47 protein-coding genes (2 of these 47 only partly in view) are annotated in these 57,671 nt (G+C 71.4%); 14 read left to right on the forward strand and 33 right to left on the reverse strand.

Annotated features, from left to right (window positions below):
* From AC2AXK_RS07605 to AC2AXK_RS07625, 5 genes are all read right to left on the reverse strand, one after another.
* Positions 1–227, reverse strand: partial view of a deoxyguanosinetriphosphate triphosphohydrolase gene (locus AC2AXK_RS07605; protein WP_484344747.1) — the 5' end (the start) only. It extends 1,075 nt beyond the left edge of the window; the window shows 227 of its 1,302 coding nt (coding positions 1–227); its start codon is at positions 225–227; its stop codon lies beyond the left edge, outside the window.
* Between the two features lie 65 nt (positions 228–292).
* Positions 293–2,116, reverse strand: coding sequence for a glycoside hydrolase family 13 protein (locus tag AC2AXK_RS07610; protein ID WP_484344748.1), 1,824 nt, complete (start codon positions 2,114–2,116; stop codon positions 293–295).
* A complete protein-coding gene (locus tag AC2AXK_RS07615; RefSeq protein ID WP_484344749.1) occupies positions 2,113–3,012 on the reverse strand; it encodes a sugar ABC transporter permease in 900 nt (299 codons plus the stop codon). Before AC2AXK_RS07615 ends, AC2AXK_RS07610 begins: the two co-directional genes overlap by 4 nt.
* A gap of 1 nt (position 3,013) precedes the next feature.
* Entirely contained in the window at positions 3,014–4,621 is a 1,608-nt protein-coding gene (locus tag AC2AXK_RS07620) for an ABC transporter permease subunit (protein WP_484344750.1), read from the reverse strand.
* 155 nt (positions 4,622–4,776) lie between these two features.
* The gene (locus AC2AXK_RS07625) at positions 4,777–6,018 is read right to left on the reverse strand and encodes a sugar ABC transporter substrate-binding protein (RefSeq protein ID WP_484344751.1); all 1,242 of its coding nucleotides are present in this window, start codon (positions 6,016–6,018) and stop codon (positions 4,777–4,779) included.
* A gap of 292 nt (positions 6,019–6,310) precedes the next feature.
* Between AC2AXK_RS07625 and AC2AXK_RS07630 the strand changes: the two genes are divergently transcribed.
* Together AC2AXK_RS07630 and AC2AXK_RS07635 are read left to right on the forward strand one after the other, a co-directional pair.
* Positions 6,311–7,381, forward strand: a complete 1,071-nt coding sequence (locus tag AC2AXK_RS07630) for a LacI family DNA-binding transcriptional regulator (protein WP_484344752.1) — start codon at positions 6,311–6,313, stop codon at positions 7,379–7,381.
* A 53-nt stretch (positions 7,382–7,434) separates the two neighbouring features.
* Positions 7,435–9,222 carry a glycoside hydrolase family 13 protein gene (locus AC2AXK_RS07635; RefSeq protein ID WP_484344753.1) on the forward strand — a complete coding sequence of 596 codons (1,788 nt, stop codon included), beginning with the start codon at positions 7,435–7,437 and terminating at the stop codon, positions 9,220–9,222.
* Positions 9,223–9,338: 116 nt separating this feature from the next.
* On the opposite strand, the gene dusB is transcribed toward AC2AXK_RS07635, so the two are convergent.
* Together dusB and AC2AXK_RS07645 are read right to left on the reverse strand one after the other, a co-directional pair.
* Positions 9,339–10,559, reverse strand: a complete 1,221-nt coding sequence (dusB, locus tag AC2AXK_RS07640) for a tRNA dihydrouridine synthase DusB (protein ID WP_484344754.1) — start codon at positions 10,557–10,559, stop codon at positions 9,339–9,341.
* Between the two features lie 58 nt (positions 10,560–10,617).
* A complete protein-coding gene (locus tag AC2AXK_RS07645; RefSeq protein ID WP_484344755.1) occupies positions 10,618–12,006 on the reverse strand; it encodes a glycine--tRNA ligase in 1,389 nt (462 codons plus the stop codon).
* A gap of 168 nt (positions 12,007–12,174) precedes the next feature.
* On the opposite strand from AC2AXK_RS07645, the gene AC2AXK_RS07650 reads away from it, so the two are divergent.
* From AC2AXK_RS07650 to AC2AXK_RS07665, 4 genes are read left to right on the forward strand one after another with little or no spacing between them, the layout of a single operon-like run.
* Positions 12,175–13,134 carry a metal ABC transporter substrate-binding protein gene (locus tag AC2AXK_RS07650; protein WP_484344756.1) on the forward strand — a complete coding sequence of 320 codons (960 nt, stop codon included), beginning with the start codon at positions 12,175–12,177 and terminating at the stop codon, positions 13,132–13,134.
* On the forward strand, positions 13,131–13,934 hold the full coding sequence (locus AC2AXK_RS07655) for a metal ABC transporter ATP-binding protein (RefSeq protein WP_484344757.1): 804 nt from the start codon (positions 13,131–13,133) through the stop codon (positions 13,932–13,934). The genes AC2AXK_RS07650 and AC2AXK_RS07655 overlap by 4 nt, the downstream gene beginning before the upstream one ends.
* Positions 13,931–14,860: a metal ABC transporter permease gene (locus AC2AXK_RS07660; protein WP_484344758.1), complete on the forward strand. Its 930-nt coding sequence runs from the start codon at positions 13,931–13,933 to the stop codon at positions 14,858–14,860. The genes AC2AXK_RS07655 and AC2AXK_RS07660 overlap by 4 nt, the downstream gene beginning before the upstream one ends.
* Positions 14,848–15,246: a Fur family transcriptional regulator gene (locus AC2AXK_RS07665; protein ID WP_484344759.1), complete on the forward strand. Its 399-nt coding sequence runs from the start codon at positions 14,848–14,850 to the stop codon at positions 15,244–15,246. The genes AC2AXK_RS07660 and AC2AXK_RS07665 overlap by 13 nt, the downstream gene beginning before the upstream one ends.
* Positions 15,247–15,259: 13 nt before the next feature.
* Here the strand turns inward: AC2AXK_RS07665 and AC2AXK_RS07670 are convergent, their stop codons facing one another.
* The 9 genes from AC2AXK_RS07670 to AC2AXK_RS07710 all read right to left on the reverse strand — a co-directional run bounded on the left by AC2AXK_RS07670 (position 15,260) and on the right by AC2AXK_RS07710 (position 25,620).
* Positions 15,260–16,114: an isoprenyl transferase gene (locus tag AC2AXK_RS07670; protein WP_484344760.1), complete on the reverse strand. Its 855-nt coding sequence runs from the start codon at positions 16,112–16,114 to the stop codon at positions 15,260–15,262.
* Positions 16,114–16,923: a DNA repair protein RecO gene (gene recO / locus AC2AXK_RS07675; protein ID WP_484344761.1), complete on the reverse strand. Its 810-nt coding sequence runs from the start codon at positions 16,921–16,923 to the stop codon at positions 16,114–16,116. Before recO ends, AC2AXK_RS07670 begins: the two co-directional genes overlap by 1 nt.
* Positions 16,924–16,992: 69 nt before the next feature.
* Positions 16,993–18,744 (reverse strand): 2-isopropylmalate synthase, encoded by a 1,752-nt coding sequence (gene leuA, locus AC2AXK_RS07680; RefSeq protein ID WP_484344762.1) that lies wholly within the window; start codon positions 18,742–18,744, stop codon positions 16,993–16,995.
* A gap of 178 nt (positions 18,745–18,922) precedes the next feature.
* A complete protein-coding gene (locus AC2AXK_RS07685) occupies positions 18,923–20,749 on the reverse strand; it encodes a variant leucine-rich repeat-containing protein (RefSeq protein WP_484344763.1) in 1,827 nt (608 codons plus the stop codon).
* A gap of 155 nt (positions 20,750–20,904) precedes the next feature.
* Positions 20,905–22,950, reverse strand: coding sequence for a DUF7937 domain-containing protein (locus AC2AXK_RS07690; RefSeq protein ID WP_484344764.1), 2,046 nt, complete (start codon positions 22,948–22,950; stop codon positions 20,905–20,907).
* 166 nt (positions 22,951–23,116) lie between these two features.
* Positions 23,117–24,478 (reverse strand): hypothetical protein, encoded by a 1,362-nt coding sequence (locus tag AC2AXK_RS07695; protein WP_484344765.1) that lies wholly within the window; start codon positions 24,476–24,478, stop codon positions 23,117–23,119.
* Between the two features lie 14 nt (positions 24,479–24,492).
* Positions 24,493–24,894: a hypothetical protein gene (locus AC2AXK_RS07700; RefSeq protein ID WP_484344766.1), complete on the reverse strand. Its 402-nt coding sequence runs from the start codon at positions 24,892–24,894 to the stop codon at positions 24,493–24,495.
* Positions 24,895–24,987: 93 nt separating this feature from the next.
* The gene (locus AC2AXK_RS07705; protein ID WP_484344767.1) at positions 24,988–25,272 is read right to left on the reverse strand and encodes a WXG100 family type VII secretion target; all 285 of its coding nucleotides are present in this window, start codon (positions 25,270–25,272) and stop codon (positions 24,988–24,990) included.
* Between the two features lie 36 nt (positions 25,273–25,308).
* Entirely contained in the window at positions 25,309–25,620 is a 312-nt protein-coding gene (locus tag AC2AXK_RS07710; RefSeq protein ID WP_484344768.1) for a WXG100 family type VII secretion target, read from the reverse strand.
* Positions 25,621–25,975: 355 nt separating this feature from the next.
* Here AC2AXK_RS07710 and eccD point away from each other — a divergent pair, with 355 nt between their 5' ends.
* Genes eccD through AC2AXK_RS07725 form a run of 3 tightly spaced genes read left to right on the forward strand, consistent with a single transcriptional unit; the run spans position 25,976 to position 29,955 of the window.
* On the forward strand, positions 25,976–27,334 hold the full coding sequence (gene eccD, locus AC2AXK_RS07715; protein WP_484344769.1) for a type VII secretion integral membrane protein EccD: 1,359 nt from the start codon (positions 25,976–25,978) through the stop codon (positions 27,332–27,334).
* 9 nt (positions 27,335–27,343) lie between these two features.
* On the forward strand, positions 27,344–28,699 hold the full coding sequence (gene eccB / locus AC2AXK_RS07720; protein WP_484344770.1) for a type VII secretion protein EccB: 1,356 nt from the start codon (positions 27,344–27,346) through the stop codon (positions 28,697–28,699).
* Positions 28,696–29,955 carry a S8 family serine peptidase gene (locus AC2AXK_RS07725; protein ID WP_484344771.1) on the forward strand — a complete coding sequence of 420 codons (1,260 nt, stop codon included), beginning with the start codon at positions 28,696–28,698 and terminating at the stop codon, positions 29,953–29,955. Before eccB ends, AC2AXK_RS07725 begins: the two co-directional genes overlap by 4 nt.
* A 25-nt stretch (positions 29,956–29,980) precedes the next feature.
* On the opposite strand, the gene eccCa is transcribed toward AC2AXK_RS07725, so the two are convergent.
* Positions 29,981–33,976 (reverse strand): type VII secretion protein EccCa, encoded by a 3,996-nt coding sequence (eccCa, locus tag AC2AXK_RS07730; protein ID WP_484344772.1) that lies wholly within the window; start codon positions 33,974–33,976, stop codon positions 29,981–29,983.
* 138 nt (positions 33,977–34,114) lie between these two features.
* On the opposite strand from eccCa, the gene AC2AXK_RS07735 reads away from it, so the two are divergent.
* Both AC2AXK_RS07735 and AC2AXK_RS07740 read left to right on the forward strand, forming a co-directional pair.
* Positions 34,115–35,497 (forward strand): hypothetical protein, encoded by a 1,383-nt coding sequence (locus tag AC2AXK_RS07735; protein WP_484344773.1) that lies wholly within the window; start codon positions 34,115–34,117, stop codon positions 35,495–35,497.
* Between the two features lie 83 nt (positions 35,498–35,580).
* Positions 35,581–36,720, forward strand: a complete 1,140-nt coding sequence (locus tag AC2AXK_RS07740; protein WP_484344774.1) for an RDD family protein — start codon at positions 35,581–35,583, stop codon at positions 36,718–36,720.
* A gap of 89 nt (positions 36,721–36,809) precedes the next feature.
* Here AC2AXK_RS07740 and era read toward each other — a convergent pair whose 3' ends face one another.
* From era to hrcA, 7 genes are all read right to left on the reverse strand, one after another.
* Positions 36,810–37,751: a GTPase Era gene (era, locus tag AC2AXK_RS07745; protein ID WP_484344775.1), complete on the reverse strand. Its 942-nt coding sequence runs from the start codon at positions 37,749–37,751 to the stop codon at positions 36,810–36,812.
* 47 nt (positions 37,752–37,798) lie between these two features.
* Entirely contained in the window at positions 37,799–38,260 is a 462-nt protein-coding gene (ybeY, locus tag AC2AXK_RS07750) for an rRNA maturation RNase YbeY (protein ID WP_484344776.1), read from the reverse strand.
* The gene (locus AC2AXK_RS07755; RefSeq protein WP_484344777.1) at positions 38,257–39,315 is read right to left on the reverse strand and encodes a PhoH family protein; all 1,059 of its coding nucleotides are present in this window, start codon (positions 39,313–39,315) and stop codon (positions 38,257–38,259) included. The genes ybeY and AC2AXK_RS07755 overlap by 4 nt, the downstream gene beginning before the upstream one ends.
* Before the next feature lie 102 nt (positions 39,316–39,417).
* Positions 39,418–39,795 carry an HIT domain-containing protein gene (locus AC2AXK_RS07760; protein ID WP_484344778.1) on the reverse strand — a complete coding sequence of 126 codons (378 nt, stop codon included), beginning with the start codon at positions 39,793–39,795 and terminating at the stop codon, positions 39,418–39,420.
* 9 nt (positions 39,796–39,804) lie between these two features.
* Positions 39,805–40,614: a 16S rRNA (uracil(1498)-N(3))-methyltransferase gene (locus AC2AXK_RS07765; protein ID WP_484344779.1), complete on the reverse strand. Its 810-nt coding sequence runs from the start codon at positions 40,612–40,614 to the stop codon at positions 39,805–39,807.
* Positions 40,611–41,726, reverse strand: coding sequence for a molecular chaperone DnaJ (gene dnaJ, locus AC2AXK_RS07770; protein WP_484344780.1), 1,116 nt, complete (start codon positions 41,724–41,726; stop codon positions 40,611–40,613). The genes AC2AXK_RS07765 and dnaJ overlap by 4 nt, the downstream gene beginning before the upstream one ends.
* Before the next feature lie 55 nt (positions 41,727–41,781).
* Positions 41,782–42,807 (reverse strand): heat-inducible transcriptional repressor HrcA, encoded by a 1,026-nt coding sequence (hrcA, locus tag AC2AXK_RS07775; protein WP_484344781.1) that lies wholly within the window; start codon positions 42,805–42,807, stop codon positions 41,782–41,784.
* 221 nt (positions 42,808–43,028) lie between these two features.
* Here hrcA and AC2AXK_RS07780 point away from each other — a divergent pair, with 221 nt between their 5' ends.
* On the forward strand, positions 43,029–43,892 hold the full coding sequence (locus AC2AXK_RS07780; RefSeq protein ID WP_484344782.1) for a DUF3097 family protein: 864 nt from the start codon (positions 43,029–43,031) through the stop codon (positions 43,890–43,892).
* A gap of 39 nt (positions 43,893–43,931) precedes the next feature.
* On the opposite strand, the gene hemW is transcribed toward AC2AXK_RS07780, so the two are convergent.
* From hemW to AC2AXK_RS07800, 4 genes are all read right to left on the reverse strand, one after another.
* Positions 43,932–45,188 (reverse strand): radical SAM family heme chaperone HemW, encoded by a 1,257-nt coding sequence (hemW, locus tag AC2AXK_RS07785; RefSeq protein ID WP_484344783.1) that lies wholly within the window; start codon positions 45,186–45,188, stop codon positions 43,932–43,934.
* Entirely contained in the window at positions 45,185–47,074 is a 1,890-nt protein-coding gene (gene lepA / locus AC2AXK_RS07790) for a translation elongation factor 4 (protein ID WP_484344784.1), read from the reverse strand. The genes hemW and lepA overlap by 4 nt, the downstream gene beginning before the upstream one ends.
* Before the next feature lie 96 nt (positions 47,075–47,170).
* Entirely contained in the window at positions 47,171–48,811 is a 1,641-nt protein-coding gene (locus AC2AXK_RS07795) for a solute symporter family protein (RefSeq protein ID WP_484344785.1), read from the reverse strand.
* Complete coding sequence (locus tag AC2AXK_RS07800) at positions 48,808–49,125, reverse strand: DUF485 domain-containing protein (protein WP_484344786.1); 318 nt, start codon at positions 49,123–49,125, stop codon at positions 48,808–48,810. The genes AC2AXK_RS07795 and AC2AXK_RS07800 overlap by 4 nt, the downstream gene beginning before the upstream one ends.
* Before the next feature lie 222 nt (positions 49,126–49,347).
* On the opposite strand from AC2AXK_RS07800, the gene AC2AXK_RS07805 reads away from it, so the two are divergent.
* Together AC2AXK_RS07805 and rpsT are read left to right on the forward strand one after the other, a co-directional pair.
* Entirely contained in the window at positions 49,348–49,896 is a 549-nt protein-coding gene (locus AC2AXK_RS07805; protein WP_484344787.1) for a type II toxin-antitoxin system PemK/MazF family toxin, read from the forward strand.
* Between the two features lie 174 nt (positions 49,897–50,070).
* The gene (gene rpsT, locus AC2AXK_RS07810; RefSeq protein WP_484344788.1) at positions 50,071–50,331 is read left to right on the forward strand and encodes a 30S ribosomal protein S20; all 261 of its coding nucleotides are present in this window, start codon (positions 50,071–50,073) and stop codon (positions 50,329–50,331) included.
* A 105-nt stretch (positions 50,332–50,436) separates the two neighbouring features.
* Here the strand turns inward: rpsT and holA are convergent, their stop codons facing one another.
* The 5 genes from holA to leuS form a co-directional block, all read right to left on the reverse strand.
* Positions 50,437–51,456: a DNA polymerase III subunit delta gene (gene holA / locus AC2AXK_RS07815; RefSeq protein WP_484344789.1), complete on the reverse strand. Its 1,020-nt coding sequence runs from the start codon at positions 51,454–51,456 to the stop codon at positions 50,437–50,439.
* Positions 51,457–51,468: 12 nt separating this feature from the next.
* Entirely contained in the window at positions 51,469–54,069 is a 2,601-nt protein-coding gene (locus AC2AXK_RS07820; protein WP_484344790.1) for a ComEC/Rec2 family competence protein, read from the reverse strand.
* A gap of 4 nt (positions 54,070–54,073) precedes the next feature.
* A complete protein-coding gene (locus tag AC2AXK_RS07825) occupies positions 54,074–54,982 on the reverse strand; it encodes a ComEA family DNA-binding protein (protein WP_484344791.1) in 909 nt (302 codons plus the stop codon).
* Between the two features lie 63 nt (positions 54,983–55,045).
* The gene (locus AC2AXK_RS07830; protein ID WP_484344792.1) at positions 55,046–55,891 is read right to left on the reverse strand and encodes a DegV family protein; all 846 of its coding nucleotides are present in this window, start codon (positions 55,889–55,891) and stop codon (positions 55,046–55,048) included.
* A gap of 73 nt (positions 55,892–55,964) precedes the next feature.
* Positions 55,965–57,671: the 3' portion of a leucine--tRNA ligase gene (gene leuS / locus AC2AXK_RS07835; protein ID WP_484344793.1), read on the reverse strand. It continues 1,266 nt past the right edge of the window; 1,707 of the gene's 2,973 nt are visible here — the last part of the coding sequence; its start codon lies off the right edge, out of view; it ends in the stop codon at positions 55,965–55,967.

Genomic DNA, 57,671 nt, shown 5'->3' on the forward strand with positions numbered 1-57,671 from the left:
TCGAGGGTATGGGTCAGCCGCGTCCGGATGAAGTCGTCGGACTCCGGACCGAGCACCTGGGTCTTCGCGCCGAGCCGGCGCAGCGCGGACGAGTGCACGATCCTCGCGCGGTCACGCTCGAAGGGCGTCCTGGCTTTGCTCTTCGGGGCCTCGCTGACCCAGCGTTGCCGGTCGGCGCTGGAGTAGCCGGTGCCGAGCGGGTCGACGGTCGTGTGTGGTGTGGGCACGGTCCAACCCTAGCCACACCCTGTGCGGCGCAGGAGCGTGCGCGCACAGGTCCGCGGCGTCGCCACTACCCCACGCGCCACACGCCGACGGCCGGGCCGTCGCCGGGCAGCTCCCAGCCCCGCTCGGACCGGTCGAGCCCGCGCGTGCCGTACAACGTCTCGGGTGTGCCGTCGCACACGCCCGCAGGCAGGGCTGCGCCCGACCACGGCCCGCGGGCGACGAGCACGAGGACGCTCTCGTCCGGCGTCTCCCGCAGGAAGGCGACGGCGTCGTCCTCCACGACGGCCCACCGCAGACCACCCTCGCGCAGCGCCGCCACGTCGCGGCGCAGCGCGATGAGACGGCGGTACACCGCGAGGGTGTCGTCGTCCCAGCGCGCCGGAGCGTCCCAGGGCATGGTGACGCGGCCGTGCTCACCGGTGGTGCCGGTGGCACCGATCTCGTCCCCCGCGAACATCACCGGTGTCCCGGGGTAGGTGAAGAGCAGACCAGCTGCCACCTCGACCATCGCCAGGCTCCCGGCAAGGGTCCGCAGGCGCGGGGTGTCGTGCGACCCGAGCATGTTCCACTGCGTCGCCAGGACCTTCCAGGGCACCGCGGAGTCGAAATCTCGCATCGTGTCGACCATGGCTCCGCCGGAGCGGCGCGGGAGCGGGACGGGCATCCCCGTCGCGGGCAGCTCGGCGCCCGGGTCCACGACCCACGACCACACCGGTCGGGTGAACGCGGAGTAGTTCATGGTGCCGTGCCAGCCGTCGCCCACGACGTCGGCACCCGCGTCGTGGAAGTGCTCCGCGACGAGCACCGACTCCGGGTTGACCTCGTCCATCGTCGCCCTGATCGCGCGCGCGACCTCGTGGGTGACGTCCTGGTCCGCATAGCGCCCGGTCATGTTCGCGACATCGACCCGCCATCCGTCGAGCGCGAACGGCTCCGCGAGCCACCTGCCGATGACGGAGCCCGGCCCCGACGTCATCCGGTCCGCGAGCGCGGGTGCGGAGTGGTCGAGCTTCGGCAGGGACGCGTGCTCGAGCCAGCTGACGTAGCCGGGCTCGTCCTGCGTCCAGTAGTAGAAGGACGCCTCCTCGCTGCTCGGGTCGTCGGTCGCGGTGGCGAACCATTCGTGGGACACGCCCGTGTGGTTCGTCGTGATGTCCCCGAGGATCCGCATGCCGCGCGCGTGCACCGCAGCGGACAGCGAGACGAGCGCCTCGTCACCGCCGAGCACGGGGTCCACGTGCGAGAAGGTGCTCGCGTCGTACCGGTGGTTGGAGCGCCCCGGGAAGATCGGGGTGAGGTAGACCGCGCCCACGCCCAGGTCGCTGAGGTGGTCGAGGTGCTCCTCGACGCCTCGCAGGTCACCCCCGTAGAACTGCTCGCCGACGCCCGGCCCCGCCGCGATCGGCTCGTCGTCCCAGTCGGCAGGCACCGCCCAGTCCGGCACCTCGCGCTCGGCACCGCTGCGTGCGAAGCGGTCCGGGAAGATCTGGTAGACGACCGTCTCGGCCATCCAGCGCGGTGCCGGGGCGTGCACGGTGAGCCGGAAGTCCGCCGCGTCCGGGACCTCCCGCGCGAACAGCCCGCGGCCGTTGAGCCACTGGTAGCCGCCGGGCTCGTCGAGGAGGAAGCGGTAGGACGTCACGGGGTTGTGGACGAGCACCTCGCCCTCGTACCACCGGTCCGTCGCCGTCCGCTCCGCGAGCCGCATCGGCGCGAAGCGGGGCTCACCGTCGCGGACCATCCGCAGGTGCACGGCGCGCTCCTGCCGTGCGACCGGGACGCGCAGGCGGACCGTGACGCGCTCCCCGAGCTCGGGCGTCGTCGTCGAGACGTACAGGGCCGATCCGTCGTGGTGCGGCTCGCCGAGCAGGTGACCGGCGTCGCTCATCCCTTGACCGCCCCCGCCGTCAGGCCCGAGACGATGTACTTCTGCAAGAAGATGAACAGCGCGACGACGGGGATCGCGCTGATGACGGCCCCGGCCGCGAAGATGCCCCAGTTCGCGGACAGCTGGTCGGAGACCCACTGGTAGAGCCCGACCGCGAGCGTCCAGTTCCCCTCGGACTGGAGGATCAGCTTGGCGAGCAGGAAGTCGGAGAAGGTGCCGACGAAGGACAGGAGCGCGACCACCGCGAGGATCGGCGCCACGAGCCGCAGGATGATGGTCCAGAAGATCTGTGCGTGGGACGCACCGTCGATCTTCGCGGCCTCGTCGAGCTCCATCGGGATCGTGTTGAAGAACCCGTACATGAGGAACGTGTTCACCCCGAGTGCGCCACCGAGGTAGACCATGATGAGCGCGAGCCGGGAGTTCAGCCCGAGGATCGGGATGACCTCGCCCAGGCTGAGCAGCAGGAGGAACACCGCGACGAAGGCGAGCACCTGCGGGAACATCTGCACGACGAGGAGGCTCGTGAGCCCCAGGCGACGTCCCTGGAAGCGGAACCGGGAGAAGGCGTACGCGGCCGCCGCACCCATGAGGACGGTACCGATCGAGGTGACCGTCCCGATGACGAGGGTGTTCACCACCCATGTCCAGAACTTCGTGTCGCCGAGTGCGACGAAGTTGTCCCAGGTGAAGGAGCTGAACAGCCTCGTCGATCCTGTCAGCGTCCCGCCGTCGGAGACCGACGCCGAGAGGATGTAGAGGATCGGGAAGCCCGCGTAGGCGATCGCGAGGACGCCGACGACGTAGCGCCAGCCCACCTCGCGCCACCAGCGGCGGCGTGCGGACGTGCGGCGGTCGCTCGGGAGGTCCTGCTGGGGGACGGTGGCGGTCGACATGTCAGTTGATCTCCTCGAGTGCGCGCGACTTCTTGAAGCTGATCACCGAGATCGTCGCGACGATCAGGAAGATGATGATCGACAGGGCGCTGGCGAGCCCGTAGTTCTTGGGCGCACCACCGTCGAGCCCGGAGATGGAGTACACCATCGTGATGAGGATGTCGGTCGAGCCGATCGGCACGGAGGCGTCCCGGAACATCGGCCCTCCCCCGGTGAGCATCTCGATGATGTTGAAGTTGTTGAAGTTGAAGGCGAACGACGAGATGAGCAGCGGAGTCACGGCGATGAGCAGCAGCGGCATCGTCACCGATCTCCAGATCCGCAGCGGGCCGGCGCCGTCGATCTTCGCTGCCTCGATGGTCTCGGCCGGGATCGACTGGAGCGCTCCGGTCGCGATGAGGAACATGTAGGGGAATCCCACCCACATCTGGACCCCGAGGACGGCGAGCCGCGCGAGGACCGGGTCGCCGAGCCAGTTGACGTCCATCCCACCGAGGAACGTCTCGTTGATGAAGCCGTACTTCGTGTTGAGCATCCCCCGCCAGAGCAGGAAGGACATGAAGGCCGGGAACGCGTACGGGAGGATGAGCAGCGCCCGCATGAGGCGCCGGAACCGCAGCCGGGGGTCGTTGAGCACGATGGCGAAGAACAGCCCGATGAAGAACGTCCCGGCGACCGAGACGATCGCGAAGACGAAGGTCCAGATGAGCACCTTGACGAACGGCACCGAGTAGCGCTCGTCGCCGAAGGCGGTCTTGAGGTTGTCGAGACCGGTGAACACCCGCCAGCCGACGTTGAGCTTCTGGCCGTCGGCCGCCTCGAACTGCCCCTCGTCGTTCGCCGTGTAGACCACACCCGTCTCGGTGTTGGTCATCGTGTCGGCGGCCTCGTCGTACTCGAGGACCGACTCGTAGACGTAGCCGTTGCGCCCGTCCTGCGTGCGGATCGAGCCGCTCTCCGGGTCGTCCGAGAACGCGACGCGCAGGTCGGCGACGGCCCGCTGCTCTGCGAGCACCTCCTGGCGGTCAAGGATGTCGAAGCCGGAGACCTCGGTGATGGTCCCGTCGGTCACCTCGGCGTCGACGACGGAGAGCGGCTCCTGCGCCGTGCCCGCGCGGACGTCGTCGCCGTCGACGATCGCGAATCCCAGCGAGTCGCCGTCGCTGAGCACGACGAGCGGGTAGCTCTCGGTGCCCTCGACCCGCTTCTCGTTCTGCGCGAGGAGCGCCGCGACGGCCTGCTCCTTCGTGCCGTTGTGACCGTCGCCGTAGTTGGTGAACGCGACGTAGCCCGTGTACCCGATCGTGAAGATCTGGTAGATGAAGAGGAAGGCGACACCCGGCAGCAGGTACTTCATCGGCAGCGCGCGCTTCGTGAAGTACACGAGGTTGAGCAGCACGAGCAGCGCGATCATGCTCCACGCGATGACCAGCGAGTCGACCGCGAAGGCGGAGATGACGACGTACACGCCGAGGGCATCGAGGATCGCGACGATCGCGAGCTTGACGAAGAACCCGCGACGGAAGTCTCGCGCGTGGGAGACCGAGGACGACCCCGGTGTCGAGGGACGCTGCACCTCGGCCTCGTCCAGCTGATGGGGGGCGCTCATGTGTTCCTCCGTGCGACGTGCCGGGCCGTCTCGCCCTGGCGGGGCTCCAGCAGAAAGATCGGGGTGCAGGCGGCCGGCCCGGAGCCGACGGCCTGCGGCGTGGCCCGCCCCAGGTCGGGGCGGGCCACGCCGGTCATACGTGGGTCATCCGAGGGTCAGGATGCCGCGTCGATCGCGCTCTGGATGTCGACGACCATCTTGTCCCAGGCCTCGGCCGGGGTGGCCTTGCCAGAGACGATCGCTGCCTCGGTGTTGCCCCAGAACGTCCACACCGATGCCATCTCGGGGATGGACGGTGCGGGGACGGCGTCGGCCGCGGCGTCGCGGAAGCCGGCGACGATCGGGTCGCTCGCGGCGACCTCCTCGGCCGCGGCGGTGAGCGCCGGGAGACGGTCACCGACCTCGTACAGCGCGACCTGTGCCTCGGTCGTGGACATGTAGTCGGTGAGGAACTCGTTCGCGAGGAGCTGGTTGTCGCTCTCACCGTTGACGAAGAACCCGGGGGCCCCCATGAACGGCTGCGACGGCTGTCCGCCTGCGGACGGGACGGGGTCGATCGCGAGGTCGAGGCCCTCGAACGACGCGACCATCCACGGGCCGCCGATGATGAACGGCGAGTTCCCGTTCTTGAACTCCTCGACGACGATGTCGTACGTCGTGTCGATGTCGAGGATGCCCGCGGCACCCTGCTCGGCGAGCCACGCGGCGTAGGCCTGGCCGGCCTCACCGCCGAGGGTCAGCTCGCTCGTGTACATGCCTTCCGCGTCCTGCGCGAAGACCGTCGAGCCGAACGACGTCTGCATCGGGTAGTGCGTGTACGGGTCGCCGGCCTCACCGTTGCTCTGGATGAGCACGGGGAACGGGGTACCGGCCGCCTGACCTGCTGCGACCATGTCGTCCCACGTCGCGGGGGCCTCGGGTGCGAGGGCCGTGTTGCGGATGAGCGCGACGTTCTCGACCGCGTACGGCAGGCCGTAGAGCTGTCCGTCGAGCGTGTAGACCTGGAGCGCGACCTCGTCGAACTCCGCGGCCTTCTCGCCGATCTCCAGCGGGGCGACGACGCCGTTGTTGACGAACTCGCCGAGCCAGTCGTGGGCACCGACGGTGATGTCGGGGCCCTCGCCGGTCGGGACCTGCGCGAGGAAGTCGGGCCGGATGTCGTCGAAGTTCTTCTGGACGAGCTCGACCTCGACGCCGGTCTCCTCGGTGAAGGCCTCGGCAGCCGCCGCGACGGGTGCCTCGCGGGTGTCGTCGACCCAGATCGTCAGGGCGTTGTCCGAGCTCTCCGCCGCAGGGGCGTCCGAGGCGGTGCTGTCGGTGGCCTCGTCGTTCGTGCCGCACGCGGCAAGGGTGAGGCTCGTGGCCACGAGGCCGGTCAGTAGGATGCTCCGTCGCATCGTGAGTCTCCAAGTGGTGAGGGTGTTCCGGCCGCGGCCGGTGTCATCCACCGTCGTCGGCCCTGTCCTCAGGACGCTAACCGCTGCTTGGCACAACCTGCAAGGTCTTGCAGCAACTTTCAGGCAACAATCAGGTTCGCATCGAAATTTCGTCCTGTTCGTTGCAGATTGACGGCGGATCTCTGCGGATCTCGACCGCCGTTGCCGCGCGATTGGCTTACTGTAAGTTGTTGCAAGCGCACGTACCCATCGACCCGGGGATCCGTCCCGCTCGACGACAAGGAGGTCTGGCGTGTCTGCGATCCCATCCGACGGCCCTGGACCCAAGACCCGTCTCACCGACCTCGCGAAGCAGGCCGGCGTGAGCACCGCGACCGTCTCGCGGGTGCTCAACGGCAAGGTCGGCGTCGCCTCCGAGACGCGGCAAGCGGTCCTCGCGGCCCTCGACGTCCTGGGCTACGAGCGCCCCGAGAAGTTGCGGAACCGGTCGGCGGGACTCGTCGGGCTCATCGTCCCCGAGCTCACCAACCCCGTCTTCCCTGCCTTCGCCCAGACCATCGAGAGCATGCTCTCCCAGCGCGGGTACACCCCGCTCCTGTGCACCCAGTCCCCGGGTGGCACCACCGAGGACGAGTACATCGAGATGCTGCTCGACCACTCGATCGACGGCATCCTCTTCGTCTCCGGCCTGCACGCCGACATCCACGCGAGCCGCACCCGCTACGACCAGCTGCGCAGCCGGGGCGTCCCCCTCGTCTTCATCAACGGCTTCGCGCCCGAGGTGGACGCGCCCTTCGTCTCTGCCGACGACGTCGCCGCGATGGAGCTCGCCGTACGCCATCTCGCCTCGCTCGGGCACCAGCGGATCGGGCTGGCGATCGGCCCGGACCGCTTCATCACCGCCCGCCGCAAGCTCGAGGGCTTCCGTGACGCGCTCTCCCGGCACCTCGGCATCGACGACGCGAGCGAGCACATCGCCACCTCGCTCTTCACCGTCGAGGGAGGCCAGGCCGCCGGCGGCGACCTCATCGACAGCGGGCACACCGCGATCGTCTGCGGCTCCGACATGATGGCGCTCGGCGCCGTCCGGGCCGCGCACCAGCGCCGCCTCTCCGTCCCGGACGACCTCTCGGTCATCGGCTACGACGACTCGCCGCTCATCGCGTTCACGGACCCGCCGCTCACGACCGTCCGTCAGCCCGTGTCCGCGATGAGCCATGCGGCCATCAGCGCGCTCATCTCGGTCATCGACGGCTCGCCCGCGCCACGTTCGGAGCTCCTCTTCCACCCCGAGCTCATCGTGCGCAACTCGACCGGCGCCTCGCCCGAGATGCGACTGCACTCGGCGCAGCGCGCGACCTAGACCTTCTCTCCCCGATCGCTCCCCCAATCCCAGAGGACAAGGAACTCGTCGACGTGACTCGTATCGATTCGCCACCTGTGGACGCGCCGCCCGTAGCGCTCACCACGACCTCCCCAGGTGTCACCGTCATCCACCCCGCCAACGACACCGCTCGTGAGTGGTGGCGCAGCGCCGTCATCTACCAGGTCTACCCCCGGTCCTTCGCCGACGGCAACGGCGACGGAATCGGTGACCTCCCCGGCATCACGTCGAGGCTCGACCACCTGCGTGCGCTCGGTGTCGACGCCCTGTGGCTCTCGCCGTTCTACCGCTCGCCCCAGGCCGACGCGGGGTACGACGTCGCGGACTACCGCGAGGTCGACCCGCTGTTCGGCACCCTCGAGGACTTCGAGACGCTGCTCGAGCGTGCGCACGACCTCGGCCTGCGGGTCATCGTCGACCTCGTTCCCAACCACACCTCGGACGAGCACGCCTGGTTCACGGCGGCGCTCGCAGCCGGGCCCGGCAGCCCCGAGCGCGCGCGGTACATCTTCCGCGAGGGCAAGGGTGACAACGGCGAGCTCCCCCCCAACAACTGGAAGTCGATCTTCGGCGGCCCCGCCTGGACCCGGGTGAGCGACCGCGAGGCCGCGGCGACCGACGGGATCACCGACGGCGAGTGGTACCTGCACCTGTTCGACACCCGCCAGCCCGACCTCGACTGGGAGCACCCGGAGGTCCGGTCAGAGTTCGAGTCCGTCCTGCGCTTCTGGCTGGACAAGGGCGTCGACGGGTTCCGCATCGACGTCGCGCACGGGATGGTCAAGGCCGAAGGTCTGCCCGACTGGGACGGCGAGGTCGCGATGGTCGAGGGCACGACCGAGGCTGACGGATCCACCGGGGCGGGCAACAGCGGCCCCATGTTCGACCAGGAGGGCGTGCACGACATCTACCGTGCGTGGCACAAGGTCCTCGCGGACTACGACGGAGACCGCGCCCTCGTCGCCGAGGCGTGGGTCGAGCCCCTCACCCGGCTCGCGCGGTACGTCCGCAGCGACGAGATGCACCAGGCCTTCAACTTCTCCTATCTCACGACCGCATGGAGCGCCCCCGCGCTGCGCGCCGTCGTCACGGCCTCGCTGCAGGCCTCCGACGAGGTGGGTGCCCCCACCACCTGGGTGCTGTCCAACCACGACGTCGTGCGCCACGCCTCGCGCATGGGCCTCACCGGCGCGGCGGTGCGCCCCAACGGCATCGGCCGCACCGACCCGCAGCCCGACGCCGAGCTCGGTCTGCGCCGTGCCCGCGCGGCGTCGCTGCAGATGCTCGGCCTGCCGGGCTCCGCGTACCTCTACCAGGGCGAGGAGCTCGGCCTCCCCGAGCACACGGATCTCGACGACGACCTCCGGCAGGACCCGGCCTGGTGGCGCAACGGGTACACCGAGGCCGGCCGCGACGGCTGCCGTGTGCCGATCCCGTGGGAGGCGGACAAGCCCGCGTACGGCTTCAGCGCGACCGGCGAGTCGTGGCTCCCGCAGCCGGAGACGTACCGGGCGTGCGCGGCGGACGTGCAGCGCACGACGCGCGGATCGACGTACGGGATGTACGCCCGCGCGCTCGAGCTGCGCCGCGAGCACGACCTCGGACTGGGCTCCCTGGGCTGGGTCGACGAGCTCACCGCGTCACCCGCCGTCCTCGCGTTCCTCAACAACGACGTGCTCGTCGTGACGAACTTCGGCGACACCCCGGTGCAGCTGCCGGTCGGCGCCCGGGTTCTCGTCTCGAGCGACCCGGAGGTCGACGGCGCCCTCGACGCCGTCACCCATGTCGCGCAGGACACGACGGTCTGGATCCAGCGCTGACCTGGCGCCGCTGACCGGAGAACACGGCAGCCGCCGTGCCCACGGGGGCACGGCGGCTGCAGTGTTTCCTGGATGCTCGGACGGCGGGTGCGACCCGGTACCCGCGGAACCGTGCCTCAGCCTCCGGAGACGCTCAGCTCGGCCTCGAGGAGCTTCGCGCGGAGCTCGTCGCTCAGCTCGCGCGAGTCGAGCCACCCGTACGGCACGTGCGGCTTCTTCGGCGACCCCTGCCGACCTCGCTGACCCTCCGCGTCCTTGCCCGGGTAGGGCTGGTCGAGGTCGAGCGCGTCGAGGCGCTCACGCAGCTCCGCGAGGGTCGAGACGAGCGCGAGCCCGGACCGGGCGTCCCCGCCGACGGCGTACCCCTTGAGGTACCACGCCATGTGCTTGCGCAGGTCACGCAGCCCACGACCTTCGTCCTCGAAGAACTCGGCCATGAGCTCGCCGTGCCGGTAGAGCGTCTCGGCGACCTGCCGCAGGCCCGGTCGGACGCGCTCGTCGGAACCCGCGAACGCGGCGGCGAGGTCGGCGAAGAGCCATGGCCGGCCCTGGCAGCCGCGTCCGACGACGACCCCGTCGCACCCGGTCTGACGCACCATCTCCAGCGCGTCCTCGGCCGACCAGATGTCGCCGTTGCCGAGCACGGGGATGCTCGTCACGGTCTCCTTGAGCTGGCGGATCGCCGACCAGTCCGCGGTGCCCGAGTAGTAGTCCGCCGCGGTGCGGGCGTGCAGCGCGACGGCCGCGACCCCCGCCTGCTCGGCGATGAGACCGGCGTCGAGGTACGTCAGGTGCTCGTCGTCGATGCCCTTGCGCATCTTGACGGTGACCGGGACGTCGTACGGTGCGGCCGCCTCCACGGCCGCCTCGACGATCCGCGTGAACAGCTCGCGCTTCCACGGCAGGACCGCCCCGCCGCCCTTCTTCGTCACCTTGGGCACGGGGCAACCGAAGTTGAGGTCGACATGGTCGGCGCGGTCTTCGCCCGCGATGATCCGCACGGCTGCGGCCACGGTCGCGGGGTCGACCCCGTACACCTGCGCCGAACGGGGCGACTCGTCCTCGTCGAAGCTGACGATCCGCATGGACTCGGCGTTGCGCTCGACGATCGCGCGAGATGTCACCATCTCCGCGACGTACAACCCGTCGGGCCCCTGCTCGCGGCACAACCGACGGAAAGCGGCGTTCGTCACGCCGGCCATGGGAGCGAGGACGACCGGGGTGGTCACGGTGTGCCGTCCGATGCGCAGCGGCGGGAGCAGCGGCGCGCCCGCCGCCGGGGGCTGCCCCCCGGCCGTGGGCGCACCGGCTCCGGCAGAGACGGTAGAGAGAGTCATGGGGTCCATTGTCCCACCGCGCCCGGCGGCCGTGGCCGGGCGCGGTGGGACGTCGGGGTCAGCAGCCCAGGAGGCGGGCGCCGAGGTACGCGGTGACCTGGTCGAGCGCGACGCGCTCCTGGGACATGTCGTCCCGGTGGCGGATCGTCACGGCCTGGTCGTCGAGCGTGTCGAAGTCGACGGTGATGCAGAAGGGCGTACCGATCTCGTCCTGGCGGCGGTACCGGCGCCCGATGGCCCCGGCGTCGTCGAAGTCGACGTTCCAGTTCCGGCGCAGCTCGGCGGCGAGGTCACGCGCCTTGGGCGAGAGCTGCTCGTTGCGGGAGAGCGGCAGCACAGCGGCCTTGACGGGTGCGAGCCTCGGGTCGAGCCGGAGCACGGTCCGTACGTCGACACCGCCCTTGGCGTTGGGCGCCTCGTCCTCGGTGTACGCCTCGACGAGGAACGCCATGAGGGAGCGGGTCAGCCCCGCAGCGGGCTCGATGACGTACGGCACCCACCGCTCGTTCTTGCCCTGGTCGAAGTACGAGAGGTCCTTGCCGGAGTGCTCGGAGTGGGTCTTGAGGTCGAAGTCCGTGCGGTTCGCGATGCCCTCGAGCTCGCCCCACTCGCTGCCGCTGAACCCGAAGCGGTACTCGATGTCCACCGTGCGCGTGGAGTAGTGGGAGAGCTTCTCCTGGGGGTGCTCGTAGTGGCGCAGGTTCTCCGCGGAGATACCGAGGTCGGTGTACCAGGCGGTGCGGGTGTCGATCCAGTACTGGTGCCACTCGGCGTCCGTGCCGGGCTCGACGAAGAACTCCATCTCCATCTGCTCGAACTCCCGGGTGCGGAAGATGAAGTTCCCCGGGGTGATCTCGTTGCGGAACGACTTGCCGATCTGCCCGATGCCGAACGGCGGCTTCTTGCGGCTGGCGCCGAGCACGTTGGCGAAGTTCACGAAGATGCCCTGCGCGGTCTCCGGGCGCAGGTAGTGCAGGCCGGACTCGTCCTCGACGGGGCCGAGGTACGTCTTGAGCATCATGTTGAAGTCGCGCGGCTCGGTCCACTGTCCGCGGGTGCCGCAGTTCGGGCAGGCGATCTCCGCGAGCCCGCCCTCGGGGACGCGGCCCTTCTTCTCCTCGAACTCCTCGAGCATCTGGTCCTCACGGAACCGCTTGTGGCAGGAGAGGCACTCGGTGAGGGGGTCGGTGAACACGCCGACGTGGCCGGACGCCTCCCAGACCTTGCGCGGCAGGATCACGGCCGAGTCGAGGCCGACGACGTCGTCGCGGCTCGTGACCATCGTGCGCCACCACTGGCGCTTGATGTTCTCCTTGAGCTCCACGCCGAGGGGCCCGTAGTCCCAGGCGGAGCGCGATCCTCCGTAGATCTCCCCGGACTGGAAGACGAAGCCCCGACGCTTCGCGAGGGAGACGGCGGAATCGAGGCGAGAGGGCGCTGTGGCCACGGTGATCACTCCAGGTGCATCAGTGCCCGCACGTGGCTCGTGGGGCAGGCGAGGGGGTGAGCGCGAGGTGCGCGCCCACCCCAAGGTTACTCGTCGGGCACCTCGGCCCTGCCCGGGTGCGCCGGGCCGGATTGACAGGGACCCGGCGTAAACCTGAGAATGATCCTCATGTTCGCGTTCCGCTCGTCCTCCACCCACCAGCGTCGACGCTCCGCCGCAGCGACCGGCGCGCTCCTCGCGCTCGCTGCCACGACAGCGTGCACCCCAGCCGAGGAGGACGACGGACGCCTCCAGGTGCTCGCCTCGTTCTACCCCCTGCAGTACGTCGTCGAGCAGCTCGGCGGCGACCTCGTCGACGTCACCTCGCTCACCCCGGCCGGAGCGGAACCGCACGACCTCGAGCTCTCCCCCGCCCACTCGCGCTCGGTCGGCGACGCCGACCTCGTCGTCTACCTGTCCGGGTTCCAGCCCGCCGTCGACGACGCCATCGACGCCCGCGACCCGCAGCACGTCGTCGACGCTGCCGACGTCGCGTCGCTCACGAGCGCCGAGCACGACGAGCACGCAGACGACGAGCACGCGGACGACGACCACGACGCGCACTCCCACGGCGACCTCGACCCCCACTTCTGGCTCGACCCCACCCGGCTCGCGGCAGTGGCAGAGTCCGTCGCCACGGAGCTCGCCGAGGTCGACCCGGAGAACGCCCAGACCTACACCGAGCGCAGCGCCGAGCTCGTCGCGTCGCTCGAGGAGCTCGACGACGAGCTCGCCACCGGGCTCGCCGGCTGCGCCGGCCGCACGGTCGTGACCTCCCACTCCGCGTTCGGCTACCTCACGGACCGCTACGGCCTCGAGGAGGTCTCCATCTCGGGCATCGACCCGGAGGCCGAGCCCCCGCCCGCACGCCTGCGCGAGGTGGCGGACGTCGTCCGCGAGACCGGGGTCACGACGATCTTCTTCGAGAACCAGGCGAGCTCGAAGGTCGCCGACGTCCTCGCGAGCGACCTCGGAGTGTCCACGGCGGTGCTCGACCCGCTCGAGAACCTCGCCGACCCTTCCGAGGACTATCGTTCCGTCATGCTCGCCAACCTCGACGCCCTGCGCACCGGTCTCGGCTGCGCATGAGCGACGGCCCACGCGCACGTCCGGCAGTCCCCGCCGTCGAGGCCCGCGACCTCCACGTCACGCTCGGCACGAGCCGCATCCTGCGCGGCATCGACCTCACGGTCGCCGACGGCGAGGTCGTCGCGCTCCTCGGTGCCAACGGCTCTGGCAAGTCCACGCTCGTGCGGACCCTCGTCGGGATCCTGCCCGCGACCCGAGGAACCGTGAGCCTCTACGGCACGCCGCTCGGACGGGCCACCCCCTGGCACCGGATCGGGTACGTCCCCCAGCGCGTGAGCGGGGCGACCGGCGTGCCCTCGACCGCCGCCGAGGTCGTCTCCGCAGGTCTGCTGCACGGGCGACACATCCGCCCACCGCGGGACTGGCGGTCGCGAGCGACGCAGGCGCTCGACCAGGTCGGCCTCGCGGACCGCGCCGACCGGTCCGTCAACGAGCTCTCCGGCGGCCAGCAGCAACGCGTGCTCATCGCCCGCGCCCTCGTCCGCGAGCCCGACCTGCTCGTCCTCGACGAGCCCGTGGCTGGCGTGGACCAGCCGAGCCAGCAGATGTTCGCCACCACTCTCGGGCGGCTCGTCGCGGGAGGCACGACCATCCTCGTGGTGCTCCACGAGCTCGGTTCCCTCGCTCCGCTCATCAGCCGGACCGTCGTGCTCCGGCACGGTCGCAAGGTGCACGACGGCGTCGCCGTCCCCCCGACCGCCGACCACGCCGACGCGTCGCACGACCACATCCACCCCCACGGTGACGACGTCGACCACCGTCCGCCACCGCTCATCCAGGACACAGGACTCACCTCATGACGCTCCTCGACGAGCTCGTCGGCATGCTCGGCGACCCGCTCATGCAGCGTTCGCTGCTCGCCGCGCTCGTCGTGGGCCTCACCGCGCCCGTCATGGGCACCTACCTCGTGCAGCGCCGGCTGTCCCTCCTCGGGGACGGGATCGGGCACGTCGCACTCACCGGCGTCGCACTCGGGTGGCTCATCGGGTCCGCGATGGGCCTCGTCGAGCGGGACGCGCTCGCCGTGCCCGGCGCCGTCGTGGCCGCCGTCGTCGGGTCGGTCGCCATCGAGATCGTGCGCGAGCGCGGTCGGACGAGCGGTGACGTCGCCCTCGCGCTGCTCTTCTACAGCGGCATCGCCGGAGGCGTGCTCCTCATCGGGATCGCCGGCGGGACCAACGCGAACCTCATGTCCTACCTCTTCGGGTCCATCTCCACCGTCACCGGCAGCGACCTCGTCCTCACCCTCGTGCTCGGCGCCGTCGTGCTCGCGGTGGGCGTCGGTCTGCGGGCAGCGCTGTTCGCGGTGTCGCACGACGAGGAGTTCGCCCAGGCGTCCGGGCTCCCGGTCCGGGCGTTGAACATCGCGATCGCGGTCACCGCGGCGCTCACCGTCACCGTCTCGATGCGCGTCGTCGGGCTGCTGCTCGTCAGCGCGCTCATGATCGTCCCCGTCGCCGTCGCCCAGCTCCTCACGACATCGTTCCGACGGACCATGACGGTCGCCGTGTGCATCGGCGTCATGGTGTGCGTGGTGGGTCTCTCCATCACCTACTGGCAGCCCCAGTCCCCGGGTGCGACCATCGTCGTCCTCGCCGTGGCGTGCTACGTCCTCGTCGCTGCGCTGCGGCCCGTCGTCGTCCGCCGACGCGCCGCCACAGATCCCCACCCCGACGTGCCCGACGACGTCGCCCTCACGGACGGAGCCGACACATGCAGCGCGTGACCCGCCAGCGGACCGCCATCGCGGAGATCCTCGACTCGACGGACGACTTCCGCAGCGCGCAACAGCTCCACGAGCTGTTGCGGGCGCACGGCCACACGACGGGGCTTGCCACGGTCTACCGCACGCTCCAGGGACTCGCCGATGCCGGCCAGGTCGACGTCCTGCGCACGGCGGACGGCGAGAGCCTCTACCGGAGGTGCGAGCGGCGCGAGCACCACCACCACCTCGTCTGCCGGTCCTGCGGGGCGACGATCGAGATCGACGGACCCACCGTCGAGGCGTGGGCGACGCAGGTCGGCACGCAGCACGGGTTCACCGACATCGAGCACACCATCGAGCTGTTCGGCCTGTGCGCCGCGTGCACGCCGGGCACGAGCGAGAGCTGAGCCGGTCGGGCGGTCAGTCACCGGCCGGGGGGTCGACGACGTCCCGCGGCCCCTGCTCCGCAGCCCGGTCGACGGCGCCGCCGTAACGCCGGTCCCGTCGGGCGTACTCCTCCACCGCGCGCCACAGGCTGCGCCGGTCGACGTCCGGCCAGGGCTCGGGCAGGAAGACGAGCTCCGCGTACGCCGACTGCCAGAGCATGAAGTTCGAGGTCCGCTGCTCGCCGGAGGTCCGCAGGAAGAGGTCGACGTCGGGCAGGTCGGGTTCGTCGAGGAACCGTGCGACCGTCCGCTCCGACACCTTCTCCGGGTCGAGGCGGCCGGCAGCGACCTCGCGGGCGATCGACCGGGCGGCGTCGGCGATCTCCGCGCGACCGCCGTAGTTGACGCACATCGTCAACGTGCACGTCGTGTTCTGCGCCGTCACCTGCTCCGCGGTCTCGAGCTCGGCGATCACCGAGCGCCACAGGCGCGGCCGACGGCCAGCCCAGCGGACACGCACGCCCCACGAGTTCATCGTGTCGCGCTGACGGCGCAGGACGTCGCGGTTGAAGCCCATGAGGAAGCGCACCTCCTCCGGCGACCGCTTCCAGTTCTCCGTCGAGAAGGCGTAGGCAGACACGTGCGTGACGCCGATCTCGATGGCACCGGCGACGACGTCGAGCAGCGCAGCCTCCCCGGCCTCGTGCCCGGCGGTCCGCGGCAGCCCACGGGCGTTGGCCCACCGCCCGTTGCCGTCCATGACCACCGCCACGTGCCGCGGGACGAACTCGAGGGGGATCTGCGGCGCGACGGCGCCGGACGGGTGCGCCGGAGGACGGACGGGCGCGGGCGCCGGGGGTGCCGCAGCCTCCTTGCGTGCTCGTGCCATCAGGTGACGTCCCTCTCCTGGGTCCTGGACACCTGAGCACGGTCCGGCACGGCACCGGGCCGCGTCGTCTGGGTGCCCGGCTCGCGGTCCACCAGGCGCAACGACCGCAGGGTCCGTTCGAGATGGTACTGGCTGTACGCCGCGACGATGCCGTTGCCCTCGCGCCGGTTGCGGTCGTCCGAGGCGTCGGCGACGGCCCAGTCGCCGCTGAGGAGCGCCGCGAGCAGCTCGACGGTCTGTGGTGCCGGCTCGGTCGCGCCCGGCGGCCGGCAGCGACGGCACACCGTACCGCCCTGCGCGACGGAGAACGCCCGGTGCGGACCCGTCTCGCCGCAGCGCGCGCAGTCCGAGAACGTCGGGGACCACCCGGCGACCGCGAGGGCACGCAGCAGGTAGGAGTCGAGGATCAGACCAGGTGCGTGGGCCCTGCTGGCCAACGCTCGGACGGCACCGGCGAGGAGCCAGAACTGCTGCACGGCCGGCTCACGCTCAGCCTCGACGAGCCGGTCAGCCGTCTCGAGCATCGCGGAGCCCGCCGTGTAGAGCCCGTAGTCCTCGCTGATCGGCCGGGCGTACGCGCCGACGGTCTCCACCTGCGTGACGATGTCGAGGTTGCGCCCCTCGTGGAGCTGCAGCTCGACGAACATGAAGGGCTCGAGCCGGGCACCGAACTTCGACGAGGTCCGGCGGACACCCTTCGCGACGGCGCGCACCTTGCCGTGCTCGCGGCTGAGGAGCGTGATGATGCGGTCTGCCTCACCGAGCTTCTGGGTGCGGAGGACGAGCGCTTCGTCACGGTAGAGGACCACGCCACCATTGTCCGTCATGCAGGTGACAGACACAGGTGCGAACGACCGACGTCGTCCGCACCCGCGGGTTCACGCCTGGGGCCGCCGCTGCCGGTTGACCGCCGAGATGATCGCGTGCAGCGAGGCCGTGGTGATGGACGGGTCGATCCCGACCCCCCACAGCACGTCGTCGCCCACAGCGCACTCCACGTAGGCCGCAGCGACCGCGTCACCACCCTCGGCGAGGGCGTGCTCCGCGTAGTCGAGGACGCGGACGTCGACGCCCACGCTGGCGAGGGCGTCGACGAACGCCGCGATGGGCCCGTTGCCCGTGCCCTCGAGGGTCACCGGCACACCGTCGTCGACGAGGTCGACCGAAAGCGTGTCCGGCCCGTCCCCGCTGCTCGACGCGCGCGTCCCGCGCAGGGAGAACCGACCCCAGGGCTCGTGCGCGCCGTCGGCCGGCGCAGGCAGGTACTCGTTCGTGAAGATGGACCAGATGTCCGCACCCGTGACCTCACGTCCGGCCGCGTCCGTGACGTGCTGGACGACCCGGGAGAACTCGATCTGCAGCCGTCGCGGCAGGTCGAGGCTGCGCTCGGTCTTGAGCAGGTACGCGATGCCGCCCTTGCCCGACTGCGAGTTCACCCGGATGACCGCCTCGTAGCTGCGACCCACGTCGCGCGGGTCGATCGGCAGGTACGGCACGCCCCACTCGAGGTCGTCGATGCCCACGCCGGCCTCGTCGGCCCGCGCCTGCATCGCGTCGAGGCCCTTCTTGATCGCGTCCTGGTGCGACCCCGAGAAGGCCGTGAAGACGAGGTCGCCCGCATACGGGTGCCGCTCCGGGACGGAGAGCTGGTTGCAGTACTCGGCGGTGCGCCGCACGTGGTCGATGTCCGAGAAGTCGATCTCGGGGTCGATCCCCTGGCTGAAGAGGTTCATGCCGAGCGTGACGAGGTCGACGTTCCCGGTCCGCTCCCCGTTGCCGAACAGGCATCCCTCGATCCGGTCGGCACCTGCCTGGTACCCCAGCTCCGCGGCGGCCACGGCCGTGCCGCGGTCGTTGTGCGGGTGCAGCGACAGCACGACGTTCTCCCGGTGGTTGAGGTGCCGGCTCATCCATTCGATCGAGTCGGCGTACACGTTCGGGGTCGCCATCTCGACCGTCGCGGGCAGGTTGATGATCACCTTGCGCTCGGGCGTCGGCTCGAAGACCTCGATGACCTCGTTGCAGATCCGCGCCGCGAACTCGAGCTCGGTGCCCGTGTAGGACTCCGGGGAGTACTCGTAGTAGACGGTCGTGCCGGGGATGGTCTCCTCGAACTTGCGGCACAGCTTCGCGCCCTCGAGGGCGATGTCGACGATCCCGTCCTCGTCCGCACGGAACACGACCTCGCGCTGCAGCACCGACGTCGAGTTGTAGAGGTGGACGATCGCCTGCTTGGCGCCGCTGATCGCCTCGTACGTCCGGGCGATGAGGTGCTCCCGGGACTGCGTGAGCACCTGGATGACGACGTCGTCCGGGATGAGGCCGTCCTCGATGAGGAGCCGGACGAAGTCGAAGTCCGTCTGCGACGCGGACGGGAAGCCCACCTCGATCTCCTTGTAGCCCATCGCGACGAGCAGCTCGAACATCCGGAGCTTGCGCTCCGCGTTCATGGGCTCGATGAGCGCCTGGTTGCCGTCACGCAGGTCGACGGCGCACCAGCGCGGCGCCTGGGAGATCACACGGTCGGGCCACGTCCGGTCGGGGAGCGACACCGAGAACTGGTCGCTGTAGGACCGGTACTTGTGCGTGGGCATCGGAGACGGCTGCTGGGGGGCGTGCTGAACGTTCATCGCTGATCCTTCGTCTGCGCGTCCTGGGACGCTCGGTGGCTGTTGACTGACGAGCCGGCACACCGACCACCGCGACGAGGAACCGGCCTACGAGGCCTCGTCGCGGCACAGAAGGAGCAGGATGACCTGCTGAGCAGTTCGCACAGCGACCACTGTACCCCTCCTGTGCCGCGCCGGGTCAGAACAGCTCGTCGGCGAGGACGCCGAGGTTGTCCTCCCACCACTGCTCGTCCGTGAGCTTGCCCTCGTCGTACAGCCGCACGGCGTTGGACCCGAGGATGCCTGTCGCGTCGCCGAACGTCCCCACCGTGCTGATGTACCAGCCGCCGTCCTCCTCCACCGCCACGAGCGAGAGGTCGCCGAGCCCGAGCTCCTCCAGGGCGGGGATGTCCTCGAGGCACCCGGAGAGCGTCTCCCCCTCGGCCGTCAGGTCGACGCACTCGGCGGTCATCGTCATGGAGATCGGAACGCCCTCGACCTCGCCCTCGACCGACAGCGTGTCGAGCTTGAGCCAGGCGACACCGTCCTCGCTGTCCCGCTCGGTGAACGTGGCAGAGATGTCGAGCGACTCGAGCACCTCGTTGATCTCCTCGAGAGCGTCCGAGTCGAGCGCCTCCTGTGAGCTGTACAGGGACATGAGGCGTCGGTCCGCGAGCGGGTACGACTCGAGCATGGGGTTGATGTCACCGGTGGAGTAGAACTCGAGGATCCCTGCCACCGCGCCCTCGGCGGCAGCCTCCGGCGAGTCGTACTTCCCAGCGAGGTCGTCCGACGGCATCGAGCCACGTTCGATGCCCTCGGACATGGCTGCGTACTCCATCATCGTCAGGTACGGGCTCACGTACCAGTCACCGTCCTCCTCGACGACCATGAGGAAGGGGTCGATGGACTCCGACTCGTCGCCGCCGCCCAGGGCCCCCGCGAGATCGGCTGAGTCGACGACAAGGTCCTCTGCCGTGATGGTCGTGGGGAAGGTCTCCTCCACGCCCTCGGTCATGCTGTCACGGAGCTCCTGCTCGTCAGGCAGCCCGGCCTCTTCCCCGAGCTCGAAGGTCTCCCAGAGGCTCGAGGCCTCGAGCCGGTCGAAGACCGCGACAGTCGCATCGCCGAGCTTCTCCGCGTCCGCGTCGACCTCGAGCTCCCCTCCGACGATGCTCACCTTGGCGAGGCCCGCCTCGATCTCCTCGACGTCGACCTCGAGCCCGGTGAGCTCGAACTCGAACGCATCGAGATAGTCCTCGAAGGTGTCCTTCGCGTCGTCCTCTCCCATGGCATCGGGCATCCGGTCCCGGAAGAGCTCGAAGCCGGTCGAGATCTGCTGCAGCTCGCTCGGGGAGAGCATGCCGTAGACGGCGACGAGGTCCTTGTCCGCCGCTCCCTCGATGAGCTTCGTCGCGGCGTCCTCTGGCGAGCCTGCTCCGCCGACCTTGGAGAACCACAGCTCGTTCGCTGCGAACGCCCCGCCCCCGACGAGGAGGACCCCGGCGACCCCGGCGCCGATCAACAGACCCCGTCGTGACGACTTCCTTGGTGCCTGCGCACCCCACTGGCCGTCTCCAGGCACTCCCCCGTAACCACCGGGCGTCGAACCATACGCACCGGACGCCGAACCGTAGCCGCCGGGCGTCGCGCCGTACGCCTGGTTCTGCCCGGGCAGACCGTAGCCCTGGCCAGATGCTCCCTGGCTCGGCTGAGCCGCGGCCCACGCGCCCTGCTCACCGTGGCCGGGGGCGCCGGGGGCCTGCGTCGCAGCGCCGGGCTGGACCTGCGCGGGCATGAACCCCGCGTGCTGGACTCCGGGGCCCGCTGCGCGCGCGTCGAGCGCGCGGTCGACGGCAGGATCCCCGAGCGTGCGCATCCATGCGAGAAGCTCGGGGTACGCGGTCGGGTTGCGGGCGATGGCGGGCCGCAGGTCCGGACGGTGGGTCGCGATCTCCCCGAGCAGGGCTGGGGGCGTCGATGGGTCGGCTGCCTGGGCGGCAGTGAAGTCGTGGGGGGAAGTCATGACCTGCCTTACGTCAACGGAATGTGCTGGGACCCTATCGGGACTCGGGAGTCGCACCAATGGGGAGAACTATCGCCCACCGGGTGAACAGCGAGCGGGGCATGCAGAAGGGCCCGGGCATGGATGCCCGGGCCCTTCTGCGTCACGCCGTTCGGTCAGCCCTGGCGCGAGCGCAGGGCTGCATCGACCTCCGGGTCACCGAGCTGCCCGAGCCACTCGACGAGCGCCGGGTACGTCGAGGGGTTGCGAGCGACGTGCTGGCGCAGCTCCGGCGCGTGCTGCACGATCTCGGCGAGCACCGCCGGGGCGGTCGACGGGTCGGCCGCCTGCGCAGCCGTGTACCCGTGCCCCTGCGACGCGGTGGCCGCGCCAGGGGCTGGCGCCTGCTGAGCCGGGTCCTGCTTGACGAACTGCTCTGCGGGAGCCTGCTGGGTCGGAGCCTGCTCGGTCGGAGCCTGCTGAGCGGGAGCCTGGGCGACGTGCGTCTGCCAGGCGCCTGACTGCGGAGCGTGACCTGCCGGGCTCCCCTGGCTGGTCGGGTGCGCCTGCTGCGCGCCCTGCTGCCCGGGGTACTGGTAGCTCGGGGCTGCCGGCGCACTCCACTGGTATGCCGCACTGTTGACGGCACGGGGCGCAGGTCGGTTGGCAGCGAAGTACTCCCGAACCTCCTTCGGGACGGTGAGCGCGACGGCGATGAGCGCGGGAAGACCGAAGGCCAGGAGCAGGTGGCCGACGGTGATGTTCTTCAGGTCAGGCCCGTACGAGTCTCCGGGGACCACGATGAAGATCACCAGACCGATGACGAACAGCGCGCCGGCCACGATGAGCGCGATCATGCGGCCGTTCGCCGGGTTCTTCTTCAGCTCCATGCGCGCGTACACGGCTGCGCCGATCGCGAGCAGGCCGAGGACGAGCGTCGTGACGACCGAGCCGGTGGGGGTGTCCCCGTCGACGAAGAACCACAGGACCGCACCGACGACAGCCGACGCGGCGACGAGCGCTGCGTAGTCGAGGCCGTGGACGGCGGTGCCGATCCACGTGTGCTCGCGCTGCTCGCGGCCGAGCGCACGCTTCGTCGCCGGTGCAGCGGCAGCCGCAGCTGCGGCCGGCAGGAAGATCGCGCCGAGCGGAGCGAGGGAGAGTGGGACGACGAAGTAGATGCTGAGGATCTCGGGGGCGAACTCGAGCACGGAGTCGTCCAGCAGCTGCATCGACTGGATCTTCAGGAGGGACGCCTCCTCGCTGGCTCCGAAGACGAAGGCGCACACGAGGATGACGCCGAGCCCGATGAGGGTGAGGCGCCAGCTCTGCGACCGCTGCACGACCGTCCCGTAGATCGCCCAGAGGCAGAACGCGGCCGAGAACAGCCACGCGACGATCATCCCGACGACGTAGATCGCTCCGGCGTCCATGAGGTCGCCGACCTTGGTGAAGAACATGATGAGCGCGACAAGGTGCGTCAGGGCGATGAGCCCCCCGATGCCCGCGGTGATCTTCCACCACAGCGCGTTCACCGCGCGGTCCTGGTCCTCCGGGCCGAGCTCGCACTGACGGGGCTGGGCCGCCAGGATCGCTCCGGCGAGGCCGAGGGCCAGGGACGTACCGACTCCCTGGTGGTCGTCGTTGGTGATCGCGTCGAGGACGACGTAGACGAGGACGACGACGACGTACGGCGCGTTCGCCACGAGCCGCACGAGGCGGGTGGTGTGCACCGTCCACGACGGCGGGAAGATGCTGGCGCGTGCGAGGTAGGGCAGCGCGAGGGACACGATGGACAGCAGGGCCGCGATCGTGACGATGTAGTTGAAACCGTCACCGATGCCCTCGAGGCCCCGGTCCACCGTCACCGGGAGCGCGAGCGAGACGAACAGGAGAAGCGCGGCCACGCCGTCGCGGACGAAGTCCGAGACGGGGATGCCCTGGAACGGGTTCGTCCGCGGTGTCGACGCCTGCTGGGCGTACTGCCCGGGCTGGCCCTGGTACTGGCCCGGCTGGGGCGCGTACTGGCCGGGCTGCGGAGCGTACGGTCCGGGCTGGCCCTGGTACTGACCCGGCTGGGGTGCGTACTGGCCGGGCTGCGGCGAAGGTGCGCCCTGTCCTGCGGGAGGCTGGGAGTACGAGCCCGGCTGCGGCGCCTGCTGGTACTGCCCACCCCCGGACGGGTTGCCGCCGGGGGGCGGCGCCTGACCTTCGTTGCTCATGTTCTTCCCTTCGTCGTTGCCGCCCGCTACGCGGCGGCACCACAGATGTCCTGTCCTGCTGCGGCGCTCCGTTGTCACGGGTCACCACCGTCGTCCATAACCTACCCACAAGACCACATCCGTGCGGCGCCCGCCCGACCGATGCTCGGCCGGGGGGCGCGGCACCTCACCACGACTCGTCGTCGGGCTCCGGCTCAGGTGTGTCGAGCGCGCGGGCGGGCTCACCGCGCGAGCCTGCCCGTGCTGCTGCTCCGAGGTCAGGCTCCACGGGTCGCCCGTGCTCGTCGAGCGTCGGAGCGATGTAGTCCCCGGACGTGCGCCTCCGGGACGTGGTCGATCCCCCTCGGCCGCCGGCGCCGCCCATCATCGCCATGGGCGCCGATCCACCTGCAGCTCCGCGACCACCGGCGGCGGCGGACTCCGTCGCGCCTGCTCCCCCGAACGCACCGAGACCGCGGGAGCCCGCGGCTCCGAGCGCACCGCTGGCGCCGCCCGGACCGGCGAGGATGCCCGGACCCCCGAGGCCGCCCGCGCCGGGCCCGAAGCCGCCGCCAGGACCGTAACCTCCGCCTCCGGACGCCCCGAGCCCACCGGGCCCACCAGGCCCGAACGCCCCAGCAGCACCCGTGGGGGCCATGGTCGTCGATCCGCCGACACCACCGTCGACCGACGTCTCACCCCGCGCGCCGCCGGGCCCCCACGGACCCAGATCGCCACCCGGACCTCGTCCGCCGCCATCGGGTCCACCGGGGTCGCGCGGGTCGCGCGGGTCGCGCGGGTCGCGCGGGTCGCGTGGGTCGCGTGGGTCGCGCGGGTCGCGCGGGTCGTTCGGGTCGCGGGGGTCGTTCGGGTCGAGCCTCGGCGGCTCGAACTCGTGGACCTCGAACCGCGGCGGGCGGCGGGCGATCTCGTACCCACCAGGACCCACGCCGGGACCCGACCCCGGGCCACCGCCGGGCCAACCGGGTCCCCCCGGACCCGACGGACCACCTGGTCCGCCAGGACCACGTGGGGTGATCTGGTTGCTCTCCGTCACCTCGTAGAGCGCGTCCGCCTCGTCCTTGAGAGTCCGCATCGCGGTATCGAGTGCGTCGAGCGCGACCTTGGCCTGGCCCTCGCGCGCCCCGCGCAGGTTCGCGTCGGCGGTCGCCTGCTGCGCTGCCTCATCCTCGGGCAGGGAACCCGGGACGGGTGGAAGGGTTGCGGTCGTCGGCAGGCCGCGCACGGCCGCGAGCGCCGAACGCGCCGTGTCGATGGCACCGTCGCCCCGGACCGTGAGCTCCGAGAGGGCCGTCATGTTGTCCGCGTGGACGAGGATCTTGGACCCGAGGCCCGAGAACGTCTCGCTCGCCACGTCCGCGGAGTACCCGGACCATCCCGGGTCGGAGGCGATCGTCTTGAGCATCGCGCCGACGTCGGCGAGGTCGGCTGCCGCGCCCGTGAGCGTCGTCTCGTCCCGGCTCCACGCCTTGAGGAGAGGAGTGTTCACCTTGACGAGCGCGTCCTCGTACGGTGTCTGGGAGGCCATCGGTCGTCCTTTCCTCAGGTGGCGGTGTGGTTGCGGGGCGAGGCCGGGAGCCGCGGCGACAGGGGCACGCCAGGTGTGGGCAGGTCGAGCGCGGCGGAGCGCTCGAGCGCCTCCATCGCGTCCTTCGCGTCGCCGTCGGCCAGGTCGATCTCGTCGGCGAACTCTCGCAACCCGTCGACCAGGCCGGTGACCTTGTCGTGCGCCTGCTGGAGCACCCCGAGCGTCGCGTTGACGACGCCGAGGTACGACCCTGCGAACCCCTGGCACGACGGCACGACCGTCCACGCGGACTCAGCGGACCGCGCACCGACGGGCTGCAGCGTGAGATAGGTCGACTGGATGGTGTCCAACAGCTCGGTGACTGTCGCGATGCGCTGCGACAGCACCGTCTCCTCGACGCTCAGGTCGTCCGTCATGTCATTCCTCTTCCTCTCCGCACCGGGAGCACCGACGGCACGCATCGCGACACGTCGCCCGTGGGGCTGCGAGCCTCGATACGACCGTCGCTGCTACCAGCGCTGCGCGTTCGACTTCTCGGTGGTCTGGTAGTCGTCGTTGCTCGCCGAGACCGCCTTGCCGACGTCCGCGAGGAGCAGCTTCATGTCGCCGATCGCCTGCGTCCACTTCGTCTTGGCGGTCGTGTAGGCACCCGACGCCTCACCGTCCCAGTTCGCGCGGAGCGGCTGGAGGGTGCGGTCCATCTCGTCAAGGATCCGCTCGAGGTTCGTGGCACTGCCCTGGATGTCGGCCGCTGCGGTCGACAGGGCTCCGAAATTGACCTTGAGGTCGCTCATCGTCGTCAGTCCTTCCTGGTCGTCTACGTGGTGGGGTCAGCCGAGGCGCTGGGTGAGCTTGCTCATCGCGGTCGACTGCGACTCGTCCGCGGTGTCGTAGGCCGTGCCCGAGGAGTTGAGGTTCTGCTCGAACTCGTCGAGGGCGCCGACCATCTTCGAGGCGTCGTCACGCCACCGCGCCATGAGCTGGGTGAAGGCGACTGCGCCCTGCCCCTTCCATGCCATGCCGATCGAGGACAGCTTTCCCTCGAGGCTGCTCAGCTCCGACTTCAGCTCGGTGCGCGACTGCGCGACCGCCTGCGCGCCCTGCTTCAGCGCACCTTCAACAGCAGAGACTTCACCTGCCATGAGAACTCCTTCCACGGGCCCGCGGGCCGGAACGACGCGTCGACCGGATGGTCGATGCGGCGCGGGGTGGATGGCCCCGCCGTCCCCTCGGACATTACGGCTCCGGCAGCTGGCGGGCACCCCTCCCGCACGGGGAGAGGTACCCATCGAGCGCGGGTCTCTGCGGTTTTCACCCGCAGGAACGGCCTGCGGGCAGGGGCGCGGGCACCGGTGGGGAGAACTCCCCACATGGTTGCGGAACGGACGGACCGCCCCTTCCGGCCAGCCGCGCCGGTGCCGAGCGCGGCCCCGGCCCCGGGCGGGACTCACTATGCTGTCGTCGTCGCACCGTCCCGCTGCTCCCAGGAGGACCCGAATGACCGAGGTCTCGGCGCCTCCGAGCGTCCTGGGCACCCTCGTGCGCATCTCCGTCGTCGCCGGTGACCGGCGCCTCGACGTGGGCGCGCCGGGAAGCATCCCCGTGGCCGAGCTGCTGCCCGGTTTCGCACGGACGCTGCGGCTTCTCGACGCCGCCTCGGTGTACGGCGGGTATCACCTGCTCCACGCTGACGGCCGCGAGCTCGACACGAGCGTGTCGCTGCTGGCCCAGGGGGTCATGGACGGAGAGGTCCTCACGCTCGAGGCCGGCTCGTCGCGGCCCGGCGAACGCGTGTACGACGACGTCGTCGAGGCTGTCGCGGACGCGGTCGCACGCGACCACCAACCGTGGACCCCGCAGGACAGCGCGCGGGCCGCCGTGGGTGCCGCCTCGGCGTTCCTCCTCGCAGGTGCGGTCCTGCTGCTGGGCTCGGAGCGCGGCGACCTCCTCGCTCCCGTCATCGCCGCGGTCGTCGGAGCCCTCGTGCTCGTGAGCGCAGCGGTCATCGGCCGACGCGAGGGCCATGTCGTCGGGGCGCAGGCGATGGTCCTGTGTGCGGGCGCCTACTGGCTCGTCGCCGGAGACCTGTTCATCACCGACCCCGGGCCCGCCGGAGGGTGGGGGTGGCCGCTCGCGGCGGCCGGCGCCGGTGCGCTGCTCGCCGGTGTGTGCGGGCTGGCCGTGCTCCCGGCCCAACGCGAGATCAGCGTGCTGCACGTCGCGCTGGGCGTGGTCCTCGCCGCGGCCGGCTGCGCCGTCGCCCTGCTCGACGTCGATGCCGGCCAGGCCCTGGCACTCACCGTGGCGATCGTCGTCACGGTGGGCAACGGCATCCCGTGGGCGGCGATCTCCTCGACGACGCTGCGTGTCGTCTCCCCCCAGTCCGACGAGGAGATCACGCTGTCACCGGAGCCGGTGGACGAGGCGGAGGTCCGCCGGGACGCCGACCGCGGACACCTCGTCCAGCTCGCGCTCCGGTCCGCCGTGAGCCTGGTCGCGCTCCTCGCCACACCGGAGGTCGTCGGGCTCGGCCTGGCCGGGACACTCCTCATGGTTCTCGCGTACACGGGGATGCTCCTCAGCGTCCGGCAGACCTACTCGCGCAGCGACGTCCTCGTCGTCATGGCGACGGGAGTCGTCGGACTCACGCTCACGGTCCTCGCCGCCGCTGTGGCACACCCCGAGTGGCGTGGGGCGCTCATGGGCTCCCTCGCCGTCGTCGCAGCCGTCGTCGTCGGGGCCTGCCTCATCGCGCCCCGACCCCGCGCCGCGTTCGGTCGCATCGCCGACTCCATGGAGCTCGTGAGCCTCGCCCTTCTGCTGCCCCTCGGCGTCACCGCCGCGGGGCTCTTGTAGCGGGTCAGCATGGCGACGAAGAAGGACCTTGTCGCAGCGCAGGCGTTCAGCCGACGCCGCCTGCTCACCGCATTCGTCAGCGGCACCCCCGGCGGCCGGGAGCTCGAGCCCAGCAAGCCCATGCGCGCCGTCGTCGCCGGGGTCGCCCTGTCCATCCTGCTCATCCTCGGGAGCATCGGGTTCGGGCTCATCAAGCCCGGACTGCCCAACGGCTGGGACGACGGTTCTCTCGTGCTCACCAAGGACAGCGGGACGCGCTTCGTCGCGATCAAGGGGACCCTCTACCCGGTCGCGAACACGACGAGCGCCCGCCTGCTCGTCCCCTCGTCCACCTTCAAGGTGGTCGAGGTCCCGCAGGACAAGATCGCACAGGTGCCGCGCGGCCAGCGGATCGGCATCACGGGAGCACCCGACGAGCTGCCCGCTCCGGCGAACCTGCGGGGCGAGGGCTGGCTCACGTGCGTGGGCACCGAGGGCGGCACGCGGACGACGATCGGACCCGGCAGCTCCGGCGGTGAGCTCGTCACGGAGAGTGCGGTCGTCCGGGTGGCCGACGAGACGTACGTCGTGCACAACACCACGCGCCACCTCGTCCCCGACGGGGTTGTCCCGGCCGTCCTCCGAGCACTCGACCTGGAGACCGCACCCGTGCGGTCGGCGCCGGCGACATGGCTCAACCTGTTCCGGGCCGGTGAGGACCTCGCGCCGCTCGTCGTCGCGGACGCAGGCTCCCCGGTGACGATCGACGCCCTGCCGGCCGACACGGTCGTCGGGTCGGTCGTCGAGGTCACCGGGAGCGGAACCCCACCGGACAGGTACCTCGTGTCCTCCGACGGACGGCTCGCTCCCGTCAGCGAGGTGGCCCACCGCCTGTACCAGCTGGGCAGCGGGGCCGAGCTCGGTGAACCGATCCGCGTGTCGAGCGCGGACATCGCCGCGCTGGACAGCGCGCCCGCCGCCAGCCCCGCCGACTGGCCCACCGAGCCGACGGCCTCGCTCGGGGAGACCGCTCCGCTGTGCGCAGTCCTCGCCGACGAGGGCGGTGAGCAGCCCGTCGCCCACCTGGCCACGGCGCCGCTCGACGCGCTCCCCGAGGGGAGCAGCCCCGAGGCCGTCGTCTCCCCGGGGCACGGCGCGCTGCTGCGCGCGACCGGTGACCGGGTCGTCGACCGCGGACCTGTCCAGCTCGTCGACCAGTCGGGCACGGTCTTCGCCATCCCCGGAGCGGACACCGAGGTCCTCGCCCGGCTCGGGTACACGGAGTCCGACGTCGCCCCGATCCCGCAGGCGTGGACGGCGCTGCTGCCCGCAGGGCCGGAGCTCACCGCAGAAGCGGCCAGCGCCACTCCCCTGGCCGTGCCGTGAGGCCCTCGCTCCTCGTCGTGCCGCTCGTCACCGCGCAGGTGCTCCTCGGGACCTGCGCTGTCGCAGCCTCCCACCCGCCGGCCGCGCCCCACGGGGTGCTGCTCCCCATGGCGGCGTGCGAACCCGACGTCGTGTCGTACACCCCCGACACGCCGCCCGCTCTCGAGGCGCTCAACAGCGAGCTGGCGTGGCGTACCGCGACCGGCCGCGGCGTGACGGTCGCCGTCGTCGACTCGGGCGTCGAGGCCGGCAACGCCCACCTCACCGGCGCGGTCGTCGCCGGGCCGAGCCTCGTCGCCGTCCCGGAGGCGGACAACGCGTCCACGACCGACGTCATGGCGCACGGCACAGCGGTGGCGGGCCAGATCGCGGCCCGCCCGGTGGACGGCTCCGGCGTCGTAGGGCTCGCGCCGGACAGCACCATCCTCGCCGTCCGCGTGTACGTCAACGAGGAGCAGCAGATCGTCGAGTCGGGCAACGGCCCGCGGGTGGACCGCATGGCCGCAGGCATCCGGGCAGCAGCCGACGCGGGTGCGCGCGTCATCAACGTGTCCATGAGCACCGTCACCGACGCGCCGGAGCTGCGAGAGGCCGTCGCGCACGCCACCGCAGCGGGAGCACTCGTCGTGGCGAGCGCCGGCAACCGGAACACCACCGAGGACACCAGCGACTCCCCCCGGTATCCCGCCGCGTACCCCGAGGTCCTGTCCGTCACCTCCGTCGACGCAGCAGGGCTGCCGAGCCAGGACGCGATCCATGGCCCCCACATCGACGTCGCCGCGCCCGGCACCGACGTGCTCACGACGTTCCTCGCAGCCGGCGACTGCGTGCTCGGGGACGGCGTCCCCTCGACGAGCTACGCGACGGCGTACGTCAGTGCTGCCGTCGCGCTGCTCGCGGAGGCGCACCCGGACGAGAGCCCGGCCCAGTGGGCGTTCCGGCTCGAGGTCACCGCCGCGCGTGCGACCGCGAGCGCCCGCGACGACCTCGTCGGATGGGGCGTCATCCGGCCGACGGAGGCCCTGGCGTTCGTCGACGACGGCAGCGCGCCCGGACCACCGAGCCCCGTGCACGAGCCACCAGCGCCGCCCGAGAACGCACCGCAGGTCCTCGACCTCGCCGCCGTCGAGGACCCTCGGACGCGCACCCAGGATGCCGCGCGGTGGTGGACGCTCGGCGGCGTCGGGGCCGTCCTCGCCACCGTCCTCCTCGGCCGGCTCGCCCAGCGTTCACGGCCCCAGGCACGCCGACCCTGACGGCGCGCGCCGTCAGGGCAGACGGTCAGTGCGTCGGGGCCGTGGAGGCGATCTGCACGACCTCGCGACCGCGCTCGCGCGTGACGAGCTGGGCACGGCCGGGCACGGACGGGATGGGGCGTGCGGAACCGATGAGCTGGCCCTCGTCCGGGCTGCCCGACAGGAGGATCCCGGGTGCCGCGGTGTCGCGCAGTGCTTGGAGGACGGGCTCGTAGAGCACCCGGCCCGCGCCACCGGAACGCCGGGCCACGACGAGATGGAGCCCGACGTCGCCTGCCTGCGCCACGAGCGTCGCGAGGCTCGCGACCGGGTTGCCGAGCGACGTGGCCACGAGGTCGTAGTCGTCGACGAGGACGAACACCTCAGCACCGGACCACCATGAGCGGGACCGCAGCTGATCCGCGGTGACGTCCGGGCCGGGCAGCCGCCCGCGCAGGTACGCCGCGAGGCCACCGAGCTCCTCGGAAGCTGCCTCGTGGGTGGTGAGGTACCCCGCGAGGAACTCCTCGGGGATCTCCCCCAGCAGCGAACGCCGGTAGTCGACCACGAAGAACTGCGCCTGCTTCGGCGTGTAGAGACGCATGATCTCCCGGGCGTACCCCCGCAGCAGACCGGACTTCCCCGAGCCGCCGTCACCGAACAGGTAGAGGTGCGGCTCGGTGAGCGGGTCGAGTCCCACGGGTGCGAGGTTGGACTCGTCGATGCCCAGCCACACGAGCCGGCTGTCCGCCGGTGCCTGCGCCCGTACCGCCTCGAGCGTGACGTCGTCGGGCAGGAGTCGGAGCTTCGGCCCGGCAGGGCCTGTCCACGCACGGTTGACCGTGTCGACGAGGTGCTCGACACCTGCGCCGAGCGTGCCCGCCTGGGGGTCGCTGTCGATGCGCGGCAGGGCGCACAGGACGTGATGCTTGGAAGCCACGAGACCACGGCCGGGCCGGTCCTTGGGCACGTTGACGGCGACCTTGCGATCGATGTCCGAGTCCATGGGGTCACCCAGACGCAGCTCGATCTTCGTCCCGAACACGTCCTTGACCTGGCTGCGGAAGTCCATCCATCGCGTCGACGTGGCCAGCAGGTGCAGACCGAACGTCAGGCCCCGGCCGGCGAGCGCCTGGATCTGGGGCTCGAGCTCGTCGAACTCCGCGCGGATGGTCGGCCAGCCGTCCACGACGAGGAAGACGTCGCCGTACCCGTCGTCGACCCGGCCCTCGCGGCGCCGCTGCCGGTACGTCTCGATCGAGTCGATGCCGTGCGTCCTGAAGTAGCTCTCGCGACGGTCGACGATGCCCTTGACCTCGGCGAGGACACGCCGGACCACCTCTGGTTCGCTGCGGCTCGCCACACCCGCCACGTGTGCCAGGGACGCGAGCGGGCTGAACGTGCCACCACCGAAGTCGAGGACGTAGAACTGCACCTCGAGCGGCGTGTGCGTGAGGGACAGCGCCGTGACGACCGACCGCGCGACGGTGCTCTTTCCCGTGCGCGGACCACCGACGACTGCCATGTGGCCCGCCGCGCCGCCGAGCGACACGACGAGGTCCTCCCGGCGCTGCTCGAGCGGCCGGTCGACGATGCCGAGCGGGACGACGAGGTCACCGAGGGCGCGCCACCGCGCCGAGACGAGCCCGAGGTTCGGGTCGACGGCGAGGTCGGGCATGAGCTCGTCGAAGGTCTGGGGCGTGACGAGCGGGGGCAACCACACACGGTGCGCCTCCGGTCCGCGCCCGGCCATCGCGCGCACAGCGATGTCGAACGTCGCGCGCTCCTCGGCTGGTTCGGGTGCGGACGGCGCCGGCAGCTCGGACCGGACGAGGTCCGTGGAGTCGACCCGCGCCGCGGTGAACGGCTCGAGCCCTGCGCCGCCGCTCTGCTCGAGCGCGCGGCGGGGGGACGTGCGCGCCTTCGGGGGCCCGGAGACGTAGGACGCCCGGAACCGGATCATCGTCGTCGTGTCGGGCTTGAGGTAACCGATCCCCGGGACGGGGGGAAGGTTGTACGCGTCGGGCACCCCGAGCACGGTCCGCGACTCCGCGGCGGAGAAGGTGCGCAGACCGATCCGGTACGACAGGTGGGACTCGAGCCCGCGGAGCCTCCCCTCCTCGAGCCGCTGGGAGGAGAGCAGCAGGTGCATCTGCAGCGAGCGGCCGAGCCGTCCGATCGCGACGAAGAGGTCGACGAAGTCGGGGCGTGCGGCGAGCAGCTCGGAGAACTCGTCGGCGACGATGAGCAGGGCCGGCAGCGGCGCGAGATCGGTGCGGCCCCCACGGCGTGCCTTCTCGTACTCCGTGACGTTGGAGAAGTTCCCCGAGGCCCTCAGGAGCTCCTGCCGTCGGGTCATCTCACCCTGGAGGGCGTCCTGCATGCGGTCGACGAGCGTGAGCTCCTCGCCGAGGTTCGTGATGATCGCCGAGACGTGCGGCATGTCCGCCATGCCGGCGAAGGTGGCGCCGCCCTTGAAGTCGACGAGCACGAAGTTGAGGTCCTCCGGCGAGTGCGTGAGCGCCAGCGCGAGCACGAGGGTGCGCAGGACCTCGGACTTCCCGGAACCCGTCGCACCGATGACGAGGCCGTGCGGTCCCATCCCCTGGTGGGCGGACTCCTTGATGTCGAGAGCGATCGGTTGGCCCTGGTCGGTCAGGCCGATCGGGACCCGCAACCGGTCGCGCTGCAGACGAGGACGCCACGAGACGTCGAGGTCGAGGTCACGGATGTCGCCGATGCCGAGGAGGTCCACGAGCTCGGCCGAGACCGCGGTCGTGTCCGCCTGGGACTCGCCCGAACCGGCCGAGCGCGGCATGAGCCGGCGCGCGAGCGCCTCGACGTCCGGCACGGACGCATCGTCCGCGGTCGCGACGACGGGTTCGTCGCGCAGGCTGAGCACCTGCAGCGGCGAACGGGGGCGGCTGCCCCGCGCGGTCCGCACGGGCGCTCCGACAGCGAGCCGGAGCCGGAGCGGGTCGCTGAGGTCGTCCCAGACCTCCGGCAGCTCGAGGACGCTCACACCCATCACCCCGTCGCTCGGAGCGATGGCGCTGAGCGGGCTGACGTTCCCGCCGTCGACGACGACGAGCACGTGCGGCACCGCGGGCTCGCCGCCCGGGGAGAACCGCGGGCGCTCACTGAGGCCGGCGGGCAGCAGGTCCTCGAGGTCCTCGAGCGAGGTCCCGATCATCCGCGCCGGCCCGACGCTGTCCTTCACACGCGTGCTGTGCGCGTGCGGGAGCCACTTGATCCACTCCCAGTCCGCGAGGGCGCTGGGCGACGCGACGACAGCGATCTGCAGGTGCTCGGGCGAGTGGAACGTCGCGAGCTGCGCGACGATGGAACGAGCGAGACCGCGCGCCTGCTCCTCAGGACCCGTGATCTCGATGCGTGAGTACGCGGCGACGTCGACGTCGACCGGCACGTCCGGTTGCAGCTGGTGGGTGACGAGGAACCGGTGGGCGGCCGAGGCCGCGACCGGGTCGAGCTGGGCGAGCGGCGGCGTCTCGGGAGCCTCGAGCGCGAGGCACAGCGGCACGGTCGCGACGCCGACGCGGGCGCGCAGGTGGTCCGGTTGGCCGGGCGCTCGTTCCCAGACGCGCTGCCCCTCCTCGGCGACGGCCGCCAGTGCGCCCGGGTCGGGGTTGTTCCAGAGGGCGTGCCGACGTTGCTGGCGGGCTGCCTCGCGCACCGTGCCGCGCAGGTCCGTGAGGTACGCGAGGTACTCGCGGCGGCTGCCGAGCACCTGCGCCTGGTGCTGCGACCTCTGCCGCCAGCCGTTGACGACGACGAACCCCAGCGAGGCGACGAGAAACATCGCACCGCCGATCATCCCGCGGACACCGGGCGACGCCATGGCGACGAAGACGATGGAGCCGACGCTGCCGAGCATCGGCACGAGCGAGGAGATGAGACCGCTGATGCCGTCCGAGGGGACGAGCTCGGGCGGGGCCTGCATGACGACCCGACCTGACGGGAGGGGCGGCGGTGCCATCCGTGTGTCGCGGTAGAGCGGTGTGGACATCGTCGGGCTGGTCATGGGGCCCTCTCCTGGGCGTGCACCACATGTGGACATCTACCATCGCTGAGCGATGCAGGACCGAGGGCGGTCAGGCACACCATAATATGGAGTCCGGCGCGCGTGGTCGTACACCCGCCCGAGGCGAGGAGGATCTGCGTGCCGCACACGCTCGCACCGACGAAGCGCGTCGCCCTGCAGTTCTCGTCCGCCCGCGTCGACGTCCTCCTCCCCGACCAGCTGCGCGTTGCTGACGCCCTGCGCTCGGTCGGCGTCGACCCGCAGGACCCGGCGATCGTCGTCGTCACGTCGGACGGCGCAGCGCTGGATCTCACCCGGACGGCCGGCCAGGTCGTGAGCGACGGCGCGGTGCTGCACGTCAGTGCCGTCCCCCGCGGTGCCGCGCGCCGACGTGAGGGACCGGGCACGCAGTCCCGGCCCACCGTCGTTCCCCAGGCGGTGCTGCTCGTCCTCGCCTGCGTGTGCGGGGTGGTGGCGACCCTCGCTGCCGGCCTTCCGGCGATCGCCGCGACGGGAGCGTTGTCGGGGGGGCAGCGCCTCGCGGTCGTCAGCCTCCTGCTGCTCGCGGCGCTCGCACTGGCCCTGCGGCCCGCGGTGTACCAGTCCGGTCGCAACGACGTGTGCATCGTCGCTGCGGCCCTCCTCGCCTGTGGTGCCGGGACGACGGCCGTGACGGCGACGACGTTCGCGGACGGGTTCCAGCTCGCGGTCCTCGCCGGGTTCGTCACGGCCGCCGCGGTGTCGGCTCTCGGCGGGGTCGTCGCGAAGCAGGCTGGCGGTGACGGTGCCCAGGCTGCCACGGCTCTTGCCACCGCGTTCTCCGTGGTCGCGCTCGTCGCTGGTTCCGTGCTCTTCCTCGATCTCGCGCCGTGGACGTTCGCGGTCGTCAGCCTGGGCCTCGTCCCCCCGGTGCTGCGCATCCTGCCCTCCGCGGCCCTGCGGGTCCCTGTCGAGTACCTCGTGGATGCGCAGCACGTCACACGCGCAGCGCTCTCCGTGCGTGGCGGGCCGCCGCGGCCGTCGCCGCCGGTACGGCCGCGAGCCGTGCGCGCCGCGGTGGCGCGGGGCGACCGGCTGCTCACGGCGGGCACGCTCACGGCCAGCGTCGCCGCCGTGGCGTTCGTCCCCGTCGCCCTGCTCCCCGTGACGGGTGCGGTCGAGCGGGTGGCGTCGGTGGTGCTCGTCGTGCTCACAGCCCTCGCGCTCGTGCTCGTGCCGCGGACGGCACGGAGCGCGGCGTCCCGGACGGCCCCCCGTGCGGCGGCGGGCATCGTCCTGCTCGAGCTCGTCGCGCTCGCGCCTCCGGTCGACGGTGGCCGCGCGATCACGCTCGCCGGTCTGCTGGCGGCCACGGGCCTGGTCGTCGTGCTCGTGAGCGTCGCGATGTCGCGCGGACGCAGGTGGGTGCGCCTCTCGCGGCTCGGTGACGCGCTCGAAGGGTTGGCCGTGACCTTCAGCGTCCCCGCAGCTCTCGTGGCGATCGGGACCATCGAGCTCGTGCGCAGCGCGTTCTCAGGATGACGGCCACGCCGGACGACCGACGTTCCCGGGCCGCTGGTAGCATCGCCACCGCCCGCACCCGGCCCCACCCGACGAGGACGACCATGACCGCCACACCCGGTGTCCCCCGGCTTGCACCGGTGGGGCGCCGCGTTGCCGCATACACGGTGGACACCTTCGTCGTCGTCGGCGTCAGCGTCCTCGTCCTCGTCCTCACGGACGAGCCCCTCTACGCTGCTCTGGCCTTCGGTGAGCTCGTCATCGCCCTGTGCGTCTGGGAGGCCCGGTCGGGCACCACGGTCGGCAACGCGGTGTGCGCCGTGCGCACCGCGCGTACCGATGGCCGCCACGCACCGGGGATCCGCCGGGTCGTCGTCCGGTCCCTCGTCGTCGCTGCTGGTGCGCTCGTCGCGGTCGTCGGTCAGTGGATCGTCGTCGCCTCGTCCGCGTGGGACCGCGGGCAGCTGAGACAGGGCTGGCACGATGCCGTCGCCGGCACCACCGTCGTCGATGTCTCCCGGCGCCGGCGCGCACGTCGCTCGTCAGGCGCCGTCGCGACGACGGCGAGCGGTCCGGACCGGCGTGCGGCGGCGCCGGTGTTCCAGGCGCCGCGGGTCGCCAGTCCGCCCGGTTCGACGGGCCGCTCGGAGATCTCCGGCCAGCCGAGCACCGAGCCCGCGGGGCCGTACCGGCCCGCCGGGGGTGAACAACGGCGGGCATCGATGTCCGCCCCACCGGTCAACCCGCCGACCAACCCGCCCGCGCCGGTCGGGGTGCCCGCTCCCGCGGGTCCGTTCGGACACTCCGGCCCGCCGGCACCGGCCGGCGCTCCTCCGACAGCCATGACGCCGCAGACACGTCCCGTTCCGCCCATCAGCCAGGTCCCCGGCGCACCGTCAGCCTCCGTGCCCCAGTACCTGCTGTCGTTCGACAACGGGCAGTCGTTCATGGTGCGCGGGAGCGGCCTCATCGGTCGCAAGCCGCAGTCGCAGGACGGCGAGCACCACGACGACCTCATCCCGGTCGCCGACGACGACCGCTCGGTGTCCAAGACGCACCTCGAGTTCGGTGTCGACGACCAGGGCTTCTGGGTGGGCGACCGGGGTTCGACGAACGGCAGCGCTGTCCTCACGTCGCACGGTGAGCCCCTCGAGGTCCTCCCCGGCATGCGGGTCCACGTACCCGCGGACGGCAGCGTCCGCGTGGGTCAGCGGCAGTTCACCGCGCGCCGCGTCCACCGCTGACCACCGTCGAGGGGGGCGATCGGACGGACAGCACCACGCTGCCGGCCGCAGCCCCGGACGCCGCGGCCGGCATCGACGGGCCGGGCGGGTCAGAAACCGAGCTTGCGCAGCTGCTTCGGGTCGCGCTGCCAGTCCTTGGCGACCTTGACGTGCAGGTCAAGGTAGACCCGGGTGCCCAGGAGAGCCTCGATGCCCCGACGCGCCTCGGTCCCGACCTCGCGCAGACGGGACCCGCCGCGGCCGATGATGATCGCCTTCTGGCTGTCCCGCTCCACGTAGAGGTCGACCCGCACGTCGAGGAGCGGGTTGGAGCCCGACCCGGGCCGCGGGCTGATCTCGTCGACGACGACGGCCAACGAGTGCGGCAGCTCGTCGCGGACCCCCTCGAGGGCGGCCTCGCGGACGAGCTCCGCGACCATGACGGCCTCCGGCTCGTCGGTGAGCTCTCCGTCGGGGTACAGCACGCCCCCCTCGGGCAGGTGGCTCACGAGGACGTCGGCCAGGGCACCCACCTGGTACCCGCCCACCGCGGAGACCGGCACGATGTCGTCCCAGTCGCCCAGCTCGTTCACGGCGAGGAGGTGCTTGGCGAGGTCCTCGCGCGAGACGAGGTCGGCCTTCGTGACGACGGCGACGACCGGGGTGCGCCGCCGTCCGCGGGCCAGGTCGGTGAGCTGGTTCGCGATGAACTTGTCACCGGGACCGACCTTCTGGTCGGCTGGGAGGCAGAACGCGATGACGTCCACCTCGGTCAAGGTCTCTCGGACGAGGTCGTTGAGGCGTTCGCCCAGGAGGGTGCGGGGCCGGTGCAGCCCCGGGGTGTCGACGAGGATGAGCTGCGCGTCCTCGCGGTGCACGATCCCGCGGATCGTGTGCCGCGTGGTCTGCGGGCGTCCCGAGGTGATGGCGACCTTCTGGCCGACGAGGGCGTTGGTGAGTGTGGACTTTCCGGCGTTGGGGCGCCCCACGAGGGACGCGAAACCCGACTTGTGGGCGCGGGTCCGCTCCGGGGTGGGCTCGGTGGTGCTCATGCGTGTGCTCTCCTGCTGGCTGGTGCGGGCGACGGGACGGACGGTGCTCACTCGGGGCGCCGGCTCGCGAGGAAGGTGAGCAACAACCGCCGCTGCAACGCGAACATCTCCTTCTCCTCGTCCGGCTCGGCGTGGTCGTAGCCGAGGAGGTGAAGGATCCCGTGCGTCGTGAGCAGGAGCATCTCCTCCGCGGAGGAGTGCCCCGCCTCCGCGGCCTGGCGGGCAGCGACCTCGGGACACACGACGACGTCTCCGAGCAGACCCGCCGGGGTGATCTCCCCGTCGCGTCCGGGCCGCAGCTCGTCCATCGGGAAGGACAGGACGTCCGTGGGTCCGGGCTCGTCCATCCACTGCACGTGCAGCTCGCTCATGACGTCCGTGTCGACGAAGAGGATCGACAGCTCGGTCATGGGGTGCACGCGCATCTCTTCGAGCACGAACCGGCCCAGTGCTGCGAACTCGGCCTCGGCGATCTCGACGCCGGACTCGTTGTTCACTTCGATGCTCACCTGTGCTGCCCCTTCTCGTGGCTGAGGTCGCGCGAGCTGCGCCGCGCCGTTCCCGCCGCCCCGGCGAGGTCCCACCGGGCGTAGGCGTCGATGATGTCCCCCACGAGGCGGTGGCGGACGACGTCGGTGGAGCGCAGCCGGCAGAACTCGATGTCGTCGACACCGGTGAGGATGTCCTCGATGACGCGCAGGCCCGACGGGGTGCCGCCGGGCAGGTCGACCTGGGTGACGTCGCCGGTGATGACCATCCTCGACCCGAAGCCAAGCCGGGTGAGGAACATCTTCATCTGCTCCGCGGAGGTGTTCTGCGCCTCGTCGAGGATGATGAACGCGTCGTTGAGCGTGCGGCCACGCATGTACGCGAGGGGAGCGACCTCGATGGTGCCGGCCTCGATGAGACGCGGGATCGACTGGGGGTCGATCATGTCGTGCAGCGCGTCGTACAGGGGCCGCAGGTACGGGTCGATCTTCTCCGAGAGGCCGCCCGGCAGGAACCCGAGGCGCTCCCCTGCCTCGACCGCCGGCCGCGTGAGCACGATGCGGTGGATCTGCTTGGCCTGCAGCGCCTGGACGGCCTTCGCCATCGCGAGGTACGTCTTCCCCGTCCCGGCCGGCCCGATCCCGAATGTCACGGTGTTCGCGTCGATGGCGTCGACGTAGTGCTTCTGGCCGGCCGTCTTCGGCGCGATGGTGCGGCCCTTGCTGGAGAGGATGTTCTGGGTGAACACCTCAGCAGGGCGGGTGGCTGCGGTCGCCGCGGCGAGCATGGCGATCGACCGGGTGACGATCTCGGCGGTCACATCCGTGCCGGCCGCGACGACCTCGATGAGCTCGTCGACGAGGCGCCCCGCGAGCGCGACGTCCGCGACCGGTCCGCGCAGGACGATCTCGTCCTCACGGATCGAGACGTCGACCGTGGTGAAGCCCTCCTCGACGGCTCGCAGCACGGAGTCCACCGGGCCGAGGAGTGCGGCGATGGACACGTCGCCCGGGACGGTGATCCTGTGCTCGACACGCAGGCCCGCTGCTGCGTCGTCGTTCTCTGGAGATGCCATGTGGCGGGGTGCTCGCTCCTCGTCCGTGCTCGGTGATGACGTCCGGTTCCTGGGCCGCCGCGAGCCCAGTCTATCGACCGCGGGCCCGCGAGCAGCGCGCGCTCAGGCGGGTGACCATCCCAGGCGTGCGCCGCCGAGGACGTGCCCGTGGACGTGGAAGACGCTCTGGCCCGCGTGCGGCCCGGAGTTGAAGATGAGGCGGAACTGTCCGTCGGCGTTCTCGCCGGCCACCTCGTCGGCGAGGGACACCATCTCCGCGAGGAGCTCCGCGTCGGCGGCGGCGAGCTGGGCGATGTCACCGTAGTGCGTGCGCGGTACGACGAGCAGGTGCATCGGCGCCTGCGGGTCGGTGTCCTGGAACGCGATGACGCGCTCGCGGGTGGCGACGATCGTCGCGGGGATCTCCCCTGCGACGATCTTGCAGAAGATGCAGTCGGTCTCAGGGGTGAGCGTCTCGGTGCCGTAGTCGACGATGTCCATCCGCCGAGCCTAGCCGGAGAGGGCGCTCGCGGGCTCGCTGTCCCACCGGCCCAGGCGCTGCGAGAGCAGCGCCACGGCCACCGGTCCCGCGGTCGACGTCCGCAGCACGTGCGGGCCCAGGCGCGCGGTGACGGCGCCCGCCGTCCGCAGCTCCGCGACCTCGCGGTCGCTGATGCCGCCCTCCGGTCCGACGACGAGCAGCACCCGGCGCCGTTCCGCGACCGCGCCGGCGTCCGCGGGCGGGAGCGGGACGCTCGCGAGCGCGACCTCGGCGTCCTCGTGGAGCACGACCGTGGTCCCTCCGGCGTCACGGACCTGTCGGACGAGCGCGCCGAGAGCCTTGAGGTCGACCGCGCGTCCCACGTCGGGCACGGTCGCCCGACGTGCCTGCTTCGCCGCCGCCCGGACGGTGGACACCCAGCGGGACCGGGACTTCTCGGCCCGCTCGCCACGCCACACGACGACGGACCGCTCGGCCTGCCACGGGAGCACGGCGTCGACCCCGACCTCCGTCGCGGCCTCGATCGCGAGCTCGTCACGGTCGCCCTTGGCGAGCGCCTGCACGAGCACGATCTCGATGCCGTCGTCCGGCTCGCGCCGGACGGCGCGGACGAGGAGCTCGACCCGGGGGCCGTCGACGGCCACCACGTCTCCGCGCAGCCGCACCCCGGCACCGTCGACGACGTCGAGCACCTCACCCGGGCCGCGTCGCTGCACGACGCCGGCGTGGCGACCCTCCGGCCCGTCGAGCACATACCGGTCCCCCACGGCCACCGAGTCGAGAGTGCCCGCGTCGGCGAGGAAGACCGGCGCGCTCACCAGCGCCCGGCGAGCTTGTCGCGCAGCCTGCTGAACACACCGGAGTGGGCGGCCGAGACGCGTCCCTCCGGACGCTCCTCCCCGCGGAGCGTGGCCAGCTGCCGCAGGAGGTCCGCCTGCTCCTCCGTGAGCGAGGTGGGGATCTGGACCTCGATGTGGACGTTGAGGTCCCCACGCCCGGGCGCCTGCAGGTGCCCGATGCCGAGGTTCTTCAGAGTGATGACCTGGCCGGGCTGCGTGCCGGGCTGCAGGTCGATCTCCTCCACCCCGTCGAGGGTCTCGAGCTCCATCACGGTGCCGAGCACCGCGGCGGTCATCGGCACCTCGAGGGTGCAGTGCAGGTCGTCACCGCGCCGCAGCAGCGTCTCGTGCTTGCGCTCACGAATCTCGAAGTAGAGGTCGCCGGGGGGACCGCCAGCCGGTCCCACCTCACCCTGGGACGTGAGCTTGATGCGGGTTCCCGTCTCAACGCCCGCGGGCACCTCGACCGCCACGGTGCGCCGGCTGCGCACACGGCCCTCACCGGAGCACTCGGCGCAGGGCTCGGGGATCGTCGTGCCGAACCCCTGGCACGCCGCGCACGGCGCGGTCGTCATGACCTGACCGAGGAAGGACCGGGCGACGCGCTGCACGGAGCCGCGGCCGCCGCACACGTCGCAGGTGCGCGGGGAGGTGCCGGGGCGGCAGCAGGACCCGCTGCACGTCCCGCACACGACGGCGGTGTCGACCTGGATCTCCCTGCGGACGCCGAACGCCGCCTCGGACAGGTCGATGTCGAGGCGGATGAGTGCATCCTGCCCGCGTCGCGCGCGCGGGATGGGCCCGCGCTGCGCCTGTCCGCCACCGAAGAACGTCTCGAAGATGTCCTGGAAGCCGAAGCCCCCACCCATGCCGCCCCCGGGGGCGGAGGGGTCGTTGCCCATGTCGTACGACTGACGCTTCTCCGCGTTGCTCAGCACCTCGTAGGCGCGCGAGACGTCCTTGAACCGGTCTTCGGCGTCAGGCCCGGCGACGTCCGGGTGGAGCTCGCGCGCGAGCTTGCGGTACGCCTTCTTGATCTGGTCCTGGCTGGCGTCACGCGGGACGCCGAGGGTCTCGTAATAGTCGCTCACTGGCTGCTCTCTGCCGATCGGGTTTCTGTGGTCTGGCGGATGTCGGGGACGGATCTCACGTGCTGAGGATCCGGGACAGGTAGCGTGCCACGGCCCGCACGGCCGCGATGGTGCCGGGATAGTCCATCCGGGTGGGACCGATCGACCCGATCGTCGCGACGGAGCCTCCGTCCGAGCCGTACCCGGTCGTCACGACCGAGGTCTCGAACAGGTTGGCGAGCTGGGTCTCCCGGCCGATGCGGACGTTGACGGTGGCGGAGTCCTCCGCCATCTCGGTGAGGAGGTTGAGCAGCACGACCTGCTCCTCCAGCGCTTCGAGGACGGGCCGCAGGGCGTGCTCGAAGCGCATGCCCGCCTGGGCGAGGTTCGCGGTGCCCGCGAGCACGAACCGTTCCTCGCTCTCCTGCGCGAGCGTCTCGGTGATGACCTCGCCGACGCGCGTGACGAGCTCGCGCTCGGACGGGTGGTAGGACTGCGCGAGCTCGGCGAGGGCCGTCCGGAGCTCGGCGAGCCGGCGGCCGGCAGCTGCGGCGTTGAGCCGCGTGCGGAGCTCGACGAGCACACCTTCCTGCGGTGCGGACGCGAGCTCGAGCGTGCGCTGCTCGACGCGTCCGGTGTCGGTGATGATCACGACGAGGAGGCGTCGGTCGCCGAGGACGACGAGCTCGAGGTGACGCAGACCGGAGCGGCGCAGCGAGGGGTACTGGACGACCGCGACCTGACCGGTGAGCTGCGCGAGCAGGCGCCCCGCGCGAGAGACGACGTCGTCGAGGTCGACGGCGCCGTTGAGGAACGTCTCGATGGCGTTCTTCTCGGCGGGCGACAGTGCCCGCACGCTCGCGAGACGGTCGACGAACAGGCGGTATCCCTTGTCGGTGGGCACGCGCCCGGCGGAGGTGTGGGGCTGCGCGATGAAGCCGCCCTCCTCGAGGGCCGCCATGTCGTTGCGGATCGTCGCGGGTGACACGCCCAGCCCGTGCCGCTCGGCGAGGAGCTTGGAGCCGACGGGCTCCCGTGTCTGGACGTAGTCCTCCACGATGGCACGCAGGACCTCGAGCCTGCGCTCGTCGCTCGACGCCATCCCACCACCTCCTTCGCTCTCGAACGCGTCCGGCCTCGCCCGCCACGCCGCGTCCGCCTCGATGGGCACGGACCGGCGGCAGTCTCGTGCGCACGACACCGGCCGCCGTGCACCGACGGTAAGCACTCGGACTTCTCGAGTGCTAATTCTACGCCGCCGTCCGCCGTGGCCCGGGCCGTGTTGCCGAGGCCACACCCACGTCAGCGGCTAACCTTCCTCGCGTGAGCAACGACCGCTACTCCGACGACGTCCTGTCCTCCCCGGCCACCCACCACCGTCGTCGCCCCACCTCGCGTCCGGTCCCGGCAGACGTCGGGCTCGTCGTCGAGGAGGTGACGACGGGGTGGGTCGGGGCCATCACGCGGACCGAGAAGTCCGGAGGTATGCACGTCGTCGTGCTGGAGGACCGGGCGGGCCGGACCAGGACGTTCCCGCTCGGCCCGGGGTTCTGGGTCGACGGTGCCCCGGTGGAGCTCACCCCCGCACGATCCGTTGCCGCCCCCGCCGCACCAGCACGCACCGCGTCCGGCTCCCGCGCCGTGGCGAACGCCCGCGCACGCGTCGCGCGGGGCAGCCGCATCTGGGTCGAGGGCCGCCACGACGCCGAGCTCGTCGAGCGCGTCTGGGGCGACGACCTGCGCGTGGAGGGCGTCGTCGTCGAGGGTCTCGACGGCGTCGACAACCTTGCCGAGGCGCTCGCCGAGTTCGGGCCGACGCGAGAGCGCCGCGTCGGGGTGCTCGTCGACCACCTCGTCCCGGGGAGCAAGGAGCAGCGCATCGCCGACGACGTGATGAAGAGGTTCCGCGGCGGGAACGTCCTCATCCTCGGCCACCCGTACGTCGACGTGTGGCAGGCCGTGCGACCGGAGCGGGTCGGGCTGGCCGCGTGGCCCGTCATCGAGCGCGGCACGGAGTGGAAGTACGGGATGCTCCGCGAGCTCGGATGGCCCGCGCACGACCAGGCAGACGTCGCACAGGGCTGGAAGCGGATCCTCGGGACCGTCCGCAGCTACGCCGACCTCGAGCCGTCCCTGCTCGGGCGCGTCGAGGAGCTCATCGACTTCGTCACCGAGCCGGCGGCCTGACCCGACCGCCGGTGCCGCCGGCCTCACCCGCCCGGTGGCTCAGTCCGTGAGGTCCCGCACGACGGTGTCCGCGAGGAGCCGGCCACGCAGCGTGAGGACCGCGCGGCCGCGGATCGCGCTCGCTCCGTCGAGCAGACCGCTCGCCACGTGTCCCGCGACCGCGCGGCGGGCCCGCGCCGAGAGCACGGACAGGTCCAGCCCGTCGCGCAACCGGACGGCGAGCATGACCTTCTCGAGCTGGGCGGCCTCGTCGTCGAGCACCTCCTGGCCCGCGGCCGGGCTGAGGCCGGCGTCCAGGCGGGTGGCATAGCGCAGCGGGTGCTTGGCGTTCCACCACCGCAGACCCCGGGTCCCCGGCGCGTCGGAACCGAGGTAGGAGTGCGCCCCCGGGCCCAGCCCCCACCAGTCCTCACCGCGCCAGTAGGCAAGATTGTGCTCGCACGCCGCGACCCGGCCGTCGACCGTGCGCGCCCAGTTCGACACCTCGTACCACTCGAGACCAGACGCCGTGAGCAGCTCGTCCGCCATCTCGTACTTCGCCGCCTGGTCGTCCTCGCTCGGCAGCGCCAGCTGCCCGCGGCGCACCTGCGCGGCCATCTTCGTGCCGGGCTCGACGACGAGCGCGTACGCCGAGACATGGTCGACGCCCGTGGCGAGCGCGGCCTGCACGCTCGTGCGCCAGTCCTCGAGGGACTCCCCCGGCGTCCCGTAGATGAGGTCGAGCGAGACGTCGAGCCCGGCCTCGCGCGCCCAACGCACGACGTCGGGGATCCGGCGCGGGTCGTGCGTGCGCTCCAGCGTGGCCAGGACGTGCGGGACGGCGGACTGCATGCCGAACGAGACCCGGGTGAAGCCTGCGTCGGCCAGGGCCGCGAGCGACTCGGGCGTCACCGAGTCGGGGTTCGCCTCGGTGGTCACCTCGGCGCCCGGTGCGAGTCCCCACGCCCGGCGCACACCGTCGAGCATCCGGACGAGATCGCCCGCGGGCAGCAGCGTGGGGGTCCCCCCGCCCACGAACACCGTGGAGACCTCACGTGCGGGGAGTCCCGCGGCGTCCATGACGCGCGTCGCGAGGTCGATCTCCTGGAGCACGGTGCTCGCATAGGCGTGCTGGCTCGCGCCCCCGCCCAGCTCGCTCGCCGTGTAGGTGTTGAAGTCGCAGTACCCGCACCGCACGGTGCAGAACGGGACGTGCACGTACACACCGAACCGCCGGTGGTCCGCGCCCTGCGCGACCCACCCGGGGAGTGCGCCGTCGTCAGGGACCGGGTCCCCGTCGGGGAGTGCGGGGCTCACTTCTTCTTGTCTCGGCTCTCCGTCTGCTCGGACGTCAGGGCAGCGATGAAGGCGTCCTTCGGGACCTCGACCGTGCCGATGGTCTTCATGCGCTTCTTGCCCTCCTTCTGCTTCTCGAGGAGCTTGCGCTTGCGGGAGATGTCACCGCCGTAGCACTTGGCCAGGACGTCCTTGCGCATCGCGCGGATCGACTCACGCGCGATGATGCGCGCCCCGATGGCCGCCTGGATCGGCACCTCGAACTGCTGCCGTGGGATGAGCGCCTTGAGCTTGCCCACCATCATCACGCCGTACGCGTAGGCGTTGTCCTTGTGCACGATCGCGCTGAAGGCGTCCACCTGCTCGCCCTGGAGGAGGATGTCGACCTTGACGAGCGCCGCAGCCTGCTCTCCGATGACGTCGTAGTCGAGCGACGCATAGCCCTTCGTCTTCGACTTGAGGTTGTCGAAGAAGTCGAAGACGATCTCGGCGAGCGGCAGCACGTACCGCATCTCGACACGGTCGGTCGACAGGTAGTCCATGCCCTGCAGCTCGCCGCGCCGGGACTGGCACAGCTCCATGACGGACCCGATGAACTCCGACGGGGCGAGGATCGTCGCCTTGACGATCGGCTCCCGCACCTCACCGATCTTGCCGCCCGGGAACTCGCTCGGGTTCGTCACCGTGACGACCGACTTGTCGTCCATCGTCACCTCGTAGATGACGTTGGGCGCCGTGGAGATGAGGTCGAGGTCGAACTCGCGCTCGAGGCGCTCGCGGACGATCTCGAGGTGCAGGAGGCCCAGGTACCCGACGCGGAACCCGAACCCGAGCGCCACAGACGTCTCGGGCTCGTAGACGAGCGCGGCGTCGTTGAGCTTGAGGCGGTCGAGGGCGTCCCGCAGCACCGGGTAGTCGGTGCCGTCGACCGGGTAGAGGCCGGAGAACACCATCGGCTTGGGGTCGCTGTATCCGCCCAGAGCCTCGGCGGCAGGCTTCGCGGCGTTCGTCACCGTGTCGCCGACCTTGGACTGGCGGACGTCCTTGACGCCCGTGATGAGGTACCCGACCTCCCCGACGCCGAGTCCCTTCGTGGGGATCGACTCGGGGGACGTCACGCCGATCTCGAGCAGGTCGTGGGTCGCGCGCGTCGACATCATGACGATGCGCTCGCGCGGGCTGAGGTTGCCGTCGATGACGCGGACGTAGGTGACGACCCCGCGGTAGGTGTCGTAGACGGAGTCGAAGATCATGGCGCGCGCCGGTGCGTCGGGGTCGCCGACCGGGTGCGGGACGAGCTCCACGATGCGGTCGAGCAGCTCGGTGACGCCCACGCCCGTCTTGCCCGAGACCCGCAGGACGTCGTCCGGGTCGCCGCCGACGAGACCGGCGATCTCCTCGGCGTACTTCTCGGGCTGCGCCGCCGGGAGGTCGATCTTGTTGAGGACCGGGATGATCTGGAGGTCGTTCTCCATCGCGAGGTAGAGGTTCGCGAGCGTCTGCGCCTCGATGCCCTGGGCGGCGTCGACGAGGAGGACCGCACCCTCGCACGCCGCGAGGGACCGCGACACCTCGTAGGTGAAGTCGACGTGCCCGGGGGTGTCGATCATGTTGAGCGCGTAGGCCGTCGGACCGGACGGCCCGTCGACCTGCCACGGCATGCGCACGGCCTGGGACTTGATGGTGATCCCGCGCTCGCGCTCGATGTCCATCTTGTCGAGGTACTGCGCACGCATGTCGCGGGAGCTGACGACGCCGGTCAGCTGCAGCATGCGGTCCGCGAGCGTCGACTTGCCATGGTCGATGTGCGCGATGATGCAGAAGTTGCGCAGCAGCTCGGGCGCGGTGGCCGCGGGCTGGATCTGCGCGAGATCGGCTGCTGAGGAGATGGAGGTCACGGGCCCCATTCTCCCACGACGCCGGGGCGCGCTCCGACTTCGAGCACGCCCCGGCGACCTCTGCGACGACCTCGCCGACGACGGTGCGACGGGTCCCGCGTGGTGTCAGTGGTTGGTCACCGCCTTCTCGGAGCCGGCGCCCGTGAGGGAGCGGACCTCCATCTCGGCGTACTTCTCGAGGTCGGGGCGCTCCTTGCTCGTGAGGGTCCCGATGATCCCGAGCAGGAACGCGAGCGGGATGGTGACGAGGCCCGGGTTGTCGAGCGGGAACCAGTGGAAGTCCACCGCGACGTCCTTGATCATCGACGCGCTCGTGCCGTCCGGGTTGAGCTTGCCGGAGACGACGGGCGAGAAGGCGATGAGGATGAGGCACGAGGCCAGTCCTCCGTACATGCTCCACAGGGCGCCGCGGGTGTTGAACCTCTTCCAGAACAGCGAGTAGATGATGGTCGGCAGGTTGGCGCTCGCGGCGACCGCGAAGGCGAGCGCGACGAGGAACGCGACGTTCTGCCCGTTGGCGAAGATCCCGCCGATGATCGCGAGGAGGCCGATGACCAGCACGGTCATGCGTGCGACACGCACCTCTGCGTCAGGACTCACCTCGCCCTTCTTGATGACCGACGCGTAGATGTCGTGCGCGAAGCTGGCCGCGGCGGTGATGGTCAGCCCCGCGACGACGGCGAGGATCGTGGCGAACGCCACCGCAGAGATGACACCCAGGAGGATCTCACCACCGAGCTCGAACGCCAGGAGCGGCGCCGCGGAGTTCACGCCGCCGGGTGCGTTCGCGATCACGTCCGGTCCGACCAGTGCGCCCGCCCCGTATCCCAGGACGAGGGTGAAGAGGTAGAAGATCCCGATGAGCCAGATCGCCCAGACGACGGACCGCCGGGCCTCCTTCGCCGTCGGGACCGTGTAGAAGCGCATGAGCACGTGCGGCAGGCCTGCGGTCCCGAGGACGAGGGCGAGCGCGAGGGACAGGAAGTTCAGCTTGGAGGTCTCGCTCCCGCCGTACTGGTTGCCGGGCTCGGCGAGGGCGGGGTTCCCGGCGGTGTCGATGGCGCCCTGGATGAGGCTCGAGAGGTTGAAGTCGAAGTTCCACAGGACCCAGACCGTCATGATGCCGGCACCGGCGATGAGGAGGATCGCCTTGATGATCTGCACCCACGTGGTGCCCTTCATCCCGCCGACGAGGACGTAGAGGATCATGAGCGCCCCGACGACGGCGATGACCACGCCCTGGCCGAGTGCCCCGTCGATGCCGAGCAGGAGCGCGACGAGGCCGCCAGCGCCAGCCATCTGGGCGAGCAGGTAGAAGAAGACCACCGCGAGCGTCGAGATCGCGGCGGCCATCCGGACCGGGCGCTGCTTGAGGCGGAAGGACAGCACGTCCGCCATCGTGAACTTGCCCGTGTTGCGCAGCAGCTCTGCGACGAGCAGCAGCGCCACGAGCCAGGCGACGAGGAAGCCGATGGAGTAGAGGAAGCCGTCGTACCCGTTGATGGCGATGGCCCCGCAGATGCCGAGGAAGCTCGCGGCGGACAGGTAGTCCCCCGCGATCGCGGTGCCGTTCTGGGGTCCGGTGAAGTTCCGACCCCCGGCGTAGTAGTCGGCGGCTGTCTTGTTGGTCTTCGAGGCACGGACGACGACGACGAGGGTCACGGCGACGAACGCGAGGAAGATGGCGATGTTCACTGCCGGGTTGCCGATGTCCTCGGACGCAGCCAGCACGGTGGTGGGGGTCATGCGGCGTCCCGTCCTTCGATGGTCTGGCGGAGCTCGTCGGCGATCTTGTCCTGACGCTTGTTGGCCCAGTTCGCGTAGATCATGGTGATGGCGAACGTCGTGACGAACTGGCCGAGGCCCATGAGCAGCCCGACGTTGACGTTGCCCCATACCGGGGTGCTCATGAAGTCGTGCGCGTAGTCGGCGAGGAGCACGTACAGGAAGTACCAGCCGAGGAAGAACGCGGTCATCGGGAACACGAACGATCGGAACCGCCGGCGCAGGTCCTGGAACTCCGGGCTCTCCTGGACGCGTTGATAGTCGGTCTGGGTCATCGGCCGGTCGCTGTCGACCGTTGCCCGGTGCTGTCCCTGGGGACCCGCGTCATCAGGAGCGGTCGGGGGTGATTCGGACATCGCGCCTCCCTTGCCTCGTGCGCAAAGCACCTTTACTTCACGCGACGTACACAATGTGTCGTACGTCACTGTTCATGGCAAGCCCTCTCAGCCCGGCCCGCGTCCCGGCGGTCGTCGCAACGGCCGTCGTACAGTGCGGACATGATCCGTCGTGGCCTCCGCGCCCTGCTCCGCCGCCGCACGGCGCTCCGGCCCGCTCCCGCCCCGCAGGCGGCAGGACCCGCCGGGACGAGCGCTCCCGCCGACCGCGACCGCCGCACCACCACGCCGGCCGGCCGCCCCGCATCGGGCACCTATCCGGGCGACCACTCAGGGCCGGTGACCGTCGAGTACTCCCCCGAGCTCGACGGCGCCCCGGACCCTGGCGAGGTCGTGTGGACGTGGGTGCCGTACGAGGAGGACCACTCCCGGGGCAAGGACCGACCCGTGCTCCTCGTCGGCAGGGACGGTCCGTGGCTGCTCGGCCTCATGCTCACGAGCGTCGACCACGACCGGGACGCCGCAGACGAGGCCCGGTGGGGCCGACGCTGGATGGACGTCGGATCGGGGCCGTGGGACCGCTCGGGGCGGGAGAGCGAGGTCCGTCTGGACCGGGTCCTGCGGGTCGACGCCGACCAGGTGAGGCGAGAAGGAGCGATCATGGAGCGCCGCCTGTTCGACAGGGTCGTCGCAGGGATCCGCAGCAGATAGAGGGCGTTGCCGCTGGCACCGACTCGTCTGGTAAACTTACCGATCGCGTGTCCGCCCGGGTCGGCGGGCAGCATTCCAGTACCTCTCCACGGGTTCCCCACCCCAGTCCCGGTGCTGGAAACGCCTTCTACGACCTGTCAGATCGCTTCGGCGAACACACAAGAGAGTCCTCACGTGGCTAACATCAAGTCTCAGATCAAGCGCATCGGTACCAACGAGAAGGCGCGCCTGCGTAACAAGGCCGTCAAGTCCGAGCTCAAGACGCACGTCCGTCGCGTTCGCGCGGCGGTCGCCAGTGGCGACAAGGAAGCTGCTGCCGCTGCTCTGATCACTGCATCGAAGAAGCTCGACAAGGCGGTGTCCAAGGGAGTCATCCACTCCAACCAGGCCGCTAACCGCAAGTCGGCTCTCTCGAAGGCCGTCAACGGCCTGTGAGTCTCCCGTCCCGGTGATCCCTCGCGGTCGTCGGAACACAACGAAGGCGCTACTTCCCGTGTCGGGGTGGCGCCTTCGTCGTGTCCGGGCTCAGCGGTTCCGGGCTCAGCGTCCGGCGCTGCGCGCCACCCTGAGGACCGCCCGCTCGACCGCGAACACCGGGTCGCGGCCCGCGCCCTTGACCTCGGCGTCAGCCTGAGCGGTGGCACTGATCGCGGTCGCGAGCCCTTCCGGTGTCCACGACGCGAGGTCCCGTCGGGCCCGGTCCACCTGCCAGGGCGCGAGGCCGAGGTCGGCGGCGCTCGTCCCCCGCCCGCGGAGCCCCGCGACCTTCGCGAGCGTGCGGAGCTTCATCGCGAGGGCTGCCACGAGCGGCACGGGGTCCGCTCCGGTCGCCAGCGCATGCCGCAGCAGCGCGACGGCCTGACCCGCGTCACCGGCCACGGCCGCGTCGGCGACCCGGAAGCCCGTCGCCTCGACCCGCCCGCCGTAGTACTTCTCGACCGCGGCCTCGTCGATGGCTCGCTCGGAGTCGGAGACGAGCTGCCCGCAGGCCGCAGCGAGCTCCCGCAGGTCGTTGCCGAGCGCCTCGACGAGCGCCCGGACCGCACCGGCGGAGGCCCGCCGACCCGCGCGCCGGAACTCCGCAGAGACGAACGCGATCTTGTCCGTGTCCTTCTTCACCGGGTCGCACGAGACGACCGGCGCACCCGAGGCCCGCACGGCGTCGAGCATCTTCTTGCCCCGCACCCCTCCGCGGTGCTCGACGACGAGCCAGACGTCCGGCGCCGGGGCGTCGACGTACGCGGCGACGTCGGTGAGCAACGCGTCGCTCGCCGTCTCGCAGCCCTCGAGCACGACGATGCGTGGCTCGCCGAACAGCGAGGGGCTCGTGAGCACCGAGAGCATGCCCGCCTGGTAGCCGGCGGCAGGCACGCGGGTGCGCTCGGTGCCGGCGTCCGCCTCGCGGGCGAGCTGCGTGAGCCGCTCGACGGCGCGGTCGACGAGGAGCCCCTCCGTGCCGTGCACGAGCACGACGGGCGCGAGCCGGGCCTCGTCCCACGGGAGCCCGGCGGGCTTGGCGGAGGACGTTCGGGCACCGGGACGGCGGGAGGGGGAAGCCATGCCTCGATCGTGTCACGAGCACGAGCCCGCGACCAAGGTGTCGGCGCCCCGGACGACGAGACCGAACGTCCCGCAGGTGTCCGTCCGCACCACGGCGGCGCCCGTCCCCCGGTAGAGCGCGAGCGTGTCCGCGTGCGGGTGCCCGTACGTGTTGTCCTCGCCGGAGCTCACGAGCGCGACCCGCGGGGACAGCAGCCGGGCGAGGTCGGCGTCCTGGGTGCGCGACCCGTGGTGGGCGACCTTGACGACGTCGACCTGCCCGTGGCCCGCCGCCCGGAGGGTGGCGAGAAGTGCTCGCTGACCACGGTCCTCGAGGTCGCCCAGCGCGAGGACGCTCAGGTGCTCCGTGCGCAGTGCGACGACGACGCTGCCGTCGTTCGCTCCCCCGTCCTCCTCCTCGGAGCGGCCGTCCGCCGTCGGGACGACAGTGCCCGCGGCCGGGGCGGTGGGCGAGGCCGGCGCCACGACCTGCCAGCGGACGCCGCCCACGTCACCGCCGAGCCCGGCCGCTGCCGTCGTCACCGGCGCTCCCGCGGCGTCGAGTGCCCGGAGGGTCCGCGCCGTCTGGTCCGCGGGTTCCTCGACAGGGCTGACGAGCACGGCACTCACCCCGCGTCCGGCGAGAGCGTCCTCGATCCCGCCCACGTGGTCCTCGTGGAAGTGCGTGAGGACGAGCAGGTCGAGGTGGGTGATGCCCAGCTCGTCCAGGCACCGTCCGACTCCACCGTCCTGCGGACCCACGTCCACGACGAGGGCGTGGCCCGGGGAGGTCGGGACGACCATCGCGTCACCCTGCCCGACGTCGCACACGACGACCTCGGCCTCGTCCGACCAGGCAAGCGGGGCACCGGTCGTCCGTCCGACGACGTCAGCGAGCCACGGTGGCCGCAGGAGCGCGGCACCGAGGACGAGTGCGGACACCGCGGCGAGCACGACGAGGGCGGGACCGAGCGGTCGCAACGCAGCCCGGACCGGCCCGCCGGTGGATGCTGACCGCTGGCTGCTCAGCCACCCCGCGGACCTGGGACGGGTGGGTGAGCTCGCGAGTCCCACGACGAAGAGACCTGTCCGCACCGACCACCACCAGTGCTGCCAGCGCGCCGCGACGAGCAGCCCGGCGACGGTCGCTCCCGCGAGCAGGGCGACACCGGGGACTCCCCCGACCCACGGCACCCGGGCCAGCGGCGCGGCGGCGAAGAGCTCGGCGACCTCAGCGATCCACCACGTCGACCAGCTCGCCACGTGGGCCAGCGCCGTGGCTGCGGACGGCCAGACGGGGGCGAGCAGCGCGCCGACGACGCCGAGCACGGTCGCCGGGACGAGCGCCGGGGCGGCGAGCAGGTTCGCGGGGACCGCGTAGAGCGAGACGGACGGGTCGAGCAGGACGACGACCGGCGCGCACGCGAGCTGAGCGGCGAACGGGACTGCGACGGCAAGAGCCAGCCACCGGGGCAGGACGCGTGCGAGCACCCTCGCGACGGGCGGCGTGCCGAGCACGAGGCCGGCCGTCGCGAGCACGGAGAGTGCGAAGCCGTAGGACCGGGCGAGCCACGGGTCGACGAGCAGCAGCACGACGACGGTCACGGCGAGCGCGGGCACGGCCTGCCCGGGGCGGCCGAGCACGATCGCGAGCAGGGCGACCGCACCCATGACCGCGGCTCGCAGCACGCTCGGCTCCGGGTGCACGAGGAGCACGAAACCTGTCATGACGGTCCCCGCCACGACCACCCGGGCGCCACGTGGGACACGGAGCACCGCGCAGAGACCGAACACCGCCGCCGCGATGATCGCGAAGTGCGAGCCGGACACGGCCGTGATGTGGGTGAGGGACGTGACGACGAGTGCGTCGTCGAGCGCCGGCGGGAGCATCGTCGTGTCGCCGACAGCGACGCCCGGCACGAGTCCCCGCCCTTGTGGGCTCAGGCCCTGCGTCGCATCCATGAAGGCCGCGCGCATGTCGTTCGTCCCACGGGTGACCGGACCAGGTGGCGCGACGTCGCGGAGCTCGCTGCCGTCGCCGGTTGCCCGGACACCGAGGATCGCGGCAGACGCGTCCCCGGGACTGGCGGCGCGCACGGTCCCCCGCACCGCGACGGTGGACCCGTACTCGGCCTCGAGCAGCTCCTCCCCGCCCATCACCCGTACCGGTGCGGCTGCCCGCGACCGCTCCCGCTGCGCACCGGCCCCGACCTCGACGGCCCGCACGTCGAGGTCGAGCCAGTAGCGCGCCTGCCCGCCGAAGCCGGACGCCATCGGTGACGCCCCGGAGGCCACGACACCCTCGAGGACGAGCGTGCGGCTGGGCGCTCCGTCGCCGCTCACGTGAGCCGTGATCGGTGCCCGTCCGTGCCACTGCCCGACGACGGCGGCGGACACGCACGCGACGACGCAGGCAGTGACCGCGAGGTGCACGACGAGGGCGCGGGGCACGACGGCGGGACGAGGCGCGCGGCGGGGATCGTGCCGTCCTGCCACGGCGCACGCGCTGACCGACACCGCTGCGGCCACCACTCCCACGGCGGCGGCCGTCCCCGGCCCGCGGGCGACGAGCACGAGGGCCGCGAACCACCCGGCGAGAGCACCCGGCACGAGCCGTAGATCGAGGGAACGCACCGCCTCAGACCGTCACGAGGTCCCGGACAGCACCGAGGACCGACGGGCCGATGCCCGAGACCTCGCCGAGGTCGTCGACCGTGCGGAAGCCGCCGTTCTCCGTGCGCCAGGCGATGATCCGCTCGGCCAGGGCCGGGCCGATGCCAGGCAGTGTGTCGAGCTCCTCTGCGCTCGCGACGTTGATGTCCACGAGCCCACCGCCTGCGCCGCCCGCTCCCCCGGTCGCGCCCCCACCGCTCGTGCCCCCGCCAGGCGGGGCGCCGCCCCCTGGAGCGGCAGGAACCACCTCCCCGGGCAGCGGGACGTGGATCTGCTCGCCGTCCACGACGACCCGGGCGAGGTTCACGGCGCCCGTGTCGGCCGCGTCCGTCACGCCACCTGCCGCATCGAGGGCGTCAGCGACGCGTGCGCCCGCCGGGACCTCGACGACCCCCGGCGCGTGGACCTGCCCGACGACGTGCACGAGCACGGCCGGTGCGTCAGCAGCGCCCGGAACCCCGGCTCCTGGCAGAGCGTCCCCCGGTGCGGCCGCTCCGACCCCGGCCACGTCGTCGCCTTCGAGGACGGGCCCCGCGGCGACGTCCGTCGTGTCCTGCGACGCGGCCGCCTCCGGGTCGACCTCTGTCAGCGAGACAGCATCCCCGCTGGACCTCACGACGTCCAGGACGACGAGCACACCGGTCAGGGCGATGAGGACCACCGCGACGACGAGGCCCACCCGGGCACCCAGCGCCCAGCGACGCCGGGTCGCCTCGCGCGCGACGAGGCCGTCGTGCTCCATGGGGTGCCCGTGCGCGGCGGTGTAGGCCGTCGAGACCGACTCGACGAGCCCGGAGACGGACCGCAGCCGCGCGGGCGGGCCGGTCTCGCTGTCCGGCTCCGGGCGACGTCGTACCTCAGGCTCGCTGATCATCCCGGCACGCTAGGTGCCGCCGGTCAGCGTCGGCTTCGCGCGCCGCTCAACCTGTGGACCGCGCTACGCCCGGTCGTCGCTGTGGGCGGGCTCCTGCGACGTGATGAGCGCGAGCAGGCCCGGACCGACGTGCGCACCGAGCACGGCACTCACCGGTGAGACGAGGACCTCACGCCCCGTCGCCTCCGTGATCCGGTCGGCGCACGCCCGCACCGCGGTCGGGTCACCGAGGTGGTGCATCGCGAGCCGCACGTCCGGGTGCCCTTGCGCTGCCTCGATCCCCGCAGTCACGAGGCGCTCGACGACGGCCGCCCGGGACCTGATCTTCTGCACCACCTCGATCCGGCCGTCGCGCAGGCCCAGCACGGGCCGCAGGCCCAGCGCCGTGCCCACGGCGGCCGCGGTAGCACTCAACCGGCCACCACGCCGGAGATGGTCGAGCGAGTCCACGACGAACATCGCACGCCCGGAGCTCGCCGTCCGCAGCGCGAGGCGGGACACGGCGTGGGGCTCCGCCCCCTGCGCCGCCTCCCGGGCAGCGGCGAGCACGGCGAAGCCCAGACCCATCGCGACGGTGCGGGAATCGATGACCTCCACGGGGACGGGGCTGCTCCGTGCCGCCAACGCGGCCCCGTGGACGGTGCCGGACAGCTCACCCGAGAGGTGGATGGACACGACGTGCTCGGCGCCGTCGTCCGCCGCAGCCTCGTACGCCTCGGAGAACGCGCGCGGCGACGGCTGCGACGTCGAGAGCGTCGACCGCGCCGCGATCGCCCGGTCGAGGTCGTCGGGCGTGAGGTCCACTCCCTCGAGGTGCGGGACCCCGTCGACGGTGACCTGGAGCGGGACGACACGCACCCGCCACCGCTCCACGAGGTCCGCGGGCAGGGACGCGGTGGAGTCGGTCACGACGTGGACGGTCCGCGGAGGAGGGGCGCTCGACATCACGGCCCCTCCCCCCGGTCGGTCCGCCTCCGGGTGGTCACGCGGGGACGACGTTCACCAGCTTGGGTGCCCGCACGATGACGGTCCGCACGTCGCGCCCGTCGAGGCTCCGCTGCACACCGGCGTCGGCGAGAGCCAGCGCGCGCAGGTCGTCGTCGGAGATGCTCGGGGCCACGTCGGCACGCCCACGGACCTTGCCCTGGACCTGGAACACGCACGTCACCGTGTCCTCGACGAGGTACTGCTCGTCGGCCACCGGGAACGCCACATGGGCGATCGAGCCGGTGTGGCCGAGGCGAGCCCACAGCTCCTCCGCGATGTGCGGAGCCACGGGAGCGGTCATGAGGACGATCGCCTCGGCCGCCGCGCGCGGCACCGACGCCAACGACGTGAGGTGGTTGTTGAGCGTGATGAGCTTCGCGATCGCGGTGTTCGACCGCATGTTCTCCATCTCGACGCGCACGTCGGCGATCGTGCGGTGCACGAGGCGCAGGGTCGCGGTCGACGGCTCCTCGTCGGACACGACGAGCTCGCCGGTCTCCTCGGAGACGATGTTGCGCCACAAGCGCTGCAGGAACCGCTGGGACCCGACGACGGCCCGGGTGTCCCAGGGGCGCGAGACGTCCAGCGGACCCATCGACATCTCGTACACACGGAACGTGTCCGCGCCGTAGGCCTCGTACATCTCGTCGGGCGTCACGACGTTCTTCAGGGACTTGCCCATCTTCCCGTACTCACGCTGCACGGGCTGGCCACGCCACGTGTAGACCGGGCTTCCGTCCTCGCCCAGCGTCTCCTCGACCTCGGACGCCGTGACGTACTGGCCACGCGCGTCCGTGTAGGCGTACGCCTGGACGTACCCCTGGTTGAAGAGCTTGTGGAACGGCTCGACGCTCGAGACGAACCCGAGGTCGAAGAGCACCTTGTGCCAGAACCGCGCGTAGAGAAGGTGCAGCACGGCGTGCTCGACGCCACCGACGTAGAGGTCGACGCCGCCAGCGACCCCGACAGTGGGGTTGTGGTTCGGTCCGAGCCAGTAGGCGTCGAGCGCCGGGTCGACCGGAGCCGTCGCGTCGGGCGCGTTGTTCGTCGGATCGAGATAGCGCAGGTAGTACCAGCACGACCCCGCCCAGTTGGGCATGGTGTTCGTGTCGCGCCGGTAGACGCGCGGTCCGTCACCGAGGTCGAGGGTGACCTCGACCCAGGCCTCGTTGCGCCCGAGCGGCGGCTCCGGGGACGACTGGGAGTCCTCGGGCTCGTACGTCCGCGGCGAGAAGTCAGGCACCTCGGGCAGGTCGACGGGCAGGGCGGAGTCCGGCAGGGCGATCGGCTGGTCGTCGTCGCCGTAGACGATCGGGAACGGCTCGCCCCAGTAGCGCTGGCGGCTGAACAGCCAGTCCCGCAGGCGGTAGGTCACGGTCCCGGCGCCTGCACCGGTCGACTCGAGCCACTCGATCATGCGGTGCTTGGCCTCAGCGACCGTCAGCCCGTCGAGGCTGAGCTCGTCGTTGGAGGAGTTGATGATCTCACCGTCGCCGGTGCGGGCACCCGGGGCATCGGGGTCCGCTCCAGCGGCGGCAGCGACCGTGTGCACGACGGGGAGCTCGAACGCCTCGGCGAACGCGTGGTCACGCTCGTCACCACCGGGGACGGCCATGATCGCCCCGGTGCCGTACCCCATGAGCACGTAGTCGGCCGTGAAGACGGGGATGAGCCCGCCGGTCACCGGGTTCTGCGCGAGCAC

It is taken from the genome of Sanguibacter sp. Z6_81 (genome assembly GCF_057180625.1).

Excerpts from the sequence above, each read along its gene's own strand:
- AC2AXK_RS07655 (WP_484344757.1), top strand. The coding sequence starts at position 13,131 with ATGAGCGACGGCCCACGCGCACGTCCGGCAGTCCCCGCCGTCGAGGCC.
- AC2AXK_RS07625 (WP_484344751.1), bottom strand. The coding sequence starts at position 6,018 with ATGCGACGGAGCATCCTACTGACCGGCCTCGTGGCCACGAGCCTCACC.
- AC2AXK_RS07805 (WP_484344787.1), top strand. The coding sequence starts at position 49,348 with ATGATCCGTCGTGGCCTCCGCGCCCTGCTCCGCCGCCGCACGGCGCTC.
- eccB (WP_484344770.1), top strand. The coding sequence starts at position 27,344 with ATGGCGACGAAGAAGGACCTTGTCGCAGCGCAGGCGTTCAGCCGACGC.
- eccD (WP_484344769.1), top strand. The coding sequence starts at position 25,976 with ATGACCGAGGTCTCGGCGCCTCCGAGCGTCCTGGGCACCCTCGTGCGC.
- AC2AXK_RS07615 (WP_484344749.1), bottom strand. The coding sequence starts at position 3,012 with ATGTCGACCGCCACCGTCCCCCAGCAGGACCTCCCGAGCGACCGCCGC.
- lepA (WP_484344784.1), bottom strand. The coding sequence starts at position 47,074 with ATGGGGCCCGTGACCTCCATCTCCTCAGCAGCCGATCTCGCGCAGATC.
- AC2AXK_RS07710 (WP_484344768.1), bottom strand. The coding sequence starts at position 25,620 with ATGGCAGGTGAAGTCTCTGCTGTTGAAGGTGCGCTGAAGCAGGGCGCG.
- dusB (WP_484344754.1), bottom strand. The coding sequence starts at position 10,559 with ATGACTCTCTCTACCGTCTCTGCCGGAGCCGGTGCGCCCACGGCCGGG.
- AC2AXK_RS07740 (WP_484344774.1), top strand. The coding sequence starts at position 35,581 with ATGACCGCCACACCCGGTGTCCCCCGGCTTGCACCGGTGGGGCGCCGC.
- AC2AXK_RS07760 (WP_484344778.1), bottom strand. The coding sequence starts at position 39,795 with ATGGACATCGTCGACTACGGCACCGAGACGCTCACCCCTGAGACCGAC.
- AC2AXK_RS07705 (WP_484344767.1), bottom strand. The coding sequence starts at position 25,272 with ATGAGCGACCTCAAGGTCAATTTCGGAGCCCTGTCGACCGCAGCGGCC.
- AC2AXK_RS07800 (WP_484344786.1), bottom strand. The coding sequence starts at position 49,125 with ATGACCCAGACCGACTATCAACGCGTCCAGGAGAGCCCGGAGTTCCAG.
- holA (WP_484344789.1), bottom strand. The coding sequence starts at position 51,456 with ATGGCTTCCCCCTCCCGCCGTCCCGGTGCCCGAACGTCCTCCGCCAAG.
- AC2AXK_RS07665 (WP_484344759.1), top strand. The coding sequence starts at position 14,848 with ATGCAGCGCGTGACCCGCCAGCGGACCGCCATCGCGGAGATCCTCGAC.
- AC2AXK_RS07620 (WP_484344750.1), bottom strand. The coding sequence starts at position 4,621 with ATGAGCGCCCCCCATCAGCTGGACGAGGCCGAGGTGCAGCGTCCCTCG.
- AC2AXK_RS07650 (WP_484344756.1), top strand. The coding sequence starts at position 12,175 with ATGTTCGCGTTCCGCTCGTCCTCCACCCACCAGCGTCGACGCTCCGCC.
- AC2AXK_RS07755 (WP_484344777.1), bottom strand. The coding sequence starts at position 39,315 with ATGGCATCTCCAGAGAACGACGACGCAGCAGCGGGCCTGCGTGTCGAG.
- AC2AXK_RS07685 (WP_484344763.1), bottom strand. The coding sequence starts at position 20,749 with ATGACTTCCCCCCACGACTTCACTGCCGCCCAGGCAGCCGACCCATCG.
- AC2AXK_RS07670 (WP_484344760.1), bottom strand. The coding sequence starts at position 16,114 with ATGGCACGAGCACGCAAGGAGGCTGCGGCACCCCCGGCGCCCGCGCCC.
- leuA (WP_484344762.1), bottom strand. The coding sequence starts at position 18,744 with ATGAACGTTCAGCACGCCCCCCAGCAGCCGTCTCCGATGCCCACGCAC.
- AC2AXK_RS07825 (WP_484344791.1), bottom strand. The coding sequence starts at position 54,982 with ATGATCAGCGAGCCTGAGGTACGACGTCGCCCGGAGCCGGACAGCGAG.
- AC2AXK_RS07610 (WP_484344748.1), bottom strand. The coding sequence starts at position 2,116 with ATGAGCGACGCCGGTCACCTGCTCGGCGAGCCGCACCACGACGGATCG.
- AC2AXK_RS07695 (WP_484344765.1), bottom strand. The coding sequence starts at position 24,478 with ATGGCCTCCCAGACACCGTACGAGGACGCGCTCGTCAAGGTGAACACT.
- eccCa (WP_484344772.1), bottom strand. The coding sequence starts at position 33,976 with ATGACCAGCCCGACGATGTCCACACCGCTCTACCGCGACACACGGATG.
- era (WP_484344775.1), bottom strand. The coding sequence starts at position 37,751 with ATGAGCACCACCGAGCCCACCCCGGAGCGGACCCGCGCCCACAAGTCG.
- AC2AXK_RS07795 (WP_484344785.1), bottom strand. The coding sequence starts at position 48,811 with ATGACCCCCACCACCGTGCTGGCTGCGTCCGAGGACATCGGCAACCCG.
- AC2AXK_RS07700 (WP_484344766.1), bottom strand. The coding sequence starts at position 24,894 with ATGACGGACGACCTGAGCGTCGAGGAGACGGTGCTGTCGCAGCGCATC.
- hrcA (WP_484344781.1), bottom strand. The coding sequence starts at position 42,807 with ATGGCGTCGAGCGACGAGCGCAGGCTCGAGGTCCTGCGTGCCATCGTG.
- AC2AXK_RS07690 (WP_484344764.1), bottom strand. The coding sequence starts at position 22,950 with ATGAGCAACGAAGGTCAGGCGCCGCCCCCCGGCGGCAACCCGTCCGGG.
- AC2AXK_RS07660 (WP_484344758.1), top strand. The coding sequence starts at position 13,931 with ATGACGCTCCTCGACGAGCTCGTCGGCATGCTCGGCGACCCGCTCATG.